55 protein-coding genes and 1 tRNA gene (2 of these 56 only partly in view) are annotated in these 57,671 nt (G+C 59.9%); 31 read left to right on the top strand and 25 right to left on the bottom strand.

Annotated features, from left to right (window positions below):
- The 3 genes in view from WNE31_RS13150 to WNE31_RS13140 are tightly spaced (at most 1 nt apart) and all read right to left on the bottom strand, a layout consistent with a single transcriptional unit that may run on beyond the window.
- A protein-coding gene (locus tag WNE31_RS13150; RefSeq protein WP_349980269.1) for an MATE family efflux transporter crosses the window boundary here: on the bottom strand, positions 1–1,071 show its 5' portion. Its footprint begins 246 nt before the window's first position; only the first 1,071 of its 1,317 coding nucleotides appear in the window; the start codon lies at positions 1,069–1,071; its stop codon lies beyond the left edge, outside the window.
- Positions 1,064–1,576, bottom strand: coding sequence for a PaaI family thioesterase (locus WNE31_RS13145; protein ID WP_349980268.1), 513 nt, complete (start codon positions 1,574–1,576; stop codon positions 1,064–1,066). Before WNE31_RS13145 ends, WNE31_RS13150 begins: the two co-directional genes overlap by 8 nt.
- Position 1,577: 1 nt before the next feature.
- Positions 1,578–2,000 carry a PaaI family thioesterase gene (locus WNE31_RS13140; protein WP_349980267.1) on the bottom strand — a complete coding sequence of 141 codons (423 nt, stop codon included), beginning with the start codon at positions 1,998–2,000 and terminating at the stop codon, positions 1,578–1,580.
- Between the two features lie 114 nt (positions 2,001–2,114).
- On the opposite strand from WNE31_RS13140, the gene WNE31_RS13135 reads away from it, so the two are divergent.
- The 8 genes from WNE31_RS13135 (at position 2,115) to WNE31_RS13100 (ending at position 10,905) form a co-directional block, all read left to right on the top strand.
- Positions 2,115–2,489: a MerR family transcriptional regulator gene (locus tag WNE31_RS13135; protein WP_349980266.1), complete on the top strand. Its 375-nt coding sequence runs from the start codon at positions 2,115–2,117 to the stop codon at positions 2,487–2,489.
- A gap of 331 nt (positions 2,490–2,820) precedes the next feature.
- Positions 2,821–3,222 (top strand): MerR family transcriptional regulator, encoded by a 402-nt coding sequence (locus WNE31_RS13130; protein ID WP_349980265.1) that lies wholly within the window; start codon positions 2,821–2,823, stop codon positions 3,220–3,222.
- Positions 3,223–3,350: 128 nt separating this feature from the next.
- On the top strand, positions 3,351–5,126 hold the full coding sequence (locus WNE31_RS13125) for an acyl-CoA dehydrogenase C-terminal domain-containing protein (RefSeq protein WP_349980264.1): 1,776 nt from the start codon (positions 3,351–3,353) through the stop codon (positions 5,124–5,126).
- A 62-nt stretch (positions 5,127–5,188) separates the two neighbouring features.
- A complete protein-coding gene (locus tag WNE31_RS13120; RefSeq protein WP_349980263.1) occupies positions 5,189–5,401 on the top strand; it encodes a hypothetical protein in 213 nt (70 codons plus the stop codon).
- 19 nt (positions 5,402–5,420) lie between these two features.
- The gene (locus WNE31_RS13115; protein WP_349980262.1) at positions 5,421–6,560 is read left to right on the top strand and encodes an acyl-CoA dehydrogenase family protein; all 1,140 of its coding nucleotides are present in this window, start codon (positions 5,421–5,423) and stop codon (positions 6,558–6,560) included.
- 275 nt (positions 6,561–6,835) lie between these two features.
- Positions 6,836–7,474 (top strand): glutathione S-transferase family protein, encoded by a 639-nt coding sequence (locus tag WNE31_RS13110; RefSeq protein ID WP_349980261.1) that lies wholly within the window; start codon positions 6,836–6,838, stop codon positions 7,472–7,474.
- A gap of 14 nt (positions 7,475–7,488) precedes the next feature.
- Entirely contained in the window at positions 7,489–8,700 is a 1,212-nt protein-coding gene (locus WNE31_RS13105; protein WP_349980260.1) for an acetyl-CoA C-acetyltransferase, read from the top strand.
- A gap of 12 nt (positions 8,701–8,712) precedes the next feature.
- Positions 8,713–10,905 carry a 3-hydroxyacyl-CoA dehydrogenase NAD-binding domain-containing protein gene (locus tag WNE31_RS13100; protein ID WP_349980259.1) on the top strand — a complete coding sequence of 731 codons (2,193 nt, stop codon included), beginning with the start codon at positions 8,713–8,715 and terminating at the stop codon, positions 10,903–10,905.
- A 95-nt stretch (positions 10,906–11,000) separates the two neighbouring features.
- Here the strand turns inward: WNE31_RS13100 and WNE31_RS13095 are convergent, their stop codons facing one another.
- Positions 11,001–11,654, bottom strand: coding sequence for a Hint domain-containing protein (locus WNE31_RS13095; RefSeq protein WP_349980258.1), 654 nt, complete (start codon positions 11,652–11,654; stop codon positions 11,001–11,003).
- 176 nt (positions 11,655–11,830) lie between these two features.
- Positions 11,831–12,730, bottom strand: a complete 900-nt coding sequence (locus WNE31_RS13090) for a DMT family transporter (RefSeq protein WP_349980257.1) — start codon at positions 12,728–12,730, stop codon at positions 11,831–11,833.
- Positions 12,731–12,840: 110 nt separating this feature from the next.
- Here WNE31_RS13090 and WNE31_RS13085 point away from each other — a divergent pair, with 110 nt between their 5' ends.
- The gene (locus WNE31_RS13085; protein ID WP_349980256.1) at positions 12,841–14,469 is read left to right on the top strand and encodes an AMP-binding protein; all 1,629 of its coding nucleotides are present in this window, start codon (positions 12,841–12,843) and stop codon (positions 14,467–14,469) included.
- Positions 14,470–14,594: 125 nt separating this feature from the next.
- On the top strand, positions 14,595–15,605 hold the full coding sequence (locus WNE31_RS13080; protein ID WP_349980255.1) for a M48 family metalloprotease: 1,011 nt from the start codon (positions 14,595–14,597) through the stop codon (positions 15,603–15,605).
- A 19-nt stretch (positions 15,606–15,624) separates the two neighbouring features.
- Here the strand turns inward: WNE31_RS13080 and WNE31_RS13075 are convergent, their stop codons facing one another.
- From WNE31_RS13075 to WNE31_RS13050, 6 genes are all read right to left on the bottom strand, one after another.
- Complete coding sequence (locus WNE31_RS13075) at positions 15,625–17,082, bottom strand: SPOR domain-containing protein (RefSeq protein WP_349980254.1); 1,458 nt, start codon at positions 17,080–17,082, stop codon at positions 15,625–15,627.
- A gap of 79 nt (positions 17,083–17,161) precedes the next feature.
- Positions 17,162–17,794: a uracil phosphoribosyltransferase gene (upp, locus tag WNE31_RS13070; RefSeq protein WP_349980357.1), complete on the bottom strand. Its 633-nt coding sequence runs from the start codon at positions 17,792–17,794 to the stop codon at positions 17,162–17,164.
- A complete protein-coding gene (locus WNE31_RS13065) occupies positions 17,791–18,777 on the bottom strand; it encodes an adenosine deaminase (RefSeq protein WP_349980253.1) in 987 nt (328 codons plus the stop codon). Before WNE31_RS13065 ends, upp begins: the two co-directional genes overlap by 4 nt.
- Positions 18,774–19,985 (bottom strand): phosphopentomutase, encoded by a 1,212-nt coding sequence (locus tag WNE31_RS13060; RefSeq protein ID WP_349980252.1) that lies wholly within the window; start codon positions 19,983–19,985, stop codon positions 18,774–18,776. Before WNE31_RS13060 ends, WNE31_RS13065 begins: the two co-directional genes overlap by 4 nt.
- A complete protein-coding gene (locus WNE31_RS13055) occupies positions 19,985–21,289 on the bottom strand; it encodes a thymidine phosphorylase (RefSeq protein ID WP_349980251.1) in 1,305 nt (434 codons plus the stop codon). Before WNE31_RS13055 ends, WNE31_RS13060 begins: the two co-directional genes overlap by 1 nt.
- Before the next feature lie 4 nt (positions 21,290–21,293).
- Positions 21,294–21,686, bottom strand: coding sequence for a cytidine deaminase (locus tag WNE31_RS13050; protein WP_349980250.1), 393 nt, complete (start codon positions 21,684–21,686; stop codon positions 21,294–21,296).
- A gap of 203 nt (positions 21,687–21,889) precedes the next feature.
- Here WNE31_RS13050 and WNE31_RS13045 point away from each other — a divergent pair, with 203 nt between their 5' ends.
- The 4 genes from WNE31_RS13045 (at position 21,890) to WNE31_RS13030 (ending at position 28,304) form a co-directional block, all read left to right on the top strand.
- Positions 21,890–24,169, top strand: coding sequence for an NADP-dependent malic enzyme (locus tag WNE31_RS13045; RefSeq protein ID WP_349980249.1), 2,280 nt, complete (start codon positions 21,890–21,892; stop codon positions 24,167–24,169).
- A gap of 272 nt (positions 24,170–24,441) precedes the next feature.
- Positions 24,442–26,334, top strand: a complete 1,893-nt coding sequence (gene prpE, locus WNE31_RS13040; protein ID WP_349980248.1) for a propionate-CoA ligase PrpE — start codon at positions 24,442–24,444, stop codon at positions 26,332–26,334.
- Between the two features lie 186 nt (positions 26,335–26,520).
- Positions 26,521–26,997 (top strand): CIA30 family protein, encoded by a 477-nt coding sequence (locus tag WNE31_RS13035; protein WP_349980247.1) that lies wholly within the window; start codon positions 26,521–26,523, stop codon positions 26,995–26,997.
- Between the two features lie 77 nt (positions 26,998–27,074).
- Positions 27,075–28,304 carry an adenylate/guanylate cyclase domain-containing protein gene (locus WNE31_RS13030; RefSeq protein WP_349980246.1) on the top strand — a complete coding sequence of 410 codons (1,230 nt, stop codon included), beginning with the start codon at positions 27,075–27,077 and terminating at the stop codon, positions 28,302–28,304.
- A gap of 11 nt (positions 28,305–28,315) precedes the next feature.
- Here WNE31_RS13030 and WNE31_RS13025 read toward each other — a convergent pair whose 3' ends face one another.
- Positions 28,316–29,077, bottom strand: a complete 762-nt coding sequence (locus WNE31_RS13025; RefSeq protein ID WP_349980245.1) for an NAD kinase — start codon at positions 29,075–29,077, stop codon at positions 28,316–28,318.
- Between the two features lie 179 nt (positions 29,078–29,256).
- Here WNE31_RS13025 and glyA point away from each other — a divergent pair, with 179 nt between their 5' ends.
- Entirely contained in the window at positions 29,257–30,549 is a 1,293-nt protein-coding gene (glyA, locus tag WNE31_RS13020) for a serine hydroxymethyltransferase (protein WP_349980244.1), read from the top strand.
- A gap of 169 nt (positions 30,550–30,718) precedes the next feature.
- Here the strand turns inward: glyA and WNE31_RS13015 are convergent, their stop codons facing one another.
- Entirely contained in the window at positions 30,719–31,024 is a 306-nt protein-coding gene (locus WNE31_RS13015) for a hypothetical protein (protein WP_349980243.1), read from the bottom strand.
- Between the two features lie 148 nt (positions 31,025–31,172).
- Between WNE31_RS13015 and WNE31_RS13010 the strand changes: the two genes are divergently transcribed.
- Positions 31,173–31,931 (top strand): alpha/beta fold hydrolase, encoded by a 759-nt coding sequence (locus WNE31_RS13010; protein WP_349980242.1) that lies wholly within the window; start codon positions 31,173–31,175, stop codon positions 31,929–31,931.
- Between the two features lies 1 nt (position 31,932).
- On the opposite strand, the gene WNE31_RS13005 is transcribed toward WNE31_RS13010, so the two are convergent.
- The 5 genes from WNE31_RS13005 to WNE31_RS12985 form a co-directional block, all read right to left on the bottom strand.
- Positions 31,933–32,118 (bottom strand): CTP synthetase, encoded by a 186-nt coding sequence (locus tag WNE31_RS13005; RefSeq protein ID WP_349980241.1) that lies wholly within the window; start codon positions 32,116–32,118, stop codon positions 31,933–31,935.
- An 81-nt stretch (positions 32,119–32,199) separates the two neighbouring features.
- A complete protein-coding gene (locus tag WNE31_RS13000; RefSeq protein ID WP_349980240.1) occupies positions 32,200–33,003 on the bottom strand; it encodes a TIGR03084 family metal-binding protein in 804 nt (267 codons plus the stop codon).
- Complete coding sequence (locus WNE31_RS12995; RefSeq protein WP_349980239.1) at positions 33,004–34,989, bottom strand: acetyl/propionyl/methylcrotonyl-CoA carboxylase subunit alpha; 1,986 nt, start codon at positions 34,987–34,989, stop codon at positions 33,004–33,006.
- Between the two features lie 10 nt (positions 34,990–34,999).
- Positions 35,000–36,622 (bottom strand): acyl-CoA carboxylase subunit beta, encoded by a 1,623-nt coding sequence (locus WNE31_RS12990; RefSeq protein WP_349980238.1) that lies wholly within the window; start codon positions 36,620–36,622, stop codon positions 35,000–35,002.
- Entirely contained in the window at positions 36,622–38,397 is a 1,776-nt protein-coding gene (locus WNE31_RS12985; protein ID WP_349980237.1) for an acyclic terpene utilization AtuA family protein, read from the bottom strand. Before WNE31_RS12985 ends, WNE31_RS12990 begins: the two co-directional genes overlap by 1 nt.
- Positions 38,398–38,533: 136 nt before the next feature.
- Between WNE31_RS12985 and WNE31_RS12980 the strand changes: the two genes are divergently transcribed.
- Positions 38,534–39,676, top strand: coding sequence for an acyl-CoA dehydrogenase family protein (locus WNE31_RS12980; RefSeq protein WP_349980236.1), 1,143 nt, complete (start codon positions 38,534–38,536; stop codon positions 39,674–39,676).
- 2 nt (positions 39,677–39,678) lie between these two features.
- Positions 39,679–40,341: a TetR/AcrR family transcriptional regulator gene (locus WNE31_RS12975; RefSeq protein WP_349980235.1), complete on the top strand. Its 663-nt coding sequence runs from the start codon at positions 39,679–39,681 to the stop codon at positions 40,339–40,341.
- Here WNE31_RS12975 and WNE31_RS12970 read toward each other — a convergent pair.
- A complete protein-coding gene (locus WNE31_RS12970; protein WP_349980234.1) occupies positions 40,336–42,642 on the bottom strand; it encodes a cytochrome P450/oxidoreductase in 2,307 nt (768 codons plus the stop codon). The two genes, WNE31_RS12975 and WNE31_RS12970, sit on opposite strands and share 6 nt — an antisense overlap.
- Before the next feature lie 83 nt (positions 42,643–42,725).
- Here WNE31_RS12970 and WNE31_RS12965 point away from each other — a divergent pair, with 83 nt between their 5' ends.
- Positions 42,726–43,409, top strand: a complete 684-nt coding sequence (locus WNE31_RS12965; protein WP_349980233.1) for an IclR family transcriptional regulator — start codon at positions 42,726–42,728, stop codon at positions 43,407–43,409.
- Here the strand turns inward: WNE31_RS12965 and kynU are convergent.
- Positions 43,385–44,578 (bottom strand): kynureninase, encoded by a 1,194-nt coding sequence (gene kynU / locus WNE31_RS12960; RefSeq protein ID WP_349980232.1) that lies wholly within the window; start codon positions 44,576–44,578, stop codon positions 43,385–43,387. The two genes, WNE31_RS12965 and kynU, sit on opposite strands and share 25 nt — an antisense overlap.
- A gap of 466 nt (positions 44,579–45,044) precedes the next feature.
- Between kynU and WNE31_RS12955 the strand changes: the two genes are divergently transcribed.
- The 7 genes from WNE31_RS12955 to WNE31_RS12925 all read left to right on the top strand — a co-directional run bounded on the left by WNE31_RS12955 (position 45,045) and on the right by WNE31_RS12925 (position 48,339).
- Positions 45,045–45,356, top strand: a complete 312-nt coding sequence (locus WNE31_RS12955; RefSeq protein WP_349980231.1) for an ETC complex I subunit — start codon at positions 45,045–45,047, stop codon at positions 45,354–45,356.
- Positions 45,357–45,557: 201 nt separating this feature from the next.
- Entirely contained in the window at positions 45,558–45,980 is a 423-nt protein-coding gene (locus WNE31_RS12950; RefSeq protein ID WP_349980230.1) for a toxin-activating lysine-acyltransferase, read from the top strand.
- Positions 45,980–46,213: a VCBS domain-containing protein gene (locus WNE31_RS12945; RefSeq protein WP_349980229.1), complete on the top strand. Its 234-nt coding sequence runs from the start codon at positions 45,980–45,982 to the stop codon at positions 46,211–46,213. The genes WNE31_RS12950 and WNE31_RS12945 overlap by 1 nt, the downstream gene beginning before the upstream one ends.
- A complete protein-coding gene (locus WNE31_RS12940; RefSeq protein WP_349980228.1) occupies positions 46,200–46,523 on the top strand; it encodes a Hint domain-containing protein in 324 nt (107 codons plus the stop codon). The genes WNE31_RS12945 and WNE31_RS12940 overlap by 14 nt, the downstream gene beginning before the upstream one ends.
- A complete protein-coding gene (locus WNE31_RS12935; protein WP_349980227.1) occupies positions 46,468–46,818 on the top strand; it encodes a Hint domain-containing protein in 351 nt (116 codons plus the stop codon). The genes WNE31_RS12940 and WNE31_RS12935 overlap by 56 nt, the downstream gene beginning before the upstream one ends.
- Positions 46,809–46,885: transfer RNA gene (locus WNE31_RS12930), tRNA-Arg, on the top strand. The genes WNE31_RS12935 and WNE31_RS12930 overlap by 10 nt, the downstream gene beginning before the upstream one ends.
- Positions 46,886–46,983: 98 nt before the next feature.
- Entirely contained in the window at positions 46,984–48,339 is a 1,356-nt protein-coding gene (locus tag WNE31_RS12925) for a tyrosine-type recombinase/integrase (protein ID WP_349980226.1), read from the top strand.
- Positions 48,340–48,707: 368 nt separating this feature from the next.
- Here WNE31_RS12925 and WNE31_RS12920 read toward each other — a convergent pair whose 3' ends face one another.
- The 5 genes from WNE31_RS12920 to WNE31_RS12900 form a co-directional block, all read right to left on the bottom strand.
- Complete coding sequence (locus WNE31_RS12920) at positions 48,708–48,917, bottom strand: hypothetical protein (RefSeq protein WP_349980225.1); 210 nt, start codon at positions 48,915–48,917, stop codon at positions 48,708–48,710.
- A gap of 10 nt (positions 48,918–48,927) precedes the next feature.
- Positions 48,928–49,923, bottom strand: coding sequence for a hypothetical protein (locus WNE31_RS12915; protein ID WP_349980224.1), 996 nt, complete (start codon positions 49,921–49,923; stop codon positions 48,928–48,930).
- Positions 49,924–49,973: 50 nt separating this feature from the next.
- Complete coding sequence (locus WNE31_RS12910) at positions 49,974–50,336, bottom strand: hypothetical protein (RefSeq protein ID WP_349980223.1); 363 nt, start codon at positions 50,334–50,336, stop codon at positions 49,974–49,976.
- 86 nt (positions 50,337–50,422) lie between these two features.
- Positions 50,423–51,118: a hypothetical protein gene (locus tag WNE31_RS12905; RefSeq protein WP_349980222.1), complete on the bottom strand. Its 696-nt coding sequence runs from the start codon at positions 51,116–51,118 to the stop codon at positions 50,423–50,425.
- A 658-nt stretch (positions 51,119–51,776) separates the two neighbouring features.
- Positions 51,777–52,340, bottom strand: a complete 564-nt coding sequence (locus WNE31_RS12900) for a recombinase family protein (RefSeq protein WP_349980221.1) — start codon at positions 52,338–52,340, stop codon at positions 51,777–51,779.
- Positions 52,341–52,492: 152 nt separating this feature from the next.
- On the opposite strand from WNE31_RS12900, the gene WNE31_RS12895 reads away from it, so the two are divergent.
- The 5 genes from WNE31_RS12895 to WNE31_RS12875 all read left to right on the top strand — a co-directional run.
- Positions 52,493–53,236, top strand: coding sequence for a hypothetical protein (locus tag WNE31_RS12895; protein WP_349980220.1), 744 nt, complete (start codon positions 52,493–52,495; stop codon positions 53,234–53,236).
- 156 nt (positions 53,237–53,392) lie between these two features.
- Entirely contained in the window at positions 53,393–55,414 is a 2,022-nt protein-coding gene (locus tag WNE31_RS12890) for a type I restriction-modification system subunit M (RefSeq protein ID WP_349980219.1), read from the top strand.
- Complete coding sequence (locus tag WNE31_RS12885; protein WP_349980218.1) at positions 55,411–56,760, top strand: restriction endonuclease subunit S; 1,350 nt, start codon at positions 55,411–55,413, stop codon at positions 56,758–56,760. Before WNE31_RS12890 ends, WNE31_RS12885 begins: the two co-directional genes overlap by 4 nt.
- The gene (locus tag WNE31_RS12880) at positions 56,757–57,602 is read left to right on the top strand and encodes a hypothetical protein (RefSeq protein ID WP_349980217.1); all 846 of its coding nucleotides are present in this window, start codon (positions 56,757–56,759) and stop codon (positions 57,600–57,602) included. The genes WNE31_RS12885 and WNE31_RS12880 overlap by 4 nt, the downstream gene beginning before the upstream one ends.
- Positions 57,599–57,671: the start of a type I restriction endonuclease subunit R gene (locus WNE31_RS12875; protein ID WP_349980216.1), read on the top strand. 2,891 nt of this gene lie beyond the right edge of the window; 73 of the gene's 2,964 nt are visible here — the first part of the coding sequence; the start codon lies at positions 57,599–57,601; the stop codon falls past the right edge of the window. The genes WNE31_RS12880 and WNE31_RS12875 overlap by 4 nt, the downstream gene beginning before the upstream one ends.

Raw genomic sequence — 57,671 nt, 5'->3', positions numbered from 1 at the left:
CGCGTAAGGCAGAAAGGCATAGGCCGCGTTGCGCACATCGGGGGCGGTGGTCAGCAGGTCGATCAGGGCGCGCCCGCCAAGCGCAAAGCCAAGCGTGATCCCCGCAACGATGGCCACACTCCAGACCGCACTGAGCACAGCGGCGCGACGCAGGGCGGGCCGGTTGCGTGCGCCAAAGGCCTGACCGACCAACGCCTCAGCGGCAAAGGCGAACCCGTCCAGCGCATAGGCAGAGAGCGCCAGGAACTGCATCAACACCTGGTTGGCGGCCAGCGTGACGTCCCCCAGACGTGCCCCGAGAAACAGAAAGGACATGAAAATGCCTTGCAACAGGAAGGACCGCATCATGATGTCCGAGTTGACCACGGCCAGCTGGCGCAGGCGCGCGCGGTCGAAGATGCGGGGCCAGTCCCGCCAATCCCTGCCCTGCCAGACCGATCGGCAGAGCCACAGCCCGAGGAACAATCCGCTCCATTCGGCAAGGAAGGTGGCAAAGGCCACGCCGGACACACCCCAGCCCAGCCAGAGCACAAACCACACATCCAGCAGGATGTTGAGACCGTTCATCCAGACCTGAAGCAACAGAACCGAGCGCGTGCGTTCCAAAGCGATCAGCCAGCCGGTCACGCCATAAAGCCCGATCATCGCCGGCGCGCTGTAGACCCGGATGGCAAGATAGTCGCGCGCCAGTGTCTCGACCTCGGCGCTGGCCGGGGAAATCAGGAAGCCCAACCAGAACAGCGGGATTTGCAGAAGGATGATCCCCAGCCCGGCGGCCAGCCCGATCATCATCGCACGGCTGAGCATTGCAGACACCTCGGGTCCGTTCCCGGCGCCATGCGCCTGCGAGGTCAGGCCGGTCGTGCCCATTCGCAGGAACCCGAACAGCCAGTAAAGCGCGGTCAGGATGGTGGCCCCGATGCCAACGGCCCCGATCGGCGCCGCCGCACCCATCTGGCCCACGACGCCCGTGTCCACCAGCCCCAGAAGGGGCACCGTGGCATTCGAGATCACGATGGGAATGGCGGTTTTCAGAATGCGCGCATGCGTGACCGCCGCCGCGTCAGTCATCCCCGCGCGCAGGCATCAGGAAATGGCCCGTCGCTTGCGTGAACAGTTTCTCGCGCTGGTCCTGCCAGGCCTCGACATGCACGCTGGCATACCGTCGCCCCGAGCGATTGACACGCGCCCGCGCATAGGAATCGCGCGGCAGACCGGAACGCAGGTAATCGACGTTGAAATCAATCGTCTTGGGCAGGCGGGGCAAATGCCCGAGCGCCAGTTCCTCGGTGTCGATACGACCTGTTTCGATATCTTCCCAGAGCATGGACCACGCCAGCCCGATCACGGCGGTGGTTTCAAGGAACCCCGCAATCGCCCCGCCATGCAGGGCCGGCAGCATCGGGTTGCCGATCAGTTTTTCATCAAAGGGCAGTACCGCGGTCAGTTCATCGCCGCGCCGGTCGAATTCGATGCCCATGAACTGCACATAGGGCACACCGTGCACCAGCGCATTGAGGGCCGCGTCGCGACGTTGCTTGACCACCTGGACGGGTTCGGGACGTTTGCGCGCCATGTTATTTGCCCTCCACGGTGAAGGCCCCGGTGGCGGTGGCCACGGGGCGGTCGCTGTCGTCATCCATGGCGGTGGCCCGCACAAAGGCGACAGAGCGCGTGATGTGATAGCATTCGGCACGGGTGCGGATGGTCTGGCCCGGGGTGGCGGCGCGCATGTAGTCAATCCGCAGGTCAATCGTGGCCGTCCCCGCCGGAGAGGACGGGTGGCTCATCGCTGCCGCGCCGCAGCAGGTGTCCATCAACGCCGAGACCGCGCCACCATGCACCACGCCGGTTTCCGGATCGCCAACAATGCGCAAATCATAGGGCAATTCCATTTCGGCAACGCCATCGCCGATATTGGTCAGCTTCATGCCCAGCGCCTTGCAATGAGGCACAAGGCTGATGAACTGTTCCGCCATTTTGACCTTTTGGGGATTCATGTTTTGCTCCGTCCTTACCGCCACCGACTATGTCCTGCATTTTGCACGCGCGGCAAGGGGGCGGTTGCAGGAAATAAAATTGCGTCCTAAGTTCTGCCCCGAGGAGAATTGCCAATGTCTGATATTCGTCTGTCCTTTAAGGAAATGTGCGCCAAGTTTGACGTCACCCCGCGCACGTTGCGTTACTACGAATATATTGAGCTGTTGGAGCCCGAGCGCGAAGGGCGGTCGCGATTCTTCGGGCCACGCGAGGTGGCGCGCATGACGTTGATCATGCGGGGACGGCGATTCGGTATCAAGCTCGAGAACATCCGCCAGTGGCTAATGATCTATGAACACGAAGGCACCGCCGCACAGATGCAGGCCTTTGTCGACATGGCCGACAAACAATATGCCGAGCTGGAAGAACAGAAGGCCCAGCTGGAAGAGGCCATGCACGAATTGAAAACCCTGCGGGATGAAACTGCGGCGGAACTCGAAAAGATGTAAGGCGCGGGCGACCCGCTCTCATTTTTGATCCCGGTGCGCTCTGGAGCCTTTGAGAAAAGGCGCCGGGGCGTTTTTCTTGCGCGTCTGGGCGGCGTGCGGTCTGCCGTGCTGCGCGGTATTGAGACGCCCTGCCCCTCTGTCGGAGCGGTGCAGACTGGCAAATTCCCGCCGAATTTCGGCAAATTTCGCGAAAGTTTTACTTTACCTTCGCAAACGCAACGTCAACTTTAGAAGTGACGTAGCGTTTCGATTACGTCAACGTAAGGCACGGTTGTAACCAATGCTGCGAGACCCAAATTGTTCATGGAACACGAAAGACGAGGTTGTCGAAATGACTGATGGAACCATGACCATCCGAGAGATGTGTGACGCGTATGATGTGACGCCGCGCACCCTGCGTTTTTATGAAGCAAAGGAACTGCTGTTTCCAATCCGCGAAGGTCAGAAACGGTTGTTCACCAAGCGCGACCGGGCCCGGCTCAAGCTGATCCTGCGCGGCAAACGCTTTGGCTTTTCTCTCGAAGAAATCCGTCAACTTCTGGATCTCTATGACATGGGCGATCAACAGGCGACCCAGCTGCAGCGCACCTACGAAGTGGCGCAGCAACGCCTGCAAGATATGGAAGAACAGCGTGACGAGCTGAACGAAGCCATCGACGATCTGAAAGAACAGTTGAAATGGGGCGAAAAAATCCTCGCTTCCTTCAACACCACCAAAAAAGCAGCCGAGTAACCAACGCGTTTCGAGAGCGGCTTGGAAAGCAAGTTGGTTTCGAAACTCTCACAACATCAATGGGCTCCGTGCGTTTCGTCCCATTGATGTATCCAACAAAGTGACGAAACGCCTTAGGGAAGAGACTCATGCCGACGTATACCGCACCCGTAAAAGATATGCAGTTTGTCCTGCACGATGTTCTGGATGTCGCCAAATCGGACATCCCGGGCTATGATGAACTGGAAGCCGATTTCACCAATGCCGTGCTGGAAGAGGCTGGCAAACTGACCGGCGATGTCCTGGCGCCGCTGAACGTCGTGGGCGACCACGAAGGCTGCCGTCTGGAAAACGGCATCGTTTACACCCCGACAGGGTTCAAGGACGCCTTTGAACAGGTCAAGGAAGGTGGCTGGCCCGGTCTGGACATGCCAGAAGAATATGGCGGGCAGAACATGCCTTATGTTCTCGGCACCGCCGTGGGCGAGATGTTCTCGGCCGCGAACCAGGCCTTCACCATGTACCAGGGTCTGACCCACGGTGCGGCCTCGGCGATCCTGGCGCACGGCACGGACGCGCAGAAAGACAAATGGCTGCCCAAGATGGTGTCCTGCGAATGGACCGGCACCATGAACCTGACCGAACCGCATTGCGGCACCGATCTGGGCCTGATGCGCACCAAGGCCGAGCCGCAGGGCGACGGCACCTACAAGATTTCCGGCCAGAAGATCTTTATCTCGGCGGGCGATCACGACATGGCCGACAATATCGTGCATCTCGTGCTGGCCAAGATCCCCGGCGGCCCCGAAGGCATCAAGGGCGTGTCGCTGTTCATCGTGCCCAAGTTCAAGGTGGATGACGCGGGCAACATTGGCGCGCGCAATGGCGTTACCGTCGGCAACATCGAGAAAAAGATGGGCATCCACGGCAACTCGACCTGCGTACTGAACTATGACGAGGCCGAAGGCTATCTTCTGGGTGAAGAGCATAAAGGCATGCGCGCCATGTTCACCATGATGAACGAGGCCCGTCTGGGCGTGGGCATGCAGGGTCTGGCACAGGCCGAAGTCGCCTATCAGAACGCGCTGACCTATGCCAAGGACCGGCTGCAGGGCCGCGCCGTGACCGGTGTTGAAAACCCCGACGGCCCCGCCGATCCGCTGATCGTGCACCCGGATATCCGCCGGTCGCTGATGGACCAGAAGAGCTTTGCCGAGGGCGCGCGCGCCTTCATTCTCTGGGGCGCCACCATGATCGACGCCGCCCACCGCAAGGGCGACAAGGACGCCGACGGCCTCGTGTCGCTGCTGACCCCGGTTATCAAAGGCTTCCTGACCGACGAAGGCTATGACATGACGGTCCGCGCCCAGCAGGTCTATGGCGGCCACGGCTATATCGAGGAATGGGGCATGTCGCAGTTCACCCGCGATGCCCGCATTGCCATGATCTATGAAGGCGCGAACGGTGTTCAGGCGCTTGACCTCGTGGGCCGCAAGCTGGCGCAGGACGGCGGCAAGCACGTCATGGCCTTCTTCGACCTGGTCAAGACTTTCTGCAAGGAGAACGCCGAAGACGAAGCGATGAAGGACTTCGTCGAGCCGCTCAAGGCAGCGTCGAAAGACCTGCAGGCGGCGGGCATGTTCTTTATGCAGAACGGCATGAAGAACCCCAACCACGCGCTGGCCGGGTCGAATGACTTCATGCACCTGTTTGGCCATGTCTGCCTTGGCCTGATGTGGGCCAAGATGGCAAAGGCCGCGACGTCAGCTCTGGCCAACGGCACCTCTGACGCTGCGTTCTACGAGACCAAGCTGGCCACCGGACGCTACTATATGGCTCGTCGCCTGCCGGCCACCAAGATGCACCTCGCGCGTATCGAATCCGGGGCTGATACGGTGATGGCCCTGAACGCCGAGGCGTTCTGATCTTTCAGGCACGGGCGGGGTTTTCCCCGCCCTGCCCCCACATCGGCATTTCGGGAGGAAAGATGCCCAAACGATTTCGTCTGACCCGTCGCTTTCCGGTCGCCATGACCGAGGACGGCTATCGCCGGCTGCGCAGCTTTGCCTCTGACGCCGGTCTCGACGAAGGCGAGGCCCTGTCCTTCCTGTTCGAAAATTTTGACGCCATCACCGATGACGAAGCTCTCGCCCACCGGTTGCGACAGTTCAATTCCCAACTCGACGCGCGCAAGCGTTGAGCACCGACAGGAGCAGACCATGACATCCACCTGGATGAGTGACGAACACCAGATGCTGGCGGACATGACCGCCAAATTCATCAATGACGAATGGGCGCCGAAATTCGACAAGTGGCGCAAGCAAGGCGAAATGGACCGCGAGATCTGGCAAGAGGCCGGTGAACTGGGCCTGCTCTGCCCTTCGATCCCCGAGGAATATGGCGGGGTTGGCGGCGATTTCGGCCACGAGGCCGTGATCCTTATGGAATCAAACCGCGCCAATCTGGCCAGCTGGGGCCACGGCATCCACTCCGGCATCGTGGCGCATTACATTCTGGCCTATGGCTCGGAAGAGCAGAAACAGCGCTGGCTGCCCAAGATGGTCACCGGCGAAATCGTCGGCGCGCTGGCCATGACCGAACCCTCGGGCGGCTCGGACGTGCAGGCGATCAAGACCCGCGCGATCAAGGAAGGCAATTCCTATCGCCTGTCGGGATCCAAGACCTTTATCACCAACGGCCAGCACGCCAACCTCGTGATCGTCGCCGCCAAGACCGACCCGTCGGCAGGTGCCAAGGGCACGTCGCTGGTGGTGGTCGAAACAGACGGTGCCGAAGGTTTTTCGCGCGGGCGCAACCTCGAGAAAATCGGTTGCCACGCCGCGGACACGTCCGAGCTGTTCTTTGACAACGTCGAAATCCCGCCGGAAAACATTCTTGGCGGCGAGGAAGGCCAGGGCTTTTACCAGATGATGCAGCAACTGGGCCAGGAACGCCTTGTCATTGCCTGCATCGCGCAAGGGGCCATGGAAGGCGCCGTGGAACGGACCATCGCGTACTGCAAGGAGCGCGAGGCCTTTGGCGGCCCGATCCTGCAATTCCAGAACACCCGTTTCAAACTGGCCGAATGTCTGACCAAGACCAAGGTCGCGCGCGCCTTTCTGGATGAATGCATCAGCGACCTGATCGCCGGAAACCTGACCGTCGAAAAGGCAGCCATGGCGAAATACTGGATTACCGATACGCAGGGCGAGGTACTGGATGAATGCCTGCAACTGCATGGCGGCTATGGATACATGCAGGAATATGCGATCGGCGAAATGTGGGTCGATGCTCGCGTACAGCGCATCTATGGCGGCACAAACGAGATCATGAAGGAACTGATCTCGCGGTCGCTCTGACCGAGAGGCTGTTGGGAGGCGGCAAGCGTGGAATTCGAGTATTTGAGGCAAGATGAAGCAGGACGTCCACCCTGCCATCCGGCGTGGCGCTTGCCGGCGGGACAGCAGGGCTTCACCTTGCGCGGCCATCGGCTCTCCAGCCTGTACCGCGCCTCAAAAACTCGCGCATTTTCATTAACAGCACGTAAACTCGCCCCTTCATCTTGCAAAAAATACTCTGCGGGGGTGCGGGGGTGCAAAACCCCCGCTCCGACCGCCAAAACAGGGAACGCGCAATGACCATCAAACTCTACTGCTTCGGCGAATCCGGGCATTCCTACAAGGCCGCGCTGGCGCTGGAACTCAGCGGGCTGGACTGGGAACCGGTCTATGTCGACTTTTTCGCGGGCGAAACCCGCAGCCCAGACTTTCGAAATACCGTCAACGAGATGGGCGAGTGTCCGACCCTCGTGGATGGCGACTTTACCACCAGCCAGTCAGGCGCGATCCTGGCCTACGTGACCGAGAAATCGGGTAAATTCGGTGGCAAGAACGCAGTCGAGAATTACGAGATTTTCCGCTGGGTGCTGCTGGACAACTCCAAGCTCAGCGCGGTGGCTGGGCCGACGCGGTTCCTGATGAACTTCCTGCCCGAGGACAAGCGCCCGCAAGAGGTGATCGCCTTCAACCAGGGCCGTCTCAAAAGCACTTATGACATTTTGAACAAGCATCTCGAAGGGCGCGACTGGATCGTGGGCGATGGCCTGACCAATGCGGACCTGTCTTGCTGTGGATACCTGTTTTACGACGAACCTTTCGGGTTCGACCGCGCCGCGTGGCCGAATATCGACCGCTGGCTTTCCAACATATCGGCCCTCGAGGGCTGGAAACACCCCTACGACCTGATGCCCGGCAGCCCTGCTGACCGAGCCTGAACAAGGAGATCATGATGACCGAAGCCTATATTTATGACGCCGTGCGCACCCCGCGCGGCAAGGGCCGCAAGGACGGTTCCCTGCATGAGGTGACCTCGGTGCGCCTTTCGGCAACCGTTCTGAACGCGCTGAAAGAGCGCAACAACCTTGAGGGCCATGCCGTCGAGGACGTGATCTGGGGCAACGTCACCCAGGTGAAGGAACAAGGCGGCTGTCTTGCTCGGACCGCGGTTCTGGCCTCGGACCTGGATGAACGCATTCCTGGCCTGTCGATCAACCGGTTCTGCGCCTCGGGCATGGAAGCCGTGAACATCGCGGCCAACCAGGTCAAGGGTGGCGCGGGCAACGCCTATATCGCCGGCGGCATCGAGATGATGGGTCGCGTACCAATGGGATCGGACGGCGCGGCGATTGCCGTGGATCCGTCCGTGGCCATGGACATGTATTTCGTCCCCCAAGGCATCTCGGCAGACATCATCGCCACCGAATACGGGTTCACCCGCGATCAGGCCGATGCGCTGGCCATGGAATCGCAGCGTCGGGCTGCGCAGGCGTGGGAAGAGAACCGCTTTGAAAAGTCCATCGTGTCGGTCAAGGACCAGAACGGCCTGACCATTCTGGACCGCGACGAATACATGCGCCCCGGCACCGACATGCAAAGCCTTGGCGGCCTGAAACCCGCTTTCAAGGAACAGGGCGAAGTGATGCCCGGTTTCGACAAGCTGGCGATCATGAAATACCCGCATCTCGAAGCGATCAATCACATCCACCACGCGGGTAACTCGTCGGGGATCGTGGACGGATCGGCTGCAGTTCTAATCGGCAACAAAGAGTTCGGCAAAGAATACGGCCTGACCCCGCGTGCGCGCATCAAATCGACCGCGAAGATCGGTCTGGATCCGACCATCATGCTGACCGGTCCGGTACCGGCCACCCAGAAAATCCTGGCTGACAGCGGCATGAACATCGGCGACATCGACCTGTTCGAAGTGAACGAGGCCTTTGCCTCGGTCGTTCTGCGCTTCCAGCAGGCGTTTGACGTCGACCCGTCGGTCGTGAACGTCAATGGCGGGTCGATCGCAATGGGCCACCCGCTGGGTGCGACCGGTGCGATCATTATCGGCACCCTGCTGGACGAGCTTGAGCGCCAGGACAAGGAAGTCGGACTTGCGACCCTTTGCATTGCATCCGGCATGGGTGCAGCCACCATCATCGAACGCGTGTAAGGAGACACACCCATGACCGAATTCCACTACGCGACCGACGCCGACGGCATTGCAACCATCACCTGGGACGTGCCCGGCAAATCCATGAACGTCATGTCCTTTGTCGGCCTGGAAGAGCTGAATGACGGGATCGACAAGGCGCTGGCCGATGACGCTGTGAAAGGCGTGATCGTCACCTCGGGCAAGCCGGGTTCCTTTGCCGGTGGCATGGACCTGAACCTGCTGGCCGTGATGAAGGAACAGGCGGGCGACGAACCGGCCCGTGGTCTGTTCGAAGGCATCATGAAAATGCACGAGTTGCTGCGCAAGATCGAACGCGCCGGCATGGACCCCAAGACCAACAAGGGCGGCAAGCCGATTGCCTGCGTCCTGCCCGGCACAGCTGCGGGCATTGGTCTGGAACTGCCGTTGGCCTGTCACCGCATCTTTGCCGCCGACAACCCCAAGGCCCGTATCGGCCTGCCGGAAATCCTTGTCGGGATTTTCCCCGGCGCCGGGGGCACCACGCGCTTTGTACGCAAGATGGGCGCCATGGCGGCGTCGCCGTTCCTGCTGCAGGGCAAGATGGTCGATCCCAAGAAAGCCAAGGCAGCCGGGATCATCGACGAAGTGAACGAAGACCCGATCGCCGCGGCTCGTGAATGGGTTCTGTCCGAGCCGAAGATCGTCAAGCCGTGGGACGAAAAAGGCTACAAGATGCCCGGTGGTGACCCATATCACCCCGCGGGTTTCATGACCTTTGTCGGGGCCTCGGCGATGGTGAACGGGAACACCTGGGGCGTGTATCCGGCGGCCAAGGCGATGTTGTCCGCCATCTATGAAGGCGCGCAGGTGCCGTTTGACACCGCGCTCAAGATCGAGGCGCGCTGGTTCACCAATGTGTTGATGAACCCGTCCTCGTCGGCGATGATCCGCAGCCTGTTCCTGAACAAGGAAGCGCTGGAAAAAGGCGCCAACCGTCCCGACGTGCCGGACCAGACCGTCAAGAAAGTTGGTGTTCTGGGCGCGGGCATGATGGGCGCGGGCATCGCGCTGGTCTCGGCCAAAGCGGGCATGGATGTCGTGCTGATCGACACCACGCAGGAAGCGGCGGATCGCGGCAAGGCCTATTCCGAGAACTTCATGGACAAGGGCATCAAGCGCAAGAAAGCAACGCCCGAGCAGAAAGAGGCGATGCTGGCCAAGATCAACGCCACCACCGACCTGAATGCTCTGTCCGACGTGGACCTGATCATCGAGGCCGTCTTTGAAGATCCGGGCGTCAAGGCCGAGATGACCAAAAAGGTCGAGGCGATCATTCCCGAGGATGCGATCTTTGCCTCGAACACCTCGACCCTGCCGATCACCGGTCTGGCCGAAGCCTCGGTCCGCAAGGAACAGTTCATCGGCATCCACTTCTTCTCGCCCGTCGAGAAAATGATGCTGGTCGAGATCATCAAGGGCAAGGAAACCGGCCCCCGCGCCGTGGCTAAGGCGCTGGATTACGTGCGCCAGATCCGCAAGACCCCGATTGTCGTCAATGATGAACGTTTCTTCTATGCCAACCGCTGCATCATTCCCTACATCAACGAAGGTGTAATGATGGCTGGCGAAGGCGTGGCGCGTCCGCTTCTGGATCACGCGGCACAGCTTCTGGGCTTCCCCGTGGGGCCGATCCAGCTGGTGGATGAAACCTCGCTCGACCTTGGGGCCAAGATCGCCAAGGCGACCATGGCGGCGATGGGCGATGCCTATCCGAAATCCGTAGCCGATGACGTGACTTTCTGGATGGTTGATGAGGGCCGTCTTGGGCGCAAGGCCAAGGCCGGGTTCTTTGACTATGACGAGAACGGCAAGCGTCTGGGCTATTGGGAAGGGTTCAACGACAAATTCCCGCTGGCCGAAGAGCAGCCCGAGGTGACCGAGGTCCAGCATCGCCTGATCTTTGCACAGGTTCTGGAAGCGGTCCGCGCACTGGAAGCCGGTGTGCTGGAAGACATCCGCGAAGGCGACGTCGGCGCGATCCTTGGCTGGGGCTTCATGCCGTGGTCGGGTGGCCCGTTCTCGTGGCTTGATATCGTGGGTGCGCCTTGGGCCGCCGATAAATGTGACGAGCTGGCCGCGAAATTCGGCGACCGGTTTGCCTGCCCGCCGCTTCTGCGCGAAATGGCAGACAAGGGCCAGAGCTTCTATGGCCGTTTCGGTCAGGACGCAAAAGCGGCCTGATCCCAGCCCAGCGAAAAATGAAGACGCCCGGAAGATTTTCTTCCGGGCGTTTCATTTTGTGAGTAGCGTTTTTTTTGAACCCGGCGCGGGGTGTCTCAGGCGACGTCGTAATCGATGTTGTCGCACATATAAGTGGCGGCCAGCAGCTTTTCAGCGACGAAGCGGGGCAGCATGTTGTAATTGGTCGCCATCCCCTGACGCGGCACCACACCGGCGTTGACACCCCATTGCGCCTGACAGAACAACAGCGCGCCGAAATCGGCATAGACCATCTGATCGGTTTCAAACACGGGCAGGATGATCTCGACCGGTTCGACCGGTTCGCAGCGTTCCACACCCTCAAGGATCAAAAGTGCGGCAGCCGGGATCACGGCAAAGGGATCGCCCCAATGGTCCATGATCTCTTCGCTTTCGATCAGAACGCCCTGATGCGGCATCAGAAGCATTTCCTCGCCGTTGCCGATCGTGTCTTCCTCAATCAGCAGGGGCCAGAAACTCTCCGGGCAGGGTCCGGGGCCATTCCACAGAGCGTTGCGCACGATGGACGTGATTTTCTGCGCGCCGTTGTCAAAGGTCAGAACCTTGTCGCCGACACGCAGGTCTTCGATCGGGGTCCAGCCCTGTTGCGACGCGACATGCGTTCCTTCGACAAATCCGGCCCCGGCGCCCAAAAGCACCGGATCATATGTGCTGTGCGAAGCTTCGGGATTGCCCCCGATACAGCCTTGCGGGTGGGTCCATCCAAACATTTCACATCCCCTGAAGTTTGGCAGTTAAAAAGTGCAGCAAAATCATTTGTCTAAAAGTTTAGGGAACTCCTTTGCCCGGAATGAGGAAAGATTGTGTCACTGTTTCCGAGGCCCGTACAAAGCAATTGCGCGGCCTGTCATTGCGCCAAGTCTGGGGGACAATCGTGAAAAAAACTTTAGCGCGAGCGCAGCGCGATCAGGATTCCGGAGGCTGAAATGAGGGCGATTCCAAAGGCCTGGAACAGGCTGAGGGACTGGCCGTAAAGCAGGAATGCAAAGCCAGGGCCAAAGATCATCACCGCATATTCGAACACGGCCACATTGGTGGGTTCGTCCAGCTGATAGGCGCGGATGATCAGGAATACACCGATCACCGAGCCCACCGCCTGGACGGCGGCCCAGGGCAACACGCCCCAAATATCCCATGTCCAGCCACGGGTCAGGAAATCAGTTGTGTCGGGACCCGTCACCACAGAAAGGACAGCCGACATGACAAGGCCAATCCCCCCCAGCACCAGCATGTTCGCCGCCAGAAGCGACAGCGCGCTTTCACCGGCGCACCAGCTGCGGGTGGCAATGGCCGAGATGGCATAGAAGAATCCCGCCAGCACCGGCATCACCATCGGCCAGCCGAACCCCGCACCGCCGGGCTGCAACACCATCAGGATGCCCGCAAACCCCATGAACACGGCCGCGATCCGCCACGGCCCGATGCGTTGTTTCATGACGACGATATTGATGAGCAGAACAAAAATCGGAGAGGTGAACATGCCTGCAAGGGCCTGTGCAATCGGCATGATGCCCAGCGACCCGAAATAGAGCATCATCGACATCGACAATACAGCCGCGCGACCGAAAACCGCACGCCAGTTTTTCGGTCGCAGTTGCCCCAAACCAATGGCCGCCATGGCGATCAACAATGGTGCCATCAGGGTCGAGCGCATAGCGTGGAACTGCCACAGGCCAACATGGTCGGCGATCACGGCGACGAAATTGTCGATCAACCCGATCAAAGCCATTGCCGACAGCATCGACACGGCCGCCTGCATCGGTCTGTTGTTGACGGAGTCGCTCATTTCTGCCCCTTATTGTCAGACAATTGTCATTGACGGATTTCTTATGCCACGCGATACGGGATATCTGTCGTAAAACCGACATGTGCCTAGGGAATCAAGGGAGGACTCTGATGGGCTGGATGGTTGATGAAACCGGGCTGGACAAATGCGCCGCCAACTTTGTGCCGTTGACACCCCTGTCGCATCTGCGGCGTGCGCGTGATGTGTTCCCCGACCACTTGGCCGTGGTCTATGGCAAACACCGCAAAACCTATGCCGAATATTATGAACGCTGCACACGCCTAGCCTCGGGCTTGGCACAGCTGGGTGTCCAGCCAGGCGACGTGGTTGCGACCCTGCTGCCCAACCTGCCTGCGCAGGCCGAGGCCCATTTCGGCGTGCCCGCCTGTGGCGCCGTTTTGAACACCATCAACATCCGCCTCGATGTCGATACCGTTGCCTATATCTTTGAACATGGCGGCGCCAAGGTCGTTCTGGTCGATCCCCAATTCCTTGAACTGGCCGAGGCAGCGATTGCACAGATGCCCGGCGACGGGCCGCAGATCATCGAGGTCGCCGACGATTTCGATGGTTGGCACGCATCGGGTAAATACACCGAGTACGAGGCACTTCTGGCCTCGGGCGATCGCGCGTTTGACTGGATCATGCCCGAGGATGAATGGGAGTCCCTTGCGCTGAACTATACGTCCGGCACCACCGGGCGCCCCAAGGGCGTGGTCTATCACCATAGAGGCGCTTACCTGATGACGATGGGTACCGTGGTCAGTTGGCGCATGGTACTGCACCCGGTCTACATGGCGATTGTGCCCATGTTCCATTGCAACAACTGGAACCACACTTGGCTGATGCCGATGCTGGGCGGGACGCTGGTCTGCTGTCGCGATGTAACCGCGCAGAACATCTATAACGCGATCCACTATGACGGCGTGACACATTTTGGCGGGGCGCCAATCGTGTTGAACATGATCGTCAACGCGCTTGAGGAAGAACGCCGCACCTTTGACCACACGGTCGAGGTCTTTACCGCAGGCGCGCCCCCTGCCCCGGCCACGCTCGCCAAGATCGAGGATCTGGGGTTCAACGTCACGCAGGTCTATGGACTGACCGAGACCTATGGCCACGTGACCGAGTGCTATTGGAAAGGTGGCGACTGGAACGCGCTGGACAAACCCGGCACCGCCGCGATCAAGGCCCGGCAAGGCGTGGCCATGCCGATGATGGAACATATCACCGTTGTGGACGAAAACATGGATCAGGTGCCGATGGACGGCAACACCCAGGGCGAAATCGTCATTCGCGGGAACTCGGTCATGAAAGGGTATCTCAAGAACCCCGAGGCCACCGCCGAGGCGTTCAAGGGTGGGTATTTCCACTCGGGCGATATCGCGATCCAGCACCCCGACACCTATCTGCAAATCGCCGATCGCGCCAAAGACATCATCATCTCGGGAGGCGAGAACATCTCGTCCGTCGAGGTCGAGGGCGTTCTGATGGAGCACCCCGCCGTTTCGCTGGCGGCGGTTGTGGCGAAACCCGACGAAAAGTGGGGCGAAGTGCCCTGCGCCTTTGTCGAATTGCTGCCCGGGCAATCCGTGGAAGAGGCCGAGATCATCGCCTTTACCCGAAGCAAGCTGGCCGGGTTCAAGACGCCGAAAAAGGTTGTGTTCGAGGAACTGCCCAAGACATCCACGGGCAAGATCCAGAAATTCCAGCTGCGCAAGGTCGCAGCCGATCTCTGAAAGGCGGAGCACACCGTTTTGTCATGACCGGGCGGCAGCGTGATGCGTTGCCGCCCGCATTTTTCTTGTGCTAGTGTGGACAAAACCCAGAGGCAGAGCAGCCCGACCAGCCCCAGAGCAAACGCATGACGGCCCTAGAAAAATATCAACGCATTGAGGCGGCGGGCCTATGGAGAGCCTCGGCGCAAGACCAGCGGCGGGATGTCATCGTGTCGATCGGAGATGCGTCGCTGACCATCACGGATATGCGGGACAAGCCCCTTGCGCATTGGTCGCTGCCCGCCGTGCAGCGGATGAACCCCGGAGAACTTCCGGCACTCTATGCGCCGGATGGCGACCCGGATGAAACGCTCGAACTGCCCGCCGAAGAAACCGAGATGGTCGAGGCCATCGAAAAACTGCGCCGCGCGATCCGGCGGCGGGGCCCACGCCCCGGACGGCTGAGGATTGTGTCGCTTGCGGCCTCTGCCGTAGCGCTGACGGCGCTGGCGGTATTCTGGCTACCCGAGGCGCTGCGGTCGCATGCGATTGCGGTGGTGCCCGACAGCAAGCGCGCCGAGATCGGCGAAGACCTGTTGCGCCAGACCCAGCGTCTCACCGGGCCGCCCTGTGCTGATCCTCTCGCCCTGCCGTCGCTGACCGCTCTGGCCGAGCGTATGGAGGTATCACGCCTTGTAATCGTGCGTGCCGGTGTGCAAACCGCTCGCGCCCTGCCCGGGGGCACCATGCTGCTGAACCGGGCCATTGTGGAAGACTATGAAGACCCGGATGTCGCCGCCGGCTATATCATCGCCGAAAAGGTCAGCGCCGCCCAATATGACCCTCTGCGCCGGTTACTGGATTCATCCTCTCTTTTGACGAGTTTCCGGCTGTTGACCACGGGCGGCGTGCCCACCGATACGCTGCGCGATTTTGCAGAAGAGAGCATCGCCGATCCTACCGCCGCACCACCAATCGACCTGATGCTGGCGGGGTTCGAAACCTACAAGGTCAGGACCAGCCCCTATGCCTATGCGGTCGACCCCTCGGGCGAAAATACGCTGGAACTGATCGAGGCGGACCCATTTGTCACGAGCCCCGACCCTGTGCTGAGTGATGGGGAATGGGTTGCGCTACAGGGGATTTGCGGGGGCTGAAGACCCCCGCTTCCTATCTTTAGCGGATTACGGCGCGGGCATAGCCCGCCCCTTTGGCCTTGGCGAGCGCCGCCTGCGACTCTGCGGGCGAGGCATAGGGCCCCACCAGAACCATGCGACGTTCCTGACCCGAGCGGCTGTAGACGCCGATCTTAGCTGGCAGGCCTAGGTTGAGCATCTGCCGCGCGGCGGATTGGGCTGCGGCGGCGTTGCTGTAGGTTTCGACATGCACATAGGTGCTGGCGTTCAGGTTCAGCTTTTTCTGAGCCGGAGCGCTGCGCGTGGACACGACTGGGGCGGTGGTGTTCACGGTGCTGTTGCGGGTCGAAACCACCGGTGCTGGGGTCGCGGCGGAAGGTGTTGACCGCGTCGACACGACATAGGTTTCACCCGTACGGCGGTTGATCATCTTGCGAGGTACTGTGCGTTCAAACAGCTGGTCCGTCGCGGCAATGCCGGCAAAAGTCATCTCGGCGCGATGCGGGTTTAGGCGGTCATCGTCAAAAGCGCGGCGGTATCCCGGCGGAATTTGGCGGGCCATCTCGACCGGGCCGCGTTGTTCATAGACATGACGGGGCACCACGCGGACATTCGAGGCCACCTGCCCTTCCTGCACGACTGTGCCGCGCGCTGGACCTGCCGATGCGGTGGCGACGGTTGCGGGGCTGTGGCGCAGCGAGGCCCCCTGACGACGATAGATGATCTTGGGCGGGTTGGCCGTGGGTTTGCCCGTGCCAGGGGTATAGGGCAGCTCTTGCTGCGGCCCGCAACGCACCTGCCGACCATTGTAGGTCTGGTTGCACCCTGAAGGCCGCACGGTCTGGTTGAGGGTCCGGCGGGTGGTGGTCGGTTTGGTCGTCGTGGTGACGGGTGCCGGTTTAGGAGCCGCGGTCGTGGTTGTTGTGGGTTTCGGCTTGGGTTTGGTCGCGGGCTGGATCACCGTGACAGGGGCCGGTTTAGGTGAGACGGTTGTCGTTCTGGTGGTCGTTTTCGTGGTGGTCGTGGGCTTGGCCGCCGTGGTGGTGGTCGGGGCCGGTTTCGGCTTGGCCACGGGTTTGGGAGCCGGTTTCGGCGCTGCAGTGGTGGTCGCGGTCGTGGCGGCGGGTTTGCTGGGCTGGGTGGTCGGCCCGAACAGACCCGGCTGACCAGTGGGTTTGGCCGCAGGCTGGATCACAACCGTGTTCTTGTCGATCTTGGCCGCCGACGAGGTGCTGCGCGACGGGTTGTCCAAGGTGGGCTTGTAGCCGCAGATCACCTTGCGGTCGCGGGTCATGCGCGGCACCCATGTGACGTTGCCGTCCACACCTGCGCGCACATAGACACAGCCCTTGCTGTCCACGTACTGTTTGCCCTTGTAAGACGCAGGCGGGAATTCGTTCGGCGTCTCGACATTGCTCAGGGATTGTGCCTTGACGGCTGCGCCCAATCCCAAAGACGCCGCGATCACGCAGACCGCGAGTGCTCTGGTCGTTTTCATTTTGCCCCCACAAGATGTAGGGGCAAGTCTAGACGCAAAACTCTATATGAGTAAACACTCCATAGAAGTTTTGTAACATCTATTTTGTGCCGAACATACGATCCCCGGCATCTCCGAGGCCCGGCATGATATAGCCTTTCTCGTTCAGACGCTCGTCCAGAGAGGCTGTGACGATGGGCACATCGGGATGCGCTTCCTTCATGCGAGCAACGCCTTCGGGGGCGGCCAGCAGGCAGAGAAAGCGGATATCCTTGGCGCCCTGCTGCTTCAGCAGGTCAATGGCGGCTGCCGAGGAATTGCCGGTGGCCAGCATGGGGTCCACCGCAATCACCAGACGTTCGTCCAGCTCGGACGGCGCCTTGAAATAATACTGCACGGGTTCCAGCGTTTCCTCGTCGCGGTACAGCCCCACAAACCCGACGCGCGCCGAGGGGATAAGCTCCAGCATACCGTCCAGCAGGCCATTGCCCGCCCGCAGGATCGACACCAGCGCCAGCTTGCGCCCTGCCAGCGCGGGGGCCTGCATGGTCTGCATCGGGGTTTCGATTTCCTTCGTGGTCATCGGCAGTTCACGCGTCACCTCGTATGCCAGCAATTGGCTGATCTCGCGCAACAGGCGACGGAATTCGGCGGTCGAGGTCTCGCGTTTGCGCATTAGGGTCAGCTTGTGCTGCACAAGCGGGTGATCGACAACGGTCAGATGGTCCATCAGGAAGTCTCCAGTAGTTTCAGTATCCGCGCCTTGGTGTCCGCATCACAGAATGCGGCCTCGGCGGCGGTTTGGTTCAGGGCGCGAAAATCACTGTCCTGCCAGCCAAAGGTCTGGTGCAACATGTCATATTCGCGCTGCATCGTGGTATGGAAAAACGGCGGATCGTCGGTAGAAACGGTCACGCGCACGCCCGCATCGCGCAGGCGCTGGATCGGGTGGTCTTTCAGAGACGGGTAGAGCCCCAGCGCCACGTTGGATCCGGGACAGACCTCAAGCGTGACCTGTCGCGCCACCAGTTCGGCGACAAGCGCCCGGTCCTCAATCGCACGCACGCCGTGGCCGATCCGTTCGACATTCAAGTCCCGGATCGCCTCCCAAACACTCTCTGGGCCGCCGAACTCTCCGGCATGGGTGGTCAGGCGCAAGCCCGCCTCGCGGGCCATGTCAAACGCATAGGCAAAATCGCCTTGGTGGCCCCTGGTTTCATCGCCGCCCATGCCCAGCCCGACAACCCAGTCGCCTGCGGTCTCGGCCGCGCATAGCGCGGTGCGTTTGGCCTGCTCGGGTCCAAAATGGCGCACAGGCGTAACGATGCCCCGCAGGGTGATGCCAAACTCTGCCTCGGCGCGGCTGGCCGTTTCCTGGATGGCATGCAGATATTCGCGCCAAGCGGCCACATCGCCGCCGCCACAGAAATCAGGTGACAGGAAGCTTTCGCAATATACCACGCCCTGCTCGGCGCTGTGTTCAAGGATCGCACGGGTCAGACGGGCAAAATCCTCGGGCGTCTGCAAGACGCTGCTGGCGGCCTCGTAGACCTGAAGGAAATGTTGGAAATCACGAAACACATAGCTGCCGTCCTCGGCGAAAATGCGGCTGAGGTCGATCTTTTTCTCAAACGCCAACTGCCGGATCAGCGCGGGTGGCGCCGCCCCTTCCAGATGCAGGTGCAGTTCGACTTTGGGCAGGTCGCGCACGGTCACAGAAAGCTCCTTCCCGGCCCGCGGACCGGCACATCCAGATGCGCGGCCACGCTGGCCGCCACATCTACAAATTCAACAAGACCCGCCGCGCGGGCACCGACCCCGGCGCAAAGAACGGGCACACGTTCGCGGGTGTGGTCCGTCCCGCGCCAGCTTGGGTCATTGCCATGGTCTGCAGTCAGCAACAAGAGGTCATCGGGGCGAAGCGCCCCCACCACCTGCCCGATTTCACGGTCGAACCATTCCAGCGCCCGCGCATAGCCGGAAATATCGCGGCGGTGGCCATAAAGGCTGTCAAACTCGACAAAGTTTGCAAAGGTCAGACTGCCGTTCTCGGCGTCCCTTACCAATTTCTGCAAAACCTGCATCAGCTCGGCATCGGTGCCCTTCACGCAATCGTCGATCCCCGCCATCGAAAAAATATCGCCAATCTTGCCCACGCCATGCACTTTACGCCCCGCCTCTTGCACCCAGTTGCTCAGGATCGGCGCGGGCGGCGCAATGGCATAGTCGCGCCGGTTCTTTGTACGGGTGAAACCCTGTTCCAGCGAGCCGACAAAGGGGCGCGCGATCACCCGCCCGACCTTCATGTCGTGCAAAACAGGGGCAAGGCGCGCGCAGAGGTCCAGAAGCCGGTCGAGTCCGAAAGTGTCTTCATGGGCCGCGATCTGGAACACGCTGTCGGCGCTGGTATAGCAGATCGGCCAACCGGTGCGGATGTGTTCGGCCCCGTGATCTGCGATTACGGTCGTGCCCGAGGCATGGCAATTGCCCAAGATACCGTCGGTACCCGCAATGTTGCAGACCCGCTCAACTAGTTCCGGTGGGAATGCCGGAACAGTGTCGGGGAAATATCCCCATTCCCACGGCACCGGCACTCCGGCCAGCTCCCAGTGGCCAGACGGCGTATCCTTGCCCAGACTGCGTTCGGTGGCCGCGCCCCAGACGCCTTGGGGCGTGGCGTTCAGACCCGGCGTCGCAGCGCCGCTGGCCAGCCGGATCGACGCCCCAAGCCCGAGTCCGTCAAGGTTCGGCACATGCAACGGCCCGCTGCGCCCCTCTTCTGCGTGCCCTTCGGCACAGGCCTGTGCGATATGGGCAAGGGTGTTGGCCCCGGTGTCTGGCACGGTGCCGTTGAAAAACCGGTCCGCATCAGGCGCGCCGCCGCAACCGACGGAATCCATCACGACCAGAAACGCGCGCGCCATCAGCGGATCCTTTCATACACAAGCGGCGGGATGTCCGGCGTATCCGACGCGATGCGGATTGCGCGCTGCACGACCTCGCCCGCGCGGCGAGCCGCATCTTCGCGGGCAGCGTGGACACGCAATAGGGGCTGGCCCCGTACAACCTTCTGGCCCAATGCGACCGCCTCTGAGAACCCGACCGCAGGGTCCACCGTGTCACTTTCAACCTGTCGACCGCCGCCCAGCGCCACAACGGCCAGTCCCAACGCCTCGCCGTCGATCTCGGCCACGTAGCCATCCCCGGCAGCAGGCACTTCATGAATCACGGGCGCCTCGGGCAGATAGCGTTGCCAGTTTTCGGCAAACCGCACCGGCCCGCCCATCGCCGCGACCATCGTGCCAAACCGATCCGCCGCCCGGCCACTGTCCAGCGCGGATTGCATCGCGTCGATGCCAGCCTCCAACCCTTCGGCCAGTCCGGCATTCGCCAGCAACAGCCCGCCAAGTGCCGTACTCAGGTCAGCCAGCGCGCCACCCTTGCCATTGCACAAGACCTCCATGCATTCGGCCACTTCCAGCGCGTTGCCTAAGGCCGGGGCAAGGGGCTGGTTCATATCGGTGATCAGCGCACTTGTCGGGCAGCCCGCAAGATTGGCGGTGTCGACCAGTGAGAGCGCCAGCGCGCGCGCCTCGTCCGGGGTTTTCATGAACGCACCCGACCCAACCTTTACATCCAGCACCAGCCCCTCCAAGCCGGCGGCCAATTTCTTGGACAGGATCGACGCGGTGATCAGGTCGAGGCTTTCGACCGTGCCGGTCACATCGCGGATGGCATAAAGACGTTTATCCGCAGGGGCGATCTCGGTGCTGGCGCTGACGATTGCGCACCCGGCGGTATCGACCACGTGGCGGAACTGCGCCTCGTCCATGGCCGTAACCAGACCCGGGATCGCCTCCATCTTGTCCAGCGTCCCGCCGGTATGGCCCAGGCCGCGCCCCGAGATCATCGGGACATAGGCCCCGCAAGCCGCCAGTGCAGGGGCCAGAACCAACGACACACAATCGCCCACGCCACCGGTTGAGTGTTTGTCGAGAACCGGCCCGTCACAGGTCCAATGCAGGGTCTGGCCGCTGTCGCGCATGGCCAGCGTCAGCGCAACGCGGGCCTCTTCGGACAACCCGTTGAGACAGACCGCCATGGCAAAGGCCCCGGCCTGCGCATCCGACACAACGCCGTCGGCCAGGCCGTTTGCAAACCATTCCAGCGCCGCGTGATCGGGCGTTTCCCCACGGCGCAACGCCGCTATGACAGACCGCGCATCCACGGGCTCAGGTGTTTTCCATGTGGTGTTCGCCAAAGGCACCGGGCATCAGGTCGGCAAGGGTCATTTTCTCTTCGGTGCCATCAAGATTGGCCATGGTCACAACCACATCGCCGGTGCCGAACTCGGCCAGTTTCTGGCGACACCCACCACAGGGGCTGACTGGATGCGGGCTGTCGGCCACGACATAGACCTCGGTCAGGCGGGTTTCGCCATCGGCGATCATGGCTGCAATGGCGCCGGCCTCGGCGCAGGTACCTTCGGGATAGGCCACGTTTTCGACGTTGCAACCGACATAGACGGTGCCATTGGCGGCCCGGATCGCGGCCCCGACCTTGAAATTCGAATAGGGCGCATAGGCGTTTTCCCGCACGGACAGCGCCGCCTTGTTCAAACTCATGGAAGCTCTCCCTTGAATGGACGCGCCATCTCCCTTTCAATCGGAAGGATGTGGCGACGGTTGTTCTGTTGTGATCTTGTCGTGCGAGACTGAGGCTTGTCGTCGCGTTTTGCAAGAGGGGTGCCCTTGGGTCAATTCCAGCTATTCCCTTCCCGAAAAAAATAGTTTAACGCTAAACCAACCTCGCAAACCAAGGTCATACCATGTCTGATACGTCCAAACAGACGCTGCGCGAAGCAGCCCTTTTCTATCATGAAAACCCCAAACCCGGTAAACTCGAGATCCGCGCGACCAAGCCGCTGGCCAATGGGCGCGACCTCAGCCGCGCCTATTCTCCGGGCGTCGCGGAAGCCTGTATCGAGATCAAGGAAGATGAAACCAACGCGTCGCGCTATACCGCGCGGGGCAACCTTGTGGCGGTAGTGTCGAACGGCTCGGCGGTTCTGGGTCTTGGCAATATCGGGGCGCTGGCCTCGAAACCGGTGATGGAGGGCAAAGCCGTTCTGTTCAAGAAATTCGCCAATATCGACTGTTTCGATATCGAGGTGGATGAAAGCGACCCCGAGAAGCTGGCCGATATCGTCTGTGCGCTTGGCCCGACCTTCGGCGCGATCAACCTCGAGGACATCAAGGCCCCCGACTGTTTCATCGTCGAAAAGCTGTGCCGCGAACGGATGAACATTCCGGTCTTCCACGACGACCAGCACGGGACCGCGATTGTTGTAGGTGCGGCCGCGACAAATGCACTGCGGGTGGCCGGCAAAAGATTCGAGGACATCAAGATCGTTTCAACCGGCGGGGGCGCAGCGGGGATTGCCTGCCTTAACATGCTGCTGAAGTTGGGCGTCAAACGCGAGAACGTCTGGCTGTGTGACATTCAGGGCGTGGTCCACAAGGGCCGCTCCGAAGACATGACACCTCAGAAAGAAGAATACGCCCAGGACACCGACAAGCGCACGCTGGACGAAGTGATCGAAGGCGCGGACATGTTCCTCGGCCTGTCGGGTCCCGGCGTTCTGAAGCCCGAGATGGTTGCCAAGATGACCAGCCAGCCGATCATCTTTGCACTTGCCAACCCGACACCAGAGATCATGCCGGATGAAGCCCGTGCCGTGGCCCCAGATGCGATCATGGCCACCGGGCGCAGCGATTTCCCGAACCAGGTGAACAACGTGCTGTGCTTCCCATTCATCTTCCGTGGCGCGCTGGATGTGGGCGCGACCGAGATCAACGACGCCATGCAACTGGCCTGTATCGACGGGATCGCAGAACTGGCGCGCGCCACGACCAGCGCCGAAGCCGCCGCCGCCTACAAGGATGAACAACTGACCTTCGGGCGGGATTACCTGATCCCCAAGGCGTTTGATCCGCGCCTTGTCGGGGTTGTCTCTGCCGCCGTCGCCAAGGCTGCCATGGAAAGCGGCGTGGCCACCCGCCACATCGACGATCTGGACGCCTATGTGCAGCGCCTGAACCAGTCGGTGTTCAAATCCGCCCTGCTTATGCGGCCCGTCTTTGCCGCCGCGCGCGCGGCCAACCGGCGGATCGTGTTTGCCGAGGGCGAAGATGAACGCGTGTTGCGCACCGCGCAGGCCGTGCTCGAGGAAACCACCGAGACCCCGATCCTGATCGGTCGCCCCGAGGTGATGGAAACACGCTGCGAACGCTTTGGCCTGAACGTACGTCCCGGCGAACATTTCGAAGTGGTGAACCCGGAAAACGACCCGCGCTATCGCGACTACTGGACGTCCTATCACGAGATTATGCAGCGGCGCGGCGTCAGCCCCGATATCGCAAAAGCCATCATGCGCACCAATTCCACCGCGATTGGCGCCGTGGCCGTGCATCGCGGCGAGGCGGACAGCCTGATCTGTGGTACGTTTGGCGAATTCCGCTGGCACCTCAACTATGTCACGCAGGTGCTGGGCAATGACTCGCTCAGACCGCATGGCGCGCTATCCCTGATGATCCTTGAAGACGGGCCCCTGTTTATCGCCGATACGCATGTCTGGTCGCTGCCAACACCCACGCAACTGGCCGAAACGGTGATCGGGGCAGCCCGCCATGTGCGCCGTTTCGGGATCGAGCCGCGGATCGCGCTGTGTTCACAGTCGCAATTCGGCAACCAGGCCGAAGGATCCGGCAAACGCCTGCGCGAGGCGCTGGCGATTCTGGACAGTGAACCGCGCGATTTCGTCTATGAAGGGGAAATGAACGTCGACACGGCGCTTGACCCCGAGTTGCGCGACCGCATCTTCCCCAATTCGCGGATGGACGGGGCGGCCAATGTCCTGATCTTTGCCCATGCCGACGCGGCTTCTGGTGTGCGCAATATCCTCAAAATGCGGGCGGATGGCCTTGAGGTTGGACCGATCCTAATGGGCATGGGAAACAAGGCACATATCGTGACCCCCTCAATCACCGCACGTGGGCTCTTGAATATGGCCGCCATCGCGGGCACGCCGGTGACACATTACGGATAAGAGCGACGCGGCGGCGCCAAGCGAAAAAACCTTCCTGAGGGGCGCGAATCTCGCGCCCCTTTTATTTGCAATCTAAAAGTTTGCTAATTTGCAAAAAGCGGTAAATTTTCCAGTGAATGCGCGCTTATCTGCTGGTTTGCAAAAATTTGCACCCCTATTCGGGGGCAAGCTGCAAATTCTCCGCGATAATCTGACGCTACGTCGTGAAAACAGGTTGCCCGATCTCCCCCTGCTCTCGTAACTGTTTTGCAACGAGTTTGGAGGAGAATTCCATGACATATAAAGACGTGTACGAGGGCTGGAAAAAGGATCCGGAAGGATTCTGGATGGAAGCCGCCCAGGCCATCGACTGGGACCACGCCCCGAGCAAGGCACTGTTCGACAAGGGGGACAACCTTTACGAATGGTTTGCCGATGCCAAGGTCAATACCTGTTGGAATGCCGTTGACCGTCACGTCGAAGCGGGCCGTGGGGAACAGACCGCAATCATTTATGACTCACCCATCACCCACACCAAACGTGCGATTTCCTATATCGAGCTGCGCAACCGCGTCGCCTCACTGGCGGGCGCACTGCGTGCCAAGGGCGTGGAAAAGGGCGACCGCGTCATCATCTATATGCCGATGATCCCCGAGGCTCTTGAGGCGATGCTGGCCTGCGCCCGACTTGGTGCCGTGCACTCTGTGGTGTTCGGGGGCTTTGCCGCAAACGAACTGGCTGTGCGCATCGACGACGCGAAACCCAAGGCGATCATCGCCGCCTCTTGTGGTCTCGAACCCGGTCGTGTGGTGCACTACAAACCGCTGCTGGACGGCGCAATTGATCTGGCCGAACACAAGCCCGACTTTTGCGTCATCTTCCAGCGCGAACAGGAAGTCGCGCATCTGGAGGAAGGCCGCGACTATAACTGGCACGGGTTCCAGTACGGTGTGGAACCGGCGGAATGCGTCCCGGTCGAAGGCAACCACCCCGCCTATATCCTCTATACCTCGGGCACGACGGGCCAACCCAAGGGCGTGATCCGGCACACCGCCGGTCAGTTGGTCGCGCTGAACTGGACCATGAAAAACCTCTACAACGTCGATCCCGGCGATGTGTTCTGGGCCGCGTCGGACGTTGGTTGGGTCGTGGGGCATTCCTATATCTGCTATGGTCCGCTGATCCACGGCAACACCACCATCGTGTTCGAAGGCAAACCTGTCGGCACGCCAGACGCAGGCACCTTCTGGCGCGTGATTTCGGAACACAACGTCAAATCGTTCTTTACCGCGCCGACAGCCTTTCGCGCCGTGAAGCGCGAAGACCCGACCGGCGAATACGTCAAAAAATACGATCTCTCCTGCCTGAAGCAGGTCTATCTGGCCGGCGAGCGCGCCGACCCCGACACCATCGTCTGGGCGCAGGATCAGCTGCAGGTGCCGGTGGTCGACCACTGGTGGCAGACGGAAACCGGCTGGGCAATTGCCGCCAACCCGATCGGAATTGAAGAGCTGGAAACCAAGCTCGGTTCGCCTACCGTGCCGATGCCCGGCTACGAAGTGACCATTCTGGACGACGCGGGCCATCCGGTTGAGGCAGGCACGCTGGGCGCCATCGCCATCAAGCTGCCCCTGCCCCCGGGCACGTTGCCGAACCTGTGGAACGCGGAAGAGCGGTTCAAGAAATCTTACCTGTCGACCTTCCCCGGCTACTATGAAACCGGCGATGCGGGCATGATGGATGAAGACGGCTATGTCTATATCATGGCGCGGACCGATGACGTCATCAACGTCGCGGGCCACCGCCTGTCGACCGGCGCCATGGAAGAGGTGCTGGCCGGTCACCCTGAGGTCGCAGAATGCGCCGTGATCGGGGTTGCCGACAGTCTGAAAGGCCAGATGCCCGTGGGCTTCCTCTGCCTGAACGCTGGTGTCGACCGCGACCATGACGAAGTGGTCAAGGAAGTCGTGAAACTGGTGCGTGACAAGATCGGCCCCGTCGCCGCCTTCAAACTGGCCGTTGTCGTGGATCGCCTGCCCAAGACCCGCTCGGGCAAGATTCTGCGCGGCACCATGGTCAACATCGCGGATGGCACCGAGTGGAAGATGCCCGCCACCATCGACGATCCGGCCATTCTCGACGAGATCACCGAGGCGCTGCAAAGAATTGGTTATGCCAAAGGCTAAGCTCCCCTGATGCAAGACTGCAAAAGCCCCGCTTTCTGGCGGGGCTTTTTCGTTTGGCCAAGCCCGAGGTTTGAGGTCGCCCCTTTTCCCGCGTGTCCGGCGCCATATATTCAGGCCATGATACGTAAACTTGTTGCCGCCTTCGTCCTGACCGCCCTCACCCTGCCCGCGACTGCGGAGACTCCGATGCAAGACTACACCCCCCCGCCGCCATCCCAGTGGGAGTATCTGAGCGATCAGGTCATGGGTGGCGTCAGCACCGGCAGTTTTCGCGTCGAAGGTCAAGGCGACGCAGCCTTTGTTCACCTCACGGGTGATGTCAGCACGGAAAACAGGGGCGGATTCATCCAGGTCCGCACCCCGCTGACCACGCCCCTGCCCGAGACCACATCGGGTCTGATCCTGCGGGTGCGCGGCAACGCGACCCGCTATTTCGTGCACCTGCGTACCTCGGGCACGATGCTGCCGTGGCAGTATTATCAGGCGGGGTTTGACGTGACCGAAAGCTGGCAAGAGATCCGCATCCCGCTAAGCGCCTTTGAACCCTCGGGGCGCCTGTTACGCGGCACCCCAAAAGCGCAGAGCATTGAAAGCGTCGGTTTTGTGGCCTACGGACGCGACCATGAGGCCGATCTGTCCGCGCGCTGGATCGGCATTTACTAGGCACGCCTTGACGGGGCGGCGCGCGACAGCACACCATGTCACAATGCGCCATCCACATGGGCACCAAGGGAGGTCACGTGGCATATAGCAGACCCAGAGACGAGATCGCGGCCCTGTGCAACTGGGTCACCCATGCCGGCGTGGTGGGCACGCCTTTTGATGCGCTGATCGAGACGTTTTGCGAAAAACTGGTGTCTTCGGGCCTGCCGCTGTTGCGGGTGAACTTCAGCATGCGCGCGCAACATCCGACGGTGGGCGGCTTCGCCTATCGCTGGAAACGTCAGAGCGGGCTGCTGCACGAGGAATATGTCCGGGATTCCAATGTGCATTACGGCTGGGATACCAGCCCCCTGAAGGTGCTGGTCGAAAGCGACGAGACCGAGTTCCGCTATCGTATCACGCCCGATCGGCAACCGTTTCGGTTTCCCGTGATGGAGGAATTGATGCAACAGGGGGCGACGGACTATTTCGCCCAACAGCTGAGCTTTGCCGACCTTTCCCGCAATGACTATAACAATATTCAGGATCCCACGGCTGGCACGATGGGTCTCTTGGCGTCCTGGACCACCGACCGCCCCGAGGGTTTTCTTGAACAGGACATTCAAGACTTGCGCGCGGTGTTGCCCACACTGGGCCTCGCGCTCAAGTCGAATGCCAACTACCGTATGGCGCGGGATCTGTTGGGCGCGTATCTCGGCAGTGATGCCAGCAAACGCGTTATGTCCGGCGAGATCCTGCGCGGCACGACCGACCGGATGAGCGCGGTGATCCTGATGTTCGATCTCTCTGGCTTTACCCGCCTGTCGGAAACGATGCAGGGCGATGATCTTGTTACGATGCTGAATGATTATTATGGCATGGTGGTCGAACGGATCGAGGCGCGGGGCGGCAATGTGCTCAAGTTCATGGGCGACGGCCTGCTCGCAGTGTTTTCAGGCGAGAACGAGACCGAGGCCGGGGCCGATGCGCTGGATGTGATCGAGGCGATCCGCTCCGGCATGGAAGAGGTCAACACCCGCCGCAAGGCCGACGGGCTGCCCGTCACGGGATGCACCATGGCGCTGCATGCGGGGGATGTGTCTTATGGTAATATCGGCGGGCGCAACCGTCTGGATTTCACCGTGATCGGGCCCGCCGTCAACACGACTGCGCGCCTCTCGGGCATGTGCGCCCATGTGGACCAGCCCATCGTGATCTCAGCCCGCGTCGCGGCCCCGCATCTGCTGGCGCGCCCCGCTCTGGTGTCGCTGGGCCAATACCGTCTGCGCGGCGTGGCCGAGCGGCTGGAGCTGTTTACGCTGGATTAGGCGCAGCAGGGTCAGACAAACTGTTCGCGGATCAGGCGCTCTTCCAGGCCGTGGCCCGGGTCAAAAAGGATGCGGTGGTTGATCGCCGGTTCCGAGCGGATTTCCACCACCGCGACATTGTTCACCGAACGGCTGTCGGCATCCGCCATCACAGGGCGTTTTTCGGGGTCTTGCACCTCGAAGCGGACCACGGCGGATTTCGGCACCAGGGCACCCCGCCAGCGGCGCGGGCGAAACGGTGCAATCGCCGTGAGCGCCAGAACATCCGACCCGATCGGCAGGATCGGACCATGGGCCGAATAGTTATAGGCGGTTGACCCGGCAGGCGTCGCGATCAGGGCGCCGTCACAGACCAGTTCATCCAGACGCAGACGGCCATCAATGGTGATCCGCAGTTTCGCGGCCTGAGGCCCCGCCCGCAACACCGAGACCTCGTTGATCGCCAATGCTTCGTGCACGGTGTCGTCCAGACAGGTCGCCCGCATCGACAGGGGGTTGATAACCTCTTCCTCGGCCGCGTTCAGCCGTTCGCGCAGGTCGCTTTCGCTGTAAGCGTTCATCAGGAATCCGACCGTGCCCCGGTTCATGCCATAGACCGGGGTATCAAGGCTCTGGGTCCCGTGCAGGGTCTGCAACATGAACCCATCCCCCCCCAGCGCCACGATCACGTCAGAGTCTTCCGGGGCACAATTGCCGTAACGGCTGACCAAAGCTGCCCGCGCGGTTTGCGCCACAGGCGCATCGCTGGCAAGAAAAGCGATTCTTTCTGGCATGGGTCGCCTCGAATTCCTGTTTCCAATCCCCTAAACCGTGTTTCCTATTGAAACACTTGTCCACCCTCTGCGTCATCATCGCCGCAATGACAAGACGTCACGTCGCTTTCTGGTCTTTCACCCCGGACATGTTTCCTTTAGGAAATCGGCCAACAATCCTTCTGACTGGAGCATCTAGCATGACCACTGTACGCGATCCGGGTTTCTTTACCGAGTCCCTCGCCACCCGTGACCCCGAACTGTTCGGGTCGATCACCGATGAGCTGGGGCGCCAGCGCGACGAGATCGAACTGATCGCATCCGAGAACATCGTCTCTGCCGCCGTGATGGAAGCGCAGGGGTCTGTCATGACCAACAAATACGCCGAAGGGTATCCTGGGCGTCGCTATTATGGCGGCTGTCAGTATGTCGACGTGGCCGAAAACCTTGCCATCGACCGTGCCAAGGATCTGTTCGGTTGCGGGTTTGCCAATGTGCAGCCCAACTCGGGTAGCCAGGCCAACCAAGGCGTGTTCACAGCGCTGCTGCAACCGGGCGACACCATCCTTGGCATGTCGCTGGATGCCGGCGGGCACCTGACCCACGGCGCCAAGCCGAACCAGTCGGGAAAATGGTTCAATGCCATCCAGTACGGCGTGCGCCAGCAGGACAGTCTTCTGGACTATGACCAGGTGCAGGCGCTTGCGACCGAACATCAGCCCAAGCTGATCATCGCCGGCGGTTCGGCCATTCCACGCCAGATCGACTTTGCCAAGTTCCGCGAGATTGCCGACAGCGTGGGTGCCTACCTGATGGTGGACATGGCCCACTTTGCCGGTCTGGTCGCTGCAGGCGAACACCCCTCGCCCTTCCCCTATGCGGATGTGGCCACCACCACCACGCACAAGACCCTGCGCGGCCCGCGCGGCGGCATGATCCTCACCAATGACGAGGCGATTGCCAAGAAGGTCAACTCGGCCATCTTCCCCGGCATCCAGGGCGGCCCGCTGATGCACGTGATCGCGGCCAAGGCTGTCGCTTTTGGCGAAGCCCTGCGTCCTGAGTTCAAAGAGTATCAGAAACAGGTGCGCGCCAATGCCGTGGCGCTGGCGGACCAGTTGATGAAGGGCGGTCTCGACATGGTCACCGGTGGCACCGACACCCATGTGATGCTGGTCGACCTGCGCCCCAAGGGCGTGAAGGGCAACGCCACTGAAAAGGCACTGGGACGTGCGCATATCACCTGCAACAAGAACGGCATTCCGTTTGACCCGGAAAAACCCATGGTCACCTCGGGCATCCGTCTGGGTACACCCGCCGGCACCACACGCGGCTTTGGAGAGGAAGAATTCCGCCAGATCGCCGACATGATCGTCGAGGTTGTGGACGGGCTCGCCGCCAATGGTGAAGAAGGCAACGGTGACGTCGAAGAAGCGGTCAAGGCCAAGGTCGCCGCGCTTTGCGCCCGCTTCCCGCTTTATCCGGACCTCTAAGTCCCTTTGGTTTGTAAGTTTCACCGCCGTCCCTTGCCGGGGCGGCGGTTCTTTTTTGGGAAGGGGAGACAGGGGCCTTGCCCCTCTTGGCCCCGGACAGGGTCCGGGGCCAATTCACCCCAAGGTATTTTTCCCAAGAAAAAGATGTGGCCGGACAGCAGACGCCCAGTCAGATAAAGCCGCGCCAGCGCAGGACGATGACGATTGCGGCGGCAAGGGTCAGAAGCCCGAGAGAGATTGAGCCCAGCACGCTCAGGATCGTGCCTTTCCGGCGGTCCCAGACATCAACTGTCTCGAAATGGGCGTGCAGCGCGGCATAGGCCTTGTCGACCTTGGCCGGGTCGACCGCCATGCGCAGCTTGGGGTGGCCCGCGAACTGTTCGGCCTCGACCAGAATGGCGGCATGGCCGTGCATGTGTTTGGGCATGCGTCGTCCGATCTTGCGCATGGCGCGCCCAAGATCCCTGCTTTTCACAGAAAACTTTTCCCGTGCGAGGTCGCACAGGAGGGCATTTTTCTTTTGAATGTCGCGTGCATCAATCATCCTGCCCCCACCCTAATCGGCGGCGGAGAAAGGCTCAACAGGTCTAGTCAGGGCGCGCGGGGGCGGGTATCAGGGCCACATGTTGAACTACATCGAATACGGCACCCGCAGCGAGAAACCGGACCTGATGATCGTGCACGGCCTTTACGGGTCGGGCCGCAACTGGAGCGCGATAGGCAAACGGCTGGGATTGGAGCGTCGCGTGATCAGCGTGGACCAGCGCAACCACGGCGACAGCCCACGATTTGACACCCATAGCTACGAAGACATGGCCGGTGATCTGGCCGAGGTGATCGCAGCGCAGGACGGTCCGATAGACGTGCTGGGCCATTCGATGGGAGGCAAGGCTGCGATGGTGCTGGCCCTGACCCGTCCCGAGCTGGTGAACCGTCTGATCGTCGCTGATATCGCCCCCGTTGCTTATGCACATGACCAGACACGGCACATCCAGTCGATGCGAGATTTGGACCTGTCACAGGTCGAGAAACGGTCGGACGCGGTGGCGCAACTGGCCGAGAGCGTTGATGATCCGGCCTTGCGCAGCTTTTTCACGCAATCACTCGACGTGGCGAGGAAACGATGGAAGCTGAACCTTGACGTGCTGGAAGCGGAAATGCCCAAGATCATCGGCTTCCCCGACATCACCGGCCAATACGAGGGGCCGACGCTGTTCCTGTCGGGGGCGAACTCGGATTACATGAAATCCGAGTACCGCCCTACTATACGCAAATTCTTTCCGCAGGCGCGCTTTGCAAAGCTGAACGATGCAGGCCATTGGCTGCACGCGGAACAACCGCGCGCTTTCATTGCGTCGGTTCAGGCGTGGCTTGACCGCTAGGTCAGACGCGTTCGTAAAGCGCCTTGGTCACCAGATAGGTGACCGGGAAGGATGCGATGAACCCGATCAAGGCCGCCCACAGGATCGGTGCCATGGTATCATATCCCATGGTCAGGGCGACAACGATGGCGCTGCCGGCGATGGTGGAACCGATAAAGAGATGCAGAATAAATGCGAGCCGGAACATATTGGGCCTCTTATTGATGTATTTCCAACATAGCTTTATCGGCGACTCACCCCAACGTCCTTGATCTGTGTCAGGTCACATTCAGCTTTTGAGACCTCTTGTCCCCGGCGCGGGGGGCGTTTCGGCACCCCCGGCAAAGCATTGTGCTCGCGCCATCCATGCAGTGGCGACGGGGCCGATGACCGAAAGGCGGGTGTCGGCGACATTACGGGTTTGCGTGACCACCTGACAAAATTCCTCGGCGGGTCCTTTGATCACCTCGGTGTCGCTGGGGTCGCCATAGGTCCAGACAGCCCCGGACGGTGCGGTCAGGCGCAGATGGGGCATCATTTCGGGCACGGGCTGCCCATGGACGCGGAAGCTCCAACCAAAGGTATTGACCCCCAGCATCACGATATTGCCGATCCGGTCGGTGTTCTGGCGTACCAGACCCAGCACGTCATAAATTTCTTGCCCGTGCGCCCAGGTTTCCATCAGCCGGGCCGTAGCGGAAGACCGTACACTCATATCCGGTCCCGCCCATTTCACGCGCGCCGATGGATCAGCCTCGGCAAACCGCGCGGCGAGCGCGCGAAAGAGATCCGCCCAAGTCTGTACAAGTTCCGGGCCCGCGAGGCCGCGATCGGCCAGCCAGCCCTTTTCAAAATCGCGCAGGCTGCCCCCCGATTTCAGGATGGGAGCAATCGGGGCGAAAAAGTCAAAGAACCCCGCCTCGTCGCGCAGGGACAGGTCCGCCGCGTGGTTCCAGATATGCAGATGCCCGATCACGTTTTCGATCGTCCACCCCTTGAAGGCGGTCACCTCGGCAAGACCGTCACTGTCGAGCGTTTCGACCAGAGACAGAAGCGCGTTGCTTTCGTCGAGAAAATCATGTGCCTGTTGCATTTATTCCGTGTTCCCCGAAATTTCCAAAATCATGGCGCCCGCAGCCAGTTGCATTTCCGTTGCGGCGGCAATTTCTGTGACTGTGCCCGAAACGGCGGCCAGAATCTCGTGTTGCATTTTCATGGCTTCCAACACGGCGAGCTTTTGCCCTTTTTCGACGCGGTCTCCGACGGCCACGGTCAGATCGATCAGGCGACCGTGCATCGGTGCGGTGACATACCCAAGCCCGCCGCCCTCGTCCATGCGCGGCGCGCCGGATATGTCTGTGACGGAGAAACTCTGGTTCGGCAGAGCGATCCAGAGGCCCCTTGCGCCGGTGTTCAGGAACACGCCCTCGATACGCTGACTGTTCACATTTACGGCAAAACGCGGGGGAGCCAGATCAAGGGTTTCGATCATGTGCAGGTCGTCGCCGACATGCACCTCGTACCCCGTGCCCAAGGGCAAGACCCGGCAGGTCAGCGGAGCGTCGTCATGGTCATAGGTCACGACACCCGGGATCGGTTGGGCACTGGACCAGTTCAGCAATTCGGGTGCGACCCGTGGTGCGGCGCGGCGGGATACCTCGGCGCGCACTCCATGATGCACAAGCGCGGCAAGGGCATAGCCAAGGCTGCTGCGGTCTGCCCCCGAAAAGCTTTCGCCATAGGTGCGCGCGATGAATCCGGTGGTGGCCTCCCCTTCCGCGAATTCCGGCTGCCCCAGGGCATCAATCAGGAAGTCGCGGTTGTTAGCCGGCCCGAAAAGCGCAGCACCCCGCATTGCGCGCAGCAGGCGCAGGCGGGCCTCTTCCCGCGTCGCGCCATGGGCGACAACCTTGGCCACCATCGGATCATAGAATGGCGACACCTCTCCGCCAGTTTCAATCCCCGCATCGACACGGATCCCCGCACCTTCTGGCGGCAGCCAGAGCGCGACTGGTCCCGCCGAAGGCAGAAACCCCTCGGCGGGGTCTTCGGCGTAGAGGCGCAGCTCGATGGCGTGCCCGACGGACGTTACGTCGTCTTGCGACAGGCCCAGCGGCAGGCCGGCAGCCACACGCAATTGCAGCGCGACAAGGTCGATCCCTGTGACCATTTCCGTCACCGGATGTTCAACCTGCAGCCGCGTGTTCATTTCAAGGAAATAGAATTCTCCAGAGGTATCGAGCAGAAATTCCACCGTGCCGGCCCCGAAATAGTTCACGGCACGTGCTGCCGCGATGGCGGCGGCGCCCATGCGGTCGCGCAGGTCTTGGTCCACGGCGGGTGACGGGGCTTCCTCGATGACCTTCTGATGGCGCCGCTGGACGGAACAGTCCCGTTCGCCGAGATGGATGATATTGCCGAGGGTATCGCCGAACACCTGAATTTCCACGTGGCGCGGTTCGATCACGGCCTTTTCCAGGATCAGGTGGTCCGAACCAAAGGCGTTTTGCGCCTCGGATCGCGCAAGGGCCAGGGCGGCGGGCAGGTCAGCAGCCTCGGCCACAAGGCGCATCCCCTTACCCCCGCCGCCGCCGGCGGCCTTGACCATGACGGGAAAACCGATGTCGGCAGCGGCAGACAGCAAGCGGGCCTCGGACTGATCCTCGCCCTGATAACCGGGCACGCAGGGCACGCCCGCGTCGATCATCAGGCGTTTGGCGCGCGCCTTGTCGCCCATGACATCAATGGCTTCAGCCGAGGGCCCGATGAACACAAGCCCCGCCTTGGTCACGGCGCGGGCAAAGTCCGCGTTTTCGGACAGAAACCCATAGCCGGGATGGATCGCCCCGGCCCCTGTGTCGCGCGCGGCGGCAAGAATGCGGTCGGTTCGCAGATAGGACTCGGCTGCAGTTGCGGGGCCGATGCAGACAGCTACATCTGCCATGCGCACATGGGGGGCGGTCCGGTCGGCTTCGGAATAAACCGCGACCGTGCGAAAGCCCGCCTTGCGGGCGGATGCCATGATCCGCAGGGCAATTTCGCCGCGATTGGCGATCAGAACAGTGTCAAAAGGGGCCATTAGTCTCTCCTCACATCCGTGCCACGCCAAAGCTGTTGGGGTTGAGCGACCGCGCCCGCCCCTCCAGCACCGTTTCAAGGGCAAAGCCCAGAACCTTGCGCGTGTCGCGCGGGTCAATCACTCCGTGATCCAGACAGCGCCCCGAGCCGTAGAATGCGCTTTCCTGCGCGGTGAAATGGGCCGAAATCGCTTCTTCCTGCGCCTTGAGCCTGTCTTCATCCACCGCGACGCCTTTGCGCATGGCCCCGACGCGGGCGACGGTGCTCATGGTTTTGGCGGCCTGTGCGCCGCCCATCACGCCAATCGCTGCGTTCGGCCATGAAAAGAGAAAATCCGGCTCGTAGGCATAGCCACACATGCCATAGTTGCCCGCCCCGAAGCTGGCCCCGATATACATCGATATTTTGGGCACCCTTGCGTTGGTCACGGCCTGGATCATCTTGGCCCCGTGCTTGATCATGCCGGCCTGTTCATAGTCGGTGCCGACCATGTAGCCGGTGATATTGTTCAGGAAGACAAGCGGCACGCCCGCCTGATCGCAGAGCTGGATGAACTGCGCGGCCTTGGTGGCCCCTGCCGGATCAATCGGGCCGTTGTTGCCGATGATCCCCACACCCAGCCCCATGATCGTGGCCTGTGCGCAGACCACGCTGCCCCCGTAGAGCGGTTTGAAATCCTCGAAATCCGAACCGTCGACCACCCGTGCCAGCACTTCGCGCACATCGTAAGGCGTGCGATGGTCGGTCGGCACGACGCCCGCCAGTTCGTCGGCATCATAAATTGGCGGCACATAGTCCCGGCGCGGCAAGTCGGGCTGACCCGCATTCCAATTCAACCGGTCCACCACATCGCGCGCCAGCGACAGGGCGTGCGCGTCGTCATCTGCCAGATATTCCACCAATCCCGAGGTCGAGGCATGCATCTCTGCGCCGCCCAGTTCGCGTTCATCCGCCTGTTCGCCCGTGGCCGCATGCAAAAGTGCCGCCCCCGCAAGCGCCGCAAGCCCGTTTTCGCGCACCCCGATCACGTAATCCGACATGCCCGGCATATAGGCCCCGCCTGCCGTCGAAGGGCCGTGCAGCACCGCCACTGTGGGTACGCCAGCGGCACTCATCTGGGCCAGATTGCGGAACATCGCCCCGCCCTGCACGAAGAATTCGACCTTATAACCCATAAGATTTGCGCCTGCGCTTTCGACAAGGTGGATCAGTGGCAGTTTCTGGCGCTTGGCGATGGATTGCAGGCTCAGGATCACATCGAGCGACGCCTCGACCAGAGATCCCGCGCGGATGCCGCTGTCATCGGCCCAGACCAACGCCCGCACCCCGTTCACAAAACCGATCCCGCAAATGATACTTGCCCCCGGCACGGATGTATCCGGGTTCTGGTCCTCGACCAGATAGTTGGCCAGACTGTGTAATTGTAGGAAGGGCATGCCGGGATCCAACAGCCGCGCCACCCGTTCATGCGGATTGATCTGCCCGCGCCTGGCAAAGGTCGCGTTGCGCTTGGCAGACAATGCGGGCGCGCGCGCTTCAAGCGCACGCAACTCTGAGATCAGCGCCAGCATGTTGTCTCGGTTTTTAAAAAAGCCGTCCGAGTTCGGCTGGATGCGTGATTGGAAAACAGCCATTAGTCGGTCTCCGTCAGTGCGGCTGGAATGGGAATCGGCGTGTCGAGCAGGATCTGGGCATAGGTCTTGCCCTGCGGGTCGTTGCGCAAGGACGCCATGCCGCCACCGCCCAGAACATCGTGCAACAGGATGTTGATCGCGCCCGTGCCGGGCAGGAAAAACCGTTCCACATCCCCTTGCAGGAAATGGGCGAACCGTCGTGTGATTTCAGCCTCGTCCAGCGCGGCCCAGATCCATGGCGCATAGGCCGGATCACGTGGCAGGATGCCGATATTTGCCTTATCGCCCTTGTCTCCCGAGCGTGCAACCGCGAGGTCGGAAAGGGGGCACGTCATGTCGGCCTGCCCCTGCGGCGGCATAGGGATTTGAGGGGCAATGTCGTCAACTGGCGCGCCCGTTTCCGGCGGCAGCGCGATTTTGCGCCCGTCAATCTCGACCGTAATGGTGAGCATGTCTTTTGGCGTCAGGAAGGAAAATAGGCGCACCACGGGGGACGGGCGCGATTGCCCGCCCGCGAACAGGCTCAGCCCCGGAGGCGTCGCCAGGGCAAGCCCCGTCATTTCCTTGATCAGCAGCCCCGCCGCGCGCGCATCGGGATGCCGCGCCGCGATTTTAAGTGCCACGTCGCGCGCATCAGTTTCGCGAGCACTTGCGCCGTAACAACTTTCGTCACCCGTGATCTCGACAAGAGTTTCGGTGAAATCCGGGGCATTGAGCGCCCGAAGTTTCCGGCGCGCGCGGACGAATGTGGCCTCGGCAAAAAGTCGGGCCTTATCCGCCGCATCCTGCCCCTGAAAAAACACGATCGTGCCCGCCCGGAACCCGTCCGCATAGGTCGTACTGACCTTGTAGGTCGCGGGTGCCGCACGCCCCCGCGCCCCGGTCACACGAACGCGGTCGGGCCCTTCCTGCTCTAACGAAACCTGAGTGAAATCACACACCACGTCCGGCAGAATATAGGCTGCGGGGTTCCCGATCTCGTAAAGCATCTGTTCGCCGACCGTGGCCACGCTGACCTGTCCGCCGGTGCCCTCGGGCTTGGTGCAGACAAAGGTGCCGTCGCGATGCATTTCAGCCACCGGATAGCCGATGTTGACAATATCCCCGGCCACGTCGCGCCAGTCGGTGAAATTGCCACCAGTCGCTTGAGGGCCGCACTCAAGGATATGCCCCGCCAGGGATCCGGCGCTCAGAAGGTCATGGTCCTGTCGCCCCCAACCAAAGGCATGGATGCAGGCCCCAAGGGTGACGGCACTGTCCACGCAACGCCCCGTGATGACGATGTCAGCCCCTTCGTCCAGTGCACGGGCAATGGGAAAAGCCCCCAGATAGGCGTTGATGCTGGCGGGGTTCTCCGGAAAGTCCGCGCCCGAAAACATCTCGCGCATCCGGGCAAAATCGGCCCGTCGATGCAGCAGATCATCGCCCGTGACCACGGCCACCGATAGCGACAGGCCGCGGGCCGCGATCTCTTTGCGCAGGGCCTCGGCGCAGGCACTTGGGTTCATGCCGCCCGCATTCGAAATGATGCGCACCCCCTGACCCGCGATATCTTCAAGGTTGGGTGTCATGACATGGGTCACAAAATCCGTGGCATATCCGGCCGCCGGATCCTTGGCGCGCTGGCGCGCCATGATCGACAGGGTCACCTCGGCCAGATAGTCGAACACGATAAAGTCGAGCCCGCCTGCGCGCAGCAGTTGGGGCAAGGCCATATCCGACTCTCCCCAGAAACCGGCAGCCCCGCCGATGCGGATCATGTCACGCTTTGTCATGCTCTCCTCCGTCGCTGCGTCACTTGGCAACGGGCTTGAGTGAACACCACTCATCATTTATGAGTCAAGCTCACAGAACAAGATGTGACGCACCGGAACTTTGCCCTTTGTCGCGTTTGGCGGAAGGAACACACAGATGAAAAACCCCTTTGAGACCGACGAAATCCGGGACTTCCGGGATATGATCCGGCGTTTTATCGACAGTGAAATCCGCCCCTTTGCGGATGCGTGGGACGAAGCCGGCGCCATTCCGTGGGAGTTGCACGAAAAGATCGGGGCGCTGGGGGTTTTCGGGTTCGGTATTGACGAGGCTTACGGTGGCCTTGGCATGGAAAACGCCTTCATGCGCGCCGCGTTCAACGAAGAGATGGGCAAGATCGGCGCAGGGGGCGTACCTGCGGCGCTTGGCGGGCGCATGATTTCGATCGGGCCGATCCACGATCTGGCCAATGAAGAAATCAAGTCCGAAATCCTTGCCGATATCGTGCTGGGGCGCAAAGGATCTGCGCTTGGGATCACCGAGCCATCAGGCGGATCGGACGTGGCAAACCTGAAGACCACCGCGCGCAAGGACGGCAACCATTACGTGCTGAACGGGTCCAAGACCTTTATCACCGGCGGTATGACGGCCAGCCATTTCGTGATTGGCGCGCGCACCGGTGGCCCGGGCCTTGAGGGGATTTCCCTGTTCCTAGTGGATGCGGGTGCCGAGGGGTTCTCGCGCAGTGAGCTGGATCGCAAGATGGGCTGGTGGGCGTCGGATCAGGCCAGCCTGTTCTTTGATGAATGCCGCGTGCCCGCTACGCATATGCTGGGTGAGGAAAACCGCGGGTTCCTCGCAATCATGAACAACTTCAACTTCGAGCGTCTCGCGCTGGTGGCGCAATGCCTCGGCATGATGAAAACCTGTCTGGCCGAAGCGATTGCCTGGGCGCAGGATCGCGAAACATTTGGGCGTAAATTGATCCGGTCGCAGGTGATCCGTCACAAGATCGCGGAGATGTCCGTGCGGATTGATACCTGCGAGACCTACCTGAACCAGATTTGCTGGGCCATCGAGAACGACGCCATGCCCGTGGCTGAGATAAGTAAGGCTAAGTTTCACACGACCAAGGCGCTGGAATACTGCGCCAGCGAGGCCATACAGATTATCGGGGGCGCGGCCTATTTGCGGGGGCATTCGGTCGAGCGCATCTATCGAGAGGTCAAGGTCATGGCCATCGGAGGCGGGTCGGAAGAGATCATGCGCGATCTTGCCGTGCGCCAGATGGGGCTTTGAGCATGGCCACCAAACGCGAGAAACTGGAACAACGCGAGGCAGCCATTCTCGACGCCGCGCGCGAGGTGTTTACCTCGGTCGGGTATGAAAAAGGGCGCATCGCGGAAATCGCGCGCAAGGCGGGCGTCGCCGAGGGCACGATCTATCTGTACTACAAGACCAAGCAGGATCTGGTGCGCGCTGTCATCAACGCCTATTGGTCAGACCTGACCAAGCGCGCGCGCGATACTGTGGACACATCTCTACCCTTCTTTGCGCAACTGGAACAGTTTGCCCGCTTTCACATGACCTCATTTCACGAAGATATCGACTATATCGACCTGAACCTTGCCATGCGGGTGCAGCACCTTGGCTTTGTGGCGCCCGTGGACATGATCCGGGGCTATGTGCGGGTCTTTGACGAAATGTTCGCACGGGCGCTGGATCGTGGCGAGATCACCAGCGCCGCGTCACCTTGGGTCGCGCGGGACCTGTTCTTTGGCACGCTGGAACATTCCTCGCGGTCGGTTTTCCTTGATCCCGGAAAGTCCGCCGAGGACTGTATCGCGAATCTGATGACGGTGTTTCGTGCCACCTATGGCGGGGGCGGCGAAGCAAAACATGGGGCGCTGGACGACGCGATCACACGGTTGGAAGCTGCGGTCGCCCAGCTGAAAACCCTATAGCCCAAGCACCAGCTTGCCCCCCTTGGCGCGCGAACAACAGGCCATCATGCGATCCTGCCCGTCACGTTCTTCGGAACTCAGCACCTTGTCGCGGTGGTCAATCTCGCCTTCGAGAACGGCCACTTCGCAGGTACCGCACAAGCCCTCGTTGCAATCACAGGGCACATCCACGCCCGCAGCCGTGAGGGCATCCAGCAGCGTCTGGTCATTGCCGACGCTCAAGGTCAGGCCACTGTCCTTGAGGGCGACTTCGAAGGCATGTTCCTTGTCCGGGTCCAGACCGGAAGACACACCCGAGAAATGTTCCACATGCAAGCTGCCCTCTGGCCAATCGTTTGCAAGGGTTTCGAGATGGTCGAGCATCCGTTCGGGCCCGCAACACCAAAGCTGTCGCCCTGCAAGGCCCGCCCCAAGGGCCGCGAGGTCAAGGCGCCCGCCTTCCTCTTTGATATGCAATTGCAACGCGCTGCCATGATCAGCCACCACCCGGTCCAACAACGCCATCCGGTCTCGGGATGTGCCGCAATAGTGAATCTCATAAGGTTTACCCAGCGCACGCAGCCGGTCCGCCATGGCAAGGATCGGCGTGATCCCGATACCACCTGCCACGAGCACATGCCCGGATGCGGCTTCATCCAGCCGGAAATGATTGCGCGGCCCCGCAATATGAACCATATCGCCCGCTTTCAGGGCTTCGTGAAAATGCACGGACCCACCGCGCCCCTCATCTTCGCGCAGGATACAGACGCTATAGGTGCTGGTATCGTCCTGCGATCCGCAGAGGGAATATTTCCGGCGCATGGTTCCTGACACGAGGTCGATATGCGCCCCCGCTGTCCAGCGCGGCAGATCACGCCCGCGCGGATCCTGCAGGTCGACCCGCATCACATCTATGGCGATATGGGTCACACCCACCACCCGCACCTGCCGCAGGATATCATCCTTGACCGGCGCCCCTATGCGGAAACTCTGTCCCCCCTGAAGAACACCCGGATCGCGCCGTTCGGGGTTCTGCGCCGGGTCCCATTCCACCAACAGCTTTTCCGGGCCGCGGAACGAGGTGTTGGGAAGATAGCTGAACTCTTGCCCCTCTTTCAGGCGCATATGCGGCAGGCGGCGGCTGAATTCTTCGAGAAACACCCGCATCTCCATGCGACCGATATTCTTGCCCATGCATTGATGCGCGCCATAACCAAAGGTCAGGTGTTCGGCAGCGTTGTCGCGATAAATATCAATCTGGTCGGGGTTTTCCCAATGGCGCGGGTCCTTGTTGGCGCTGGCCATCACGATCAATAGCTTACCGCCTTCAGGAATATCCACCCCGCCCACCTGTGCGGGGGCCGTGGCCACGCGCCGCCAGGCCACGATTGATCCCGCCACGCGCAGGCATTCCTCGACCGCGCTGGGGATCAGGGCCGGATTTTCGCAGATGTCTTCCCAGGCATCTCGGTTCGACAGAAGGGTCAAAAATGCATTGGCCGTGGCATTCGAGGTGGTTTCGTGCGCCGCCGCAAGAATGGCCATCATCATCGACCGCATATAGCTCTCGGTGACAATCTCCGGGTGCTTCATGTGCTGGCGGATGGTTTCATACATCCACCCCTCGCCCGTGGGATCGGCCCACATGTCATCCAGAATCCGGTTCGCAACCTGCCAGAATCGCCCCACGTTTTCAGAGATTTCAAGCTGCTCTTCTTCGGTCGGACGACCCCATGTGTTCAACGTGTGGGCGACGGCAAATTTCTTGAGCTCCTCTGCCCCTTCGTTCGGCACCCCAAGGAAATGCATGGCCACGGTTAGCGGGATTTCAAAGAACATGTCCGCCACCAGATCGGCATGACCGCGATCAATGAAGCGGTCCATATACTGGCGTGTTAGCTGCCGGACCGCCGGTTCATGCCTGGCAAGGTTTTCGGGCAGAAAATCCTCGAGCAACAAACGGCGCCGCGCCATGTGATCGGGCTCATCCTCGTTCACCATGGTGCGCTGCATGTTGAAGCCATAGCGCGCCAGAATATCCAGCGCCTTTGGCGGGGCCGGCGTGATTTTCTCAAGCGCATTGGCCGGCGAGAACAGGATGTTGTCGCGAAACACCGCCTTCACGTCCTCGTACCGCGTGACCACCCAATAGCCGAGCTCGGGGCTGTAGAACACGGGTTCTTCCTCGCGCGCCCAGCGCAATGCCTCGGCGGGATCAACCTGATAAGGGCCCTCAAACGGGTTAAACGCAGCGGCCTGTGTCGAAATTGGACATCCGGTCGGCGAAAGACCGTTATCCACGGGGCAGGATGGGTGCGACATGTCTCCTCCAGTTTTTTATCGCGCGAACCTTTACTTTTATCGCACAATCGGTGACTCTTTTTGCAAAGTCAAGGAGGGGACCGATGAGCACGCTCAAAACTCTGGATCGCGGCTTGAAGGCGCTTGAAGTCGTGGCGCGCTGGCCCGAAGGCATTTCGATCGCCGATCTGGCTGCCGCGTTAGAGGTGGATCGTGCGATTGCCTACCGGATCGTGACCACGCTGGAACAGCACGGCATGGTGCTACGCCTGCCCGAGGGGCGCCTGGTGCTGGGGGCAGGTATTCTGGGACTGGAGCGCAGGTTCGAACCGCAATTCCGTCATCGCGCGCGGCCGTTTCTGGACAGGTTGGCATTTGACACGCAGGCAACTGCATTCATCTCGGTCGCACAACAGGACAAATGCGCGGCGATCCTTGTCGCCGAACCCGAAGACGTGCTGATCCGGGTCGGGTACCGCGTCGGCAGCACGCACCCTATTACCCAAGGGGCAGCCGGACTTGCGATTCTGGCTGGGCGTCCAGCGGCGCCAGATGACCCCCCCGAAATCATCGAGGCCCGCGCGCAAGGCTATTCCCTGACGCGCGGAGCCTTGCAGAAAGGCGCGGTTGGCGTCGCTTGCCCGATCGCGGGCGGCACATTAGAGGCCAGCGTCGGGGTGGTCGCAATGGAAGACATAGATGCACCGCGCGCTATCGAGAAGGTCTCGGCCTGCGCCACGGCGCTCGCTGGTCTTCTGTCGGGTCAGGTCACCCGCGAGACTGTCTGATACTTGGGGTTTTGCCACAGGTTTTCGCGCATAACCTCTTCCAGCCTCTCTGCCGCCGCAACGACATCGTCCTCATCGACGTAAAGCGGGGTAAACCCGAACCGCATGATATTCGGTGCGCGAAAGTCCCCGATCACACCGAGGTCAATCAGCGCCTGCATCGCCGCGTATCCATGCTCAAACGCAAAGGACACCTGCGACCCGCGGTTTTTCGGATCACGCGGACTGACCAGCGTCAGATCGGGGCAGCGGCGCTCGACCTCGGTGATGAACAGTTCCGACAGGCGGATTGACGCGGCGCGCAGGTCGGCCATGTCCATATCATTCCAGACGGTCAGCGCCTGTTGCAGCACGGCCAGTTGCAGGATGGCGGGCGTACCCACGCGCATCCTCTCTGTCGACATGGCGGGGCGATAGTTTGGCTCCATCGCGAAAGGCGCATCATGGCCCAGCCACCCGGCAAGCGCCGGACGAATGACCTGCACCAGATCGGGGCGCACATAGATAAAGGCAGGCGCGCCAGGGCCGCCGTTGAGGTATTTATAGGTGCATCCGACCGCAAATTCCGCGTTGCATCCTGTCAGGTCCACGGGCACAGCCCCGGCGGAATGCGCCAAATCCCAAATTACCACCGCCCCGACCTCGTGCGCGCGCGCTGTGATCGCCTGCATGTCATGCATTCGACCCGTCCGGTAGTCGACTTGGGTCAGCATCACGACGGCCACATCGTCGGAAATAGCCGCGACCACATCCTCGGGGTTCGGGGTTTTCAGCACATGGCCCCGACCCATCGTATCCAGCAGACCCTGCGCTATATATAGATCGCTTGGAAAGTTACCCGCGTCAGACAGAACCACCTTGCGTTCAGGGCGCAGATCAAGGGCAGCAGCAAGCGCCTGATAAACCTTGATAGACAATGTGTCACCGGTTGCCACCGATCCTGCAGGCGCCCCGATCAACCCAGCGATCCGGTCGCCGACCACACGCGGCAGGTCCATCCAACCGGCACTGTTCCACGCCCGGATCAACTGCCCGCCCCAGTCATCTTGGATGACCTTCTGGGCCGCCTCAACAGCCCCTTTCGGCAGAACGCCGAGGGAATTTCCGTCCAGATAGATCACACCCTCCGGCAGATCGAACAACGATTTTTGAGGTAACGAAACGGGCATGAACTTGGCCTCTTGTGTAACATGTTATGCGGAAAACAGCATCAGAAGCCGCAAATGTCCAGCACAAGGCCAAAGTGGCGCGCCCTGATTCCCGCCCAAGCCGCATTGCCGTTGACGTAAACATCCCCTTTTCCCCTGCTATTTCCATCATGCCCGGTGCATTCAGCAATGTGAATTGGTAAAGCAATTTGTCCGGTTGAGTAATTTTCGAAAAGAAAATGCGGCAAGTGCGAAATAAATGCGTCACATCACTTGCCATTCGTAAAAGATGATCTGTATTCTCGTATTTGCAAGCAGCATAACTTGGCGACAGAACAGGCTGCACTTACACCCCTCGCTCCCCGTGGTTTGATCGGTGGCCAAGGCTGCTTGCGGTTTCTCCCAAATGACTGAAAACTGCGACGCTTTCGAAGCTTGCCCTGCGCGCGTGAATACCCGATAACGGGGCCAATCAAGGAGATTTGCCATGTTTGCGCGCATCTATCAGCCGGCCCGGAACGCCATGACCTCGGGCACCGCGAAAACCAAGACCTGGATCCTGGAATATTCGGCCTCTGAAGCCAAGAACATTGACCCCTTGATGGGCTGGACCGGCAGCGGCGACACCCAAGCACAGGTCAAATTGCGTTTCCCCACCAAGGAAGCGGCGCTTGAATATGCACGCGAGCACGGCATCGACGCGCAGGTGACAGACCCCCACAAGCGCAAGCCCAACATCCGCCCCGGCGGTTATGGCGAAAACTTCGCGACCAACCGCAAGGGCCCTTGGACCCACTAAGGGCCACAAAACCTTTTCTGATTACGCCACAAAGGCCCGCGTTGCTACGCAGGGTTTTCGGCACGTGATTCGCGGTGGTTTATTCCTTGTCGCAAGCCCCTAAAAAGGGGCAGGCAGGCAAATGAGCAACCACACCCCCGGCGCGTCCGGGCGCGCCGTCGGACCCACCGACGATGATCTGCTTTTCATCGGAAAACTGCATTGTCTCGACAGTTTTGCTCCGTGCATGGCCAGCTGCCAGCAGCCACCCTGGCGCGGATACACTATCCGGCCCTGAACCGTGGGTGCGTGCGGTTCTTCACAAATTCCGACGGCAAGATGGCAGCGGCTCTGATCTGGGCGCGGCTTGACCATAGTGTCACCAAGCGCCTGTTGCAGGACAGGATCCCGCCAACCGAGGCCGAATGGACCGCGGGCAACACCCTTTGGCTTCTTGATCTGGTTGCCCCGTTTGGTCACGGCAAAGATATCGCGCGCCACATCGCACGCACGCCGCCGGAAGAACCGTTCTATTTCGCCCGCCTCAATACATCGGGAAAATTTCGCAAAATCGTCCGGGGCGATGACACCGTTGTCAAAGGGCGGGTCACCACCTGGCATGGACTGCCCGAGACTATGTTCTAATGGGTACTCCCGACGCAGTAACCGAAGACGTCGATGTCGTTGGCGGCCTTCTGACCTCCAGCGGCGATATCGACTATTTCCTTGGGGATGACACTGGCGAATGGACGGCAGAGACGATTTCAGGGGCCTATGGCAGTGCGCTAGAGATCGACGCGGACGGCAACTGGAATTACACTGCGCTGAACGACCATCCCGCAGGGCCCGCGTCCTGTCCAGGATTTGCGCGCAGGTGATCTGGTTCTGACACGTGACGATGGCCCGCAAATGCTGCGTTGGATCGGCGGCGCTACGGTGGCCTTGCGGGACCCTGATCTGGTCGCAAATCTTAGTCCAGTGCGCATCCGCCCCCATGCCATCGGCCCCGGTATCCCCGCGCAAGATCTTTTTGTATCGCCGCAACACCGCATTTTGATCTCGCAGACGGATACAGCGTTGCTGTTTGGCGAAAGCGAAGTATTTTGCGCCCCAGCGCATCTTTTGAAACGGGGTGACGATCACCCGGGAACCCGCCCCATCCGTCACCTATTTTCATCTGCTGTTTGACACCCACCAGATCGTCGCCAGCCACGGGTGTTTCACCGAGAGTTTTTATCCGGGCACGGTTGATCTTGACCGGCTGGAGCAGGCCCAGTTGCGAGAGCTATTTCGCCTGTTCCCCGACCTGGCGACCCTGCCGCATAGTTATGGCCGCCTCGCCCGGATGAGCCTGCGCAGCCACGAGGCGCGGCTGATCCGGGTCCGCATCCTACCAGACGCCCCCAGCGCCCCAAACCAGGGACAGAATCCCTCTGGGCAAAGCGCGCAGCTTGGATTAGGTAACGGGCAAGCGGTCCCTTAGCTCAACTGGATAGAGCAGCTGACTTCTAATCAGCAGGTTGAGGGTTCGAGTCCTTCAGGGATCGCCAGTCAAAAAATAATCAACAAAAACATTGACATAAAGCATGTGGTTACCATCACATGTGGCGAAACTTACACCACACAGGTACACCACGCAGGAGTTCCCATGAGCCATCTGGACCAACCTCGCGGAGAAGGCACCGCCTACCGATTCCGCATGAAGACGCCGCGAAGTCTCCAAGGCCGACACAACCCTTGGACCAACAAACCTTTCGGAACATGGATTATTCGGAGCATGAATGGAGAGAGGCACAGGCCGTCAGCGGAGCGGTTGGCAAAGGTCTACCATGCAGACGTGATAAGGCTTGAAGCTGAATATCAAGCTGCTGAAAGATATTCGCCGGAACGCGCCAAGCTATGGAACGAGGCATCTCGAACAGATAAGGACAAGGAACTCGTCCGAGACCTCATTTATGAAGAAATCCAAAAGGCCCCTAAAGACAAACGGGAAGCTTTTTCTAAGGCAGCGCTTGCTTCCAGCCCACTACTCAAAGAAGCGGTTCCTGACTACATCGCCGCCCGTTCGGAGGGTAACCCTTACGGCTATGCCCCACTTGCCAAGTCCACCATTGCTGACCTCAAGGCAGCCTTAGGTCACCTGTCACGCTTCCTAGGGGTGCCCCTTGAGGAGATTTACATGGGTGACCTGAACAGGGACAACATGCTGGTGTTCAGGGGCGAACATCTCCCCAAGCAAATTAGCAAACGTACGGGTGAAGGGTTGGCCCCCGCCACAATCGAAAAAATGATGACTGTCCTTCGCAATCTATGGCACTGGGCACAAGAACACCGAGGCCTGCCAACAGGTGTTACTCCATTCGACTTGCCCAAAGGCATCCGCAGGGAGCGCCCCCAGCCAAAGAACAAGCGACGACCGTTTGAACCCTCAGAAACGAGGAAGGTACTTTCCAACGCCCCCTCAGGTGAACTCCTTGGGGATATCTTCAGGGTCGCTCTGGTCACAGGTGCGAGGGCCTCCGAGGTTGCCAAAGTAAAGGTGGGTGACACCAAAGACGATGGGTCTGTTTTCTTCATTGGCGAGGGTAAGACCAAGAATGCTAGAAGGGTTGTCCCTGTGCCGGAGGTCGCGCAACCGCTCATTCAACGCTTGAGGAAGGCCGCGAAAGATGCAGGCGAAGACCGTCTGTTCTACATGACGCCGCTTGCACCTCAGACAGGGAATGCCAGCGCACTGTCAAAGCGGTTCACGAGGTTCCGGCGTGAGGTTCTCGGTGCGGCGACAGATGGTCAACTGGACTTTCACTGCCTTCGTCACACTTGGAGAACTACGGCCAGACGTGCAGGCCTGACCATTGATGATACACATGACCTAGGCGGCTGGGCCAGTGTGGGAAGGACATCAAACCCCTATGACCACGGATTGAACCTCGAGCAGCTTGCTGAAGCACAGGAGCGGGTAGCCTCCCTGTTGGCTATTGACGGACACCTTGAAGGGTTCTGAGGGAGGTTCGCTGTCACTCAAATCCAGTGAGGTACGACCCCCGACCTTCGGTTCAATCCGATAAAACTGAGACTCGTCGCTTCGCAGGGCCAACTTGTAGAGGCCGCTTTCTGAGGAAAGGGAGAGGGAAGGTTGTTTCTTTCCAAACAGTTGAGCAAGTCTAGTACTTTGCGCATTAGACTTCCGCAGCACTTTCCGTTCATCTTTGCCGAGGCCGCTTTCGGAGATGAGGTTGACGGGACGTGCTACCCCCAAGCCTAGTGAGGTTCGACCTCTCATGGTCTTCTCGTCCTCGTTTAGCGGCTGAGGCACTTGCCCCCGAAAAATCCCCTCACCACCACGAAGGCAGCAAGGGGATAGGTGGTCACCTACTCAAGGTCACTCTCTTTGAGCCAGCGTGTGGGCTGGGTTTGGTCTGCATTGGCCTGAGCGGCCTTTGCTTTCTCATACTCAACCTGCTGCGCTCGGTAGGCTGCATGTTCGGCCATCGCTTTGGCGGCAACCTCGGCACACGAGGGCACCCCTGAAGTCAGCTTCACGGTGCCCGTTGATTGGTTGCACTTTGGATTGAACGTCATGGCCAGCCCCTCAGATGAACCGAATGAGCTTCTGACGCACGGCCACATGCCATGAGACCATCGCCCCGTCGATGTTCACCAAAAGGCGACCATTAGAACCATCCTGAAAGGCATATCCAGCCTCCCGCAAGGCGTCCTTCACCTCCGCCGTGTTGTACTTGTCGGCCTGTTCCAAGAAGGAGGCGGCGAGATCATCAAGACCAGAGGTGTCGTTGTTCAAGAACAGTGCACGGGCAACCTCAGGCATCTTCTGGGCCTCGTGAGGGTTGGCCGCGAGGAAGGCCTCGAAGGCGTCATCGTTGGTCACCCCGAGGTTGGCCATGTGGTCCATTGCGCTGTCATAGAAGCCCTGATGCGCGGCGATGATCTGCTCAAGCATTTGGTCAGGTTCAACCTGAGCCATTGAAGCCATGCGTGACAGGGTATTCTCGGAGACCTCGCCAAGCTGGATGATCTCATCCGACGCCCTGATCAAGTCGGAGGGCATCACAGAGTCAATGAGAGCCGTCATGGCTGCTTCTCCTTCATCCCCGATGTGGAAGCCACCTTCCGAGGTGTCAGCCTCAGGGGCCTCCTCAGCGTCTCCCTGAGGGGTTCCCTTCAAGGCTTCTTGAGCGGGGTCCTTGAGGGCCTTAGGGCGCTGGGCATCCGAGAAAGTACCGTCGGGGTTTCGTACCAGATAACCAAGCTGGGCGGCGACCTCAGCGGCTGTGGGAATGCCCTCGGGTAGCATGACTTGGTCTGAGCCTTTGACTGCACGGTTGACGATTACGCTCCCGCCCTCGGTCTTTGCCGTGGCGAGAACAGAGCCTGAGGAGCCTTCGTCTTGGCCTGCGGTGTAGGAGGCCCCCTGCGTGGTGACGATGGAGGCAGACCCATCTCCGTTGCTTCGGGTTTCAAAGCCCATGCCACCGACGACGTGCTGGGGTTTGCCTCGCTGGTCTTCTTGGGCGAGGTTGCTGGTGGATGCCTGGGGGGTGCCTGCGGCGGTAATCCATTCGGACATGATATGTTCCATTCTGTTGGAGATTTGAGTGGTAGAGGAATGCGGCTGTGTCAGTCGCGTGTGATGAAGAAATCTTGGTCTCGGGCGACAGTGCGGAGACCAGCAAACATGAGGGCAGCGAGAACTTCGGCGCGGGAGATTTCTTTTCCGGTCACCTCAAGGTGCCGCTTCTGGAGAACCTCAATCACGGCCAGATGCTCGAAGCGGGCGCGGATGTTCGTCCATGCTGCCTTGTCCTGTTCCTTCCGAGAGCGGACCTTGTCAGCGATGGAAGTTTCAGCCGCGATCACCTCGGCGGGTGTCAGCGTGGCAAAGGCCTGTCGGCGGAGAAGACGCGACCAGCCATAACGGTTGTCTCGTCCCACTGCGGTGGCTTTGGTGCCCGATGGGCGGGTGTAGTTCTGCTCGAACATGGGGTTTCCTTTCGGACATAGAAAAGCTCCCTGCAGGTGGACCTGAGAGAGCGAACATGTGGATTTGGTTGTGGTGGGGGCAGTGTTCAGAACGGGAGGTCGCCATCATCAATGACGAGATCACCCGTGTACGGTTCTGCAGGCAACGCACCACGGATGTTCACCCCGGAACGGCACCAACACTTCCCGAGACCCGCGCGCTCATCTGCACATAGGCAGAACTCGACTTCGTCTTGCGCTATTGGCGTGTGAATGTGCATCGGTGGATAAAGACCAACGGGCCTGAGTGGGTCTAGCTCTTCGCCTGTCTCGCTCTGGTCTTTCTCGGTGATGGTTTCTCGGAAGACAGGCTCCAGCTTGGTTTTTTCCTTTCGAGCGGGAGACCATGACGATGGAGGCAGACCCTCAAGCACATTTTCGGTCAGCCAATCGGTGAACTGAATGGTCATGATCGGGTTGCGCCCTCGGTGCGTCTTGTTGAGCAAATCGAAGACAGCTTGGGGAGAAACCAACACGGAGCGATTGCGATTGAGGTTGCCTGAGGGGAACCTGAAGGGGGTGTCGGTGATCTTGATCTTGTCGGGGTGGGCTATCCGACCAAGGGGCCTAGAATACCCATCCTTCTTTCTGGGCGGCACACCTGCAGCTTCCATTGCGGAAGGACCATACAGCCAGATGTTGTTTGCGGTTTTGATGATGTCGATGTCCTTTCCATTGAAGGTCAAGACTTCATGTCGATGGTCATCACCGAATAGCGGTTTGTTTAGGGCGTCCATGATCATGGGGCGGTTCCTATTAATACTATAAGGGTAAGGGTGGGTTTTCTGGGGGGGGTATTAGGGTGATCATCTCCTCCGTGGGTCTCTCTCAGGCGATAGCCGTGTGGAGGTGCCCGTGAAGGTGTGTCTGATGGTAAGCCTGCAGGATGCAGGGACGCGATCAGGTGATAATCAGGTGCAGCGTTAGGCGTGGCTTCCGCTGGGAAGACCACGACGAAGTCATCCACCCTAGGGTCCAACTTTAAGGTTCAGCCCTCAGGGTCTCATTAAGGTGTTACTACTACGTATGCGGAGGGCGGATTATCGGGTCCGGTCCGGTCTGCTTGATGTTCTGCTCCAACTTGTGAAATGAACTGTCTCCGCCCTGCCACTCGGACAAGCACAAGGTAACCCGCCCAGCAACCGGAAGGTCACCGGAACGGGCAGCGTGAACCAACAGAAAGGAAACGGATGGGGTGCCCCGAGGTGAACCAGCCGCCGACACACACACTTGGGTTGAGGTCGATGGGTTGATCTGCACAAACAACGAATGGACGTCTGGTCGGTTCCTATAGGGCAAGGGTGGGGGTTAATTGGAGCAAGTCCACTTTGGGTTCAGCCCTCGGGGTCACTTGAAGGCTACTACTACGTATGCGGAGGGCGGATTAGCGGGGTTTGCCCTTCACCCCACCTGCTGTTCCAGTATCCGGTAGACCGTCGATCTTGCCACGCCCACCTCACGGGCGATCTTCGCGGGTGCCATACCATCAGCCTTAAGGGACACAATCCGGTTCACCTTCTCGGCTTCCATAGGCTTCCTGCCTTTGTAGAGGCCAGCCGCTTTGGCCTTAGCAATTCCCTCCCGCTGACGTTCCAGCATCATGGCCCGCTCAAACTCGCCAATGGCTCCGAGCATGGTGAGCATCAGCTTGCCGTTGGGCGTGCCCGTATCGAGGCCCATATCGAGGACGCGAAGGCTTGCCCCACGGGCCTCAACGGTCTCCGTGATCTCCAACAGATGCTTCGTATTGCGGGCTAGCCTGTCGATCTTGGTCACCACAAAGACGTCACCGTCTCTGAGGTAGTCCAGAGCCTTGGCAAGCTCGGGCCTGTCGGCATCAGCACCAGAGGTCTGTTCCTTAAAGATGCGAGTGCATCCTGCTGCTTCAAGGTCTCGCTGCTGAGCCTCATAGCCTGCTGTCTGGTCTACTGTCGATGTGCGGGCATATCCGACGGTACATGTCATGGTGATGCTTCATCCTGTCCGAATTGACTTAAAGGCTCTTATCGGAAAGCGTACGATAATTGTCAACACCATTTAAAAGGGACGCCCCTCGAGGGTTTCCAGAAGCGTCCGAAAGACCTTGCCCAAATCGGACGGCCCTCGCGAGAAATAGATTGTCCGAACTTCCCAAGTTCCTGTCTTACGATGACAAGAAAGCGAGCGCCTTCTTTGCTATGTTGGGGCCAGCAAAGAAAAGGATTCAGATGTTTCGCATTTTTCGTTGGACTTCAAAATCTCTCTTGACGTTGCTTCTGCTGGCGTCGCTTACCCTGAACATTGCGACGGTCACCATAAGTGGCGTGTACACGGCTGTGTCTTCTGCTGCATCTGCAGTCGGATTAAGTACCGTCGCCGCTAGGGAAGCCAGTCAGAAGATCGCGTCCAGAAAAGCCTCTCGGGAAGTTGTGCGTAAAACGTCAAAGCGAGTTTCATCAAGAATGGCGAAATCCGGGGCAAGAAATGTTGCCACGTCGGTTGGCGAGGCAATTCCGCTTGTGGGCGTAGCGGTTATTGCAGGCGGCTTGGCTTTGGAGGTTCAAGATGCTTGTGACACAGCGCGCGATATGGCGGGCTTGGAAGGGGCTTTGGATAACCCCGATGACCCGGCAGCAGGGCAAAGACAAGCAATGCAGAGTTTCAACTGTGCTGACTTGATACCTGATGTCGAAGATTTGCCGACCACAAAAGAACTATGGGCTGGAATGCTGTCTGCACCGGGAAAAGCATGGTCAGCTGCCTCAGGCTATATCGAAGACCTACCTGCTATTGACATTTCTGGTCGCTCAGAGCGCGCCCTCATTTATGCTGGTCAACGGTTGGAGTACCTTGGAAATTTGATCTGGGGCAGCGAAGAATGATACCCTACGGGGGTGACAGCGAGGGCTGCCCTATCAATCTCCGGCTCTCAAATTTTTTCGGCAAAACAAAACCAACTTTGAGTCGTCGTACCCATTGACTTGCAACCCCCGGCTGATTCAGCAATCGTATTCAAAAGTCATTTGAGAAGGTGAGTCATGAGTTCAACTGACATCAAGTCGCTTGGGTCGTTCGTTTGGTCCATTGCTGAACTGCTTCGGGGGGACTTCAGGCAGTCCGAATATGGTCGAGTGATTTTACCCTTCGTCGTGCTGCGCCGCCTTGACTGTATCCTCGAAGCGACCAAACAGGATGTTCTCAGAATGGCGGATTCCCTGCCGAATGAGATGGATGATGAAGCGCGGGATACACTGCTGTCAGGCGTGGTTGGACAGAACATCCAGCTGTACAACCTGTCCCGATTCACCTTTGCATCGCTTAAAGGGCAAGACGCAAAGGACATCCACAAGAACCTGATTGATTACATCACCAAGTTCTCGAGCGCTGTGCGCGACATCTTCCTCGACAAGTTCTTGTTCACCGACCAGCTCAAGCGCCTGAATGATGCCGGGCTTCTGTACCAAGTATTTGATATCGTATCTCAACAGGATTTACACCCAGATAGAGTTTCGAACCTAGAAATGGGTTATCTGTTCGAAGACCTTATCCGCCAGTTTTCGGAAATCTCGAATGAGACCGCAGGGGAACATTACACGCCCCGTGAAGTCATCCGTCTGATTGTCTCGCTTCTGCTGGCCAACGACACGGATGCGCTCACCGGCTCTGGCGTCATTCGCCAAGTGTATGACCCGGCAGCGGGCACGGGGGGCATGTTGTCGATTGCCGAAATGGAGATGCAGACGCTGAACGACCGCATTCGCGTCGAACTCTTCGGGCAGGAACTGAACCCCGAGTCCTTCGCAATCTGTAAGTCCGACATGCTGGTGACGGGTCATAACCCCGAGAACATCGCCTTTGGCAACACGCTCACGCAGGACGCGCACAAGGGCAAATCCTTTCACTATATGCTTTCCAACCCGCCTTATGGCGTGGACTGGAAGAAATACGCAGACCCGATCAAGGAAGAGGCCGCTGAGTTGGGCCTTGAGGGGCGCTTTGGGGCAGGTCTCCCGCGTATCTCGGATGGGCAACTTCTGTTCCTGCAGCACATGATTTCGAAGATGCGCCAAGACGAACAGGGGTCTCGCATTGGCATCGTTATGAACGGGTCGCCCTTGTTCACCGGAGGAGCCGGGTCGGGCGAAAGCGAAATCCGCCGCTGGATGCTCGAAAACGATTGGGTCGAGGCGATCATCGCCCTGCCCACCGACCTCTTCTACAACACTGGCATTCAGACTTATGTCTGGCTGCTGACCAACCGCAAGGACGCCGTGAGACGCGGCAAGGTGCAACTGATCGATGCCAGTGGGGAACGCTTCTGGAAATCCATGCGTAAATCCCTTGGGTCCAAGCGGAGGGAAATCCCGGAGGATGCCTGTAACGAGATCGCCGACATCTATGCCAAGATGCTGAACGGCAGTTCCGGCTGGGGTGAGTTCTCGAAAATCTTCGACACGACCGACTTTGGCTATCGGGAAATCCGCGTAGAGCGCCCTCTGAAGCTGGCCTTTGCTGTCACGCCTGAAGCACTCGAAACATTGCGTGAGGCGAAGCCTTTCCTCAGGCTGGATGAAGGTGTCCAAAGCCGCGTTCTAGAAGCGCTGGAGGCATTGCCAGCGGATGAGCGATGGATTGACCGAGAGGACTTTGACAGGGCACTTTCCGCGGCTCTGAAGGCGTTTGACGTCAAGGTGGGCGCACCTGTGAAGAAATCCATCCTGTCCGCGCTGTCGGAACGCGATGAGGATGCCGAGGTCTGCATCGACAAGAAGGGCAACCCCGAACCCGACACCGATCTGCGCGATCACGAACTGGTGCCGCTGAACGAGGACTGGCGTGCCTATGTCGCGCGCGAGGTTCTGCCCTTCGTCCCCGATGCTTGGGTGGATGAGAGTCACACCGACGCGCAGGATGGCGGCGTCGGGCGTGTCGGGTATGAGATTAACTTCAACCGCTACTTCTACAAATACGTGCCACCCCGTCCGCTGGAAGACATCGACACCGAGTTGAAGGCGCTGGAAGCAGAGATTGCTGGTTTGTTGGCGGAGGTGGTTGAGTGAGTGGCGCGATCATCGACTTCTTCCCGCAGACTAACCATTTGAAGGGCAATTATGTTCGTCTCGGTCTGGTGTCCCGCATATTCTCTGGCGGCACACCAGACAAAGGAAATCTCGATTACTGGGAAGGCGGCGACATTCCTTGGATCGGTTCTGGAGAGGTGAACCAGGGAATTGTGCAGAACCCTACCGCCCACATCACACGACAGGCAGTAGAGAGGTCCGCGACCAAACTCTTTCCGAAAGATTCGCTGATAATGGCGTTAGCAGGACAGGGAAAGACGAAAGGCACAGTTGCGCGCATGGGGATAGACGCATACGGCAATCAGTCTTTGGGGTGTATCTCTGACTACTCGGGGGAAAGCAGGTTTCTATACTGGTGGCTGACTTCTCTGTATCGCGAGATTCGAAATCTTTCGAGTCAGGAGACGCGCGATGGTCTAAATCAGTCAATGCTGGGGCAGATTCCCGTTCCGTTGTTTGACCTCGCGACCCAACGCCAGATTGCCGACTTTCTGGACCGTGAGACCGCAAGAATAGACCTGCTGATCGAGAAAAAGCAGCGGTTGGTGGCGTTGCTCGCAGAACGACAGGTGGAAGCCTTAGAGGCTGCCGTCCTTGGCGGGGCCAACGTGCAGAGAGGCAATGGCGGTGAGTGGTTATCCGATTTGGCGCAGGGGTGGCGCTTCATTCCGCTCAAGCATTTCGTCTCTTCCAAAGGGGGGGCAACTCCATCGAAAGACCGCGATGACTTTTGGGTCGGGGAAATTCCTTGGGTGTCTCCAAAGGATATGAAAGTGGACGTTATTGAGGATGTTCCAGATCACGTGTCAGAAGCAGCGGTTAAGGGTTCTGCTTTGTCGCTGATTCCAGAGGGTGCGGTTTTGATCGTTGTCAGAGGGATGATACTTGCGCGATACGTTCCAGTGTGTCGGCTGGGATGTGAGGGCACAATCAATCAGGATATGAAGGCACTTATTTCCGACAATCGAGTGGCAAGCAGTGAGTATTTGCAATTGATGCTTCAGGGCTTCTCATCTGTCTTGATGACGTTCGTTGAGGAAGCGGCTCACGGAACAAAAAAGCTGCGGTCAGATCAACTGTTCAATATGAAATTTCCGGTGCCACCGTTGGATGTCCAAGCTGGAATCATCCGAAATTATCTAGCAATGCGAGATCACAACAAAAGCCTGCAAGAAAAAACCAACTCCTCCATCGACCACCTCAAAGAATACCGCTCTGCCCTGATCACCGCCGCTGTCACGGGTCAGATCGACGTGACGACCTACGCCAAATCCGGCACCCCCGACCGCCACCTCGACGCCATTCAAGAGGAGATGGGCGCGTGAGTGCGACAATGGTTGAGTTCTCGGACGAACGCCACTTGAACGATCTGAAAAACGTTCAAGCTCAGTTAACCCTTTCCAACATAATGACGCCGCGCCACGAGTTCATCTGCTGCACCGCCAACGAACCCGCGCAAAGCGTTATGGAACGCGTTCCAACGGTCTTTGATGCGGTTCCCGTTATCGATTCCGCGAACGCGGCAGATACATCTGCCCCAATCATCGGCCTTCTTCATCGCGAGAAAGTCCCATTCAGAAACAAGACTATTCGTGCCTCCGATTGTCTTGATGGTTCTGCAATCACACAAGCGCATCCGTCGAATCGGAACCTCTTGGTATACATTCACGGACTGACAGGGCATCCGGTGGAGTTCGTTCAAGAAGAGGGTCAGGTCGTCGGGCTGGTAACGCCATATGACCTTGAGCGCCTTCCTGTGAGAACCGCGCTTTTCGCTCAGATCATCGATGTAGAGCGGCTGATCGGTGATCTGATAAGGGAAAGCTTTCCTGATACGGATGAGTGGGAAAGGTTAATCTCCCCGAACCTGCGCGACGAGTTGCAAAAAGGCTTGGCGCGTGCTCGTGGTGCTGAAAGTTCTGGTCATGCAATCCTCTCTGTGGGGTTCGGCGTGAAGCTCGATCTGCTCACCCATTGCTTCGACGGGACGCAGCACAGGTCGTGGGTGATACAAGAACGCCACGAAATAAGGATATTCCGTAACAACATTGCCCATGGCGCGCCGTTCCCGGATGTGATGCAGTTGCCCGAACAAGTGCGAAATCTGATACGCCTACGCACACTCATTTCAAATCGCATTGCCGAACTCAGAGATCAGCATTCATGACCGACACCCACACCACTGTCGACATCCATCAGGAAAAGGTCTTTGAGGCTCACATTGTCGCCTGCCTGA

Origin of the sequence: Shimia fortis (genome assembly GCF_040225985.1) — a bacterium.
Lineage (GTDB): Bacteria > Pseudomonadota > Alphaproteobacteria > Rhodobacterales > Rhodobacteraceae > Shimia.
The sequence above is the reverse complement of the archived record's forward strand: the minus strand, read 5'-3'. Positions and strand labels throughout refer to the sequence as shown.

Coding starts and splice junctions, on each gene's coding strand:
- WNE31_RS13145 (WP_349980268.1), bottom strand. CDS start 1,576: ATGGCGCGCAAACGTCCCGAACCCGTCCAGGTGGTCAAGCAACGTCGC.
- WNE31_RS13140 (WP_349980267.1), bottom strand. CDS start 2,000: ATGAATCCCCAAAAGGTCAAAATGGCGGAACAGTTCATCAGCCTTGTG.
- WNE31_RS13135 (WP_349980266.1), top strand. CDS start 2,115: ATGTCTGATATTCGTCTGTCCTTTAAGGAAATGTGCGCCAAGTTTGAC.
- WNE31_RS13130 (WP_349980265.1), top strand. CDS start 2,821: ATGACTGATGGAACCATGACCATCCGAGAGATGTGTGACGCGTATGAT.
- WNE31_RS13125 (WP_349980264.1), top strand. CDS start 3,351: ATGCCGACGTATACCGCACCCGTAAAAGATATGCAGTTTGTCCTGCAC.
- WNE31_RS13120 (WP_349980263.1), top strand. CDS start 5,189: ATGCCCAAACGATTTCGTCTGACCCGTCGCTTTCCGGTCGCCATGACC.
- WNE31_RS13115 (WP_349980262.1), top strand. CDS start 5,421: ATGACATCCACCTGGATGAGTGACGAACACCAGATGCTGGCGGACATG.
- WNE31_RS13110 (WP_349980261.1), top strand. CDS start 6,836: ATGACCATCAAACTCTACTGCTTCGGCGAATCCGGGCATTCCTACAAG.
- WNE31_RS13105 (WP_349980260.1), top strand. CDS start 7,489: ATGACCGAAGCCTATATTTATGACGCCGTGCGCACCCCGCGCGGCAAG.
- WNE31_RS13100 (WP_349980259.1), top strand. CDS start 8,713: ATGACCGAATTCCACTACGCGACCGACGCCGACGGCATTGCAACCATC.
- WNE31_RS13095 (WP_349980258.1), bottom strand. CDS start 11,654: ATGTTTGGATGGACCCACCCGCAAGGCTGTATCGGGGGCAATCCCGAA.
- WNE31_RS13090 (WP_349980257.1), bottom strand. CDS start 12,730: ATGAGCGACTCCGTCAACAACAGACCGATGCAGGCGGCCGTGTCGATG.
- WNE31_RS13085 (WP_349980256.1), top strand. CDS start 12,841: ATGGGCTGGATGGTTGATGAAACCGGGCTGGACAAATGCGCCGCCAAC.
- WNE31_RS13080 (WP_349980255.1), top strand. CDS start 14,595: ATGACGGCCCTAGAAAAATATCAACGCATTGAGGCGGCGGGCCTATGG.
- WNE31_RS13075 (WP_349980254.1), bottom strand. CDS start 17,082: ATGAAAACGACCAGAGCACTCGCGGTCTGCGTGATCGCGGCGTCTTTG.
- WNE31_RS13060 (WP_349980252.1), bottom strand. CDS start 19,985: ATGGCGCGCGCGTTTCTGGTCGTGATGGATTCCGTCGGTTGCGGCGGC.
- WNE31_RS13050 (WP_349980250.1), bottom strand. CDS start 21,686: ATGAGTTTGAACAAGGCGGCGCTGTCCGTGCGGGAAAACGCCTATGCG.
- WNE31_RS13045 (WP_349980249.1), top strand. CDS start 21,890: ATGTCTGATACGTCCAAACAGACGCTGCGCGAAGCAGCCCTTTTCTAT.
- prpE (WP_349980248.1), top strand. CDS start 24,442: ATGACATATAAAGACGTGTACGAGGGCTGGAAAAAGGATCCGGAAGGA.
- WNE31_RS13035 (WP_349980247.1), top strand. CDS start 26,521: ATGCAAGACTACACCCCCCCGCCGCCATCCCAGTGGGAGTATCTGAGC.
- WNE31_RS13025 (WP_349980245.1), bottom strand. CDS start 29,077: ATGCCAGAAAGAATCGCTTTTCTTGCCAGCGATGCGCCTGTGGCGCAA.
- glyA (WP_349980244.1), top strand. CDS start 29,257: ATGACCACTGTACGCGATCCGGGTTTCTTTACCGAGTCCCTCGCCACC.
- WNE31_RS13010 (WP_349980242.1), top strand. CDS start 31,173: ATGTTGAACTACATCGAATACGGCACCCGCAGCGAGAAACCGGACCTG.
- WNE31_RS13005 (WP_349980241.1), bottom strand. CDS start 32,118: ATGTTCCGGCTCGCATTTATTCTGCATCTCTTTATCGGTTCCACCATC.
- WNE31_RS13000 (WP_349980240.1), bottom strand. CDS start 33,003: ATGCAACAGGCACATGATTTTCTCGACGAAAGCAACGCGCTTCTGTCT.
- WNE31_RS12995 (WP_349980239.1), bottom strand. CDS start 34,989: ATGGCCCCTTTTGACACTGTTCTGATCGCCAATCGCGGCGAAATTGCC.
- WNE31_RS12990 (WP_349980238.1), bottom strand. CDS start 36,622: ATGGCTGTTTTCCAATCACGCATCCAGCCGAACTCGGACGGCTTTTTT.
- WNE31_RS12985 (WP_349980237.1), bottom strand. CDS start 38,397: ATGACAAAGCGTGACATGATCCGCATCGGCGGGGCTGCCGGTTTCTGG.
- WNE31_RS12980 (WP_349980236.1), top strand. CDS start 38,534: ATGAAAAACCCCTTTGAGACCGACGAAATCCGGGACTTCCGGGATATG.
- WNE31_RS12975 (WP_349980235.1), top strand. CDS start 39,679: ATGGCCACCAAACGCGAGAAACTGGAACAACGCGAGGCAGCCATTCTC.
- WNE31_RS12970 (WP_349980234.1), bottom strand. CDS start 42,642: ATGTCGCACCCATCCTGCCCCGTGGATAACGGTCTTTCGCCGACCGGA.
- WNE31_RS12965 (WP_349980233.1), top strand. CDS start 42,726: ATGAGCACGCTCAAAACTCTGGATCGCGGCTTGAAGGCGCTTGAAGTC.
- kynU (WP_349980232.1), bottom strand. CDS start 44,578: ATGCCCGTTTCGTTACCTCAAAAATCGTTGTTCGATCTGCCGGAGGGT.
- WNE31_RS12955 (WP_349980231.1), top strand. CDS start 45,045: ATGTTTGCGCGCATCTATCAGCCGGCCCGGAACGCCATGACCTCGGGC.
- WNE31_RS12945 (WP_349980229.1), top strand. CDS start 45,980: ATGGGTACTCCCGACGCAGTAACCGAAGACGTCGATGTCGTTGGCGGC.
- WNE31_RS12925 (WP_349980226.1), top strand. CDS start 46,984: ATGAGCCATCTGGACCAACCTCGCGGAGAAGGCACCGCCTACCGATTC.
- WNE31_RS12920 (WP_349980225.1), bottom strand. CDS start 48,917: ATGACGTTCAATCCAAAGTGCAACCAATCAACGGGCACCGTGAAGCTG.
- WNE31_RS12915 (WP_349980224.1), bottom strand. CDS start 49,923: ATGTCCGAATGGATTACCGCCGCAGGCACCCCCCAGGCATCCACCAGC.
- WNE31_RS12910 (WP_349980223.1), bottom strand. CDS start 50,336: ATGTTCGAGCAGAACTACACCCGCCCATCGGGCACCAAAGCCACCGCA.
- WNE31_RS12905 (WP_349980222.1), bottom strand. CDS start 51,118: ATGATCATGGACGCCCTAAACAAACCGCTATTCGGTGATGACCATCGA.
- WNE31_RS12900 (WP_349980221.1), bottom strand. CDS start 52,340: ATGACATGTACCGTCGGATATGCCCGCACATCGACAGTAGACCAGACA.
- WNE31_RS12890 (WP_349980219.1), top strand. CDS start 53,393: ATGAGTTCAACTGACATCAAGTCGCTTGGGTCGTTCGTTTGGTCCATT.